We start from the raw sequence: 41,028 nt of genomic DNA, 5'->3' as shown, positions 1-41,028 counted from the left end.
ATACCCGGTATTGGCAAATTAAGATTTGGACCTTTACGAATTATTCGACTGCCAAAGTAAAGGGCTGCACATAACAGCATTGTGTATACGGTAGCGTAACAAATTAAGGTAGTTAGAACATTACTAGGAGGCAGTTTGGATACGGAGTCTACTGTACGGAGTTGATTGTATAATGTCCAAGGTTGCCGCCCGACACAACGAACAATCCAGCCTGTGTCAATGGCGATGTACCCAAGTGGTGCGGCAAACATCCAAGCACGTAGTAACCATTTTTGCTCAGTAATATTTTCCGTTGAAAGTTTGCCCCGTAACCATTGCAATGTAGTTAATAACATTAGTCCAGCTAGTGCAAACCCTATCCCTACCATTGTTCGGAATGAGTAGTAAATTAGACCAACAAGATGCGGTCTATTTTCTGGTTTAAATTCTTTTAGACCTAAGACAGGTTCGGAAAGCTTTGGTTTGAATTCAAGCACATAACCTAATCCATTGGGTACGGAGAGTTCCCAATCGTTTTTTTCTGCTTTGTCATTAGGTAATGCTACTAAGCTGTAATCAGCAGATTGCCCTGCGGGTATTGTTTGCCAACGTGCTTCCATTGCTGCGAGTTTGGCAGGTTGACGATGATATACCTGTTCGGCACTCAAATGTCCGATATAGATTTGTAATGGCGCTACTGCAATTACAGCAGCGATAACTATTTTTAAAGACCGCGAGAAAAAGGCAGGATTACGCTTGTTTAAAATATACCAAGCGCTAATGCCGCCAATTACAAACAGCGAAGTCTCCAATGTTGCAAAAAACATGTGGAGAATGCTTACTTTCATGAATGGATTGAATATCGCCTCGAAGTAGTCGCTGATGATAAACTTGCCATCAACCAATTTACCTCCCGCAGGAGTTTGCATCCACGAGTTTGCTACCAATATCCAAAATGTGGACATGTTGGCACCGACTGCAACTAAAATTGTTGAAGCATAATGGATGATTGGATTGACTCGTTCCCAGCCAAATACCATGATTCCTAAAGAAGCAGCTTCCAGCATGAATGCCCAAGTGGCTTCAAACCCCATGATACTGCCAAAAAAATTCCCGACCGCTTCAGAAAATGGCGCCCAGTTAGTTCCAAATTGGAATTCCATCGGAATCCCAGTTGCTACCCCGATTCCAAAGTTGAGAATATATAGCTTCGACCAAAAACGCGCATGGTAATAGTAATCACTGTTGCGAGTTTTCAGCCATAAGCCTTCCACAATTACCAGATAAATGCCCATGCCAGTAGTTAGCACAGGCCAAAGCATATGAAACAAAGCTGTCAGCGCAAACTGCATTCGCGATAAGACAACGGTATTTTCCAAGAACATACTGTATCGCCTTCTAAAGGTCAGCTACTCAGTAGTAATTTTGTCGTTTTTTTGAAAAACAGTGGTTTATCTTAATACGAACTTAAGCCTGATTTGACTTCGTGTCACATGTGGAATGAGGTTTTAGTTACGGATAAACTACGTCTGCAACTACAACTGGTGTATTTTTATACTTATCTTCCAATTGTTGTTTAACGTTTGCATTCCAAGATAAATTGTATTCTTGCTGTATTGCGTTGGCGTTAAATGGGCGCACTTCACCAAGTACTGTAACTTGCTGACCTTGATTAAGTGGAATTTTATGTGATGTTAATACAACAGGTAGGTCTTTACCCTTAATCCACTGATCTTTATTTAATGTAATCAAATCAGAACCTTCAGTTTTTTCAACCTCACCTGTAACCGCAACTGTTTTCCCGTTGTATTTCTGTGGATTTTGGGCTACTTGATCTGGTTGAGGCGCCAAAGCAATATTTTGAGCAACAAGTACAGGTCGTCTGATATAGCCACTGTACACGTCGTCATTCAAATTCAACTTGTATTCGCGTTCAATATCTGAAATGGAAAAGTCCCGTACCTGACCTATAATCTGCACTTCAACATTACCAGCAGGTACATTAAACGGTTTTTTCGTTGCATTTACAACTAAAAGCGGTTCTTGCTGTGCAAACATTCCATCCTTCAAAGTGAATGAATTCGCGTCAAGCTTTTGAGATGGTTTACTTTTTATCGTTACTGTTTTGCCTATGAAATCTCTGTAGTTACCAGCGACTTCAGCAGCACTGACTGGTCTTGCTGGTGAGGAAGCACTCTGCTGACCAGAGTTACCACTTTGAGCTGTAAACGCAAGAATAACTAGAGATGTAATTACTCCGATGTCCCATATACTTTGAACAACTCCACGTCGTCTGGGACTTCTATCTGTTTCAATTTGGTAAGTCATAGTCAAAAACTCAATAATCTTTTGGTAGTAAAGAATCGACAACAACAGAGCAAGTTTGATTCAACTTGCTGCGTTCTTATTGCGTCAACCCTGGTGAATTAACTAAAATTGCCTAATTTGTCGTGCAGTACGAAGTAAAGAAAAGAATATATATTTGCACCCGCTACATCCGTACTGCTCCTGATTCAGCCTTCACTGTTTTGAATCTAATAGGGCAACTAACTGCGTTTTGTTCTGTTTTTTGTTATCAATGACTGCTCACACCATGCGATGCACTTCGCGTCAAAGCGCAAAAGCGTAACTATTCCTCTAACTCAAGTTTATTAAAGTGTCACCATTGCTTTCGCTTAGGCTCCTGCTATCTAAGATAAAGGGCTAGACTCTTTGTTAACTCTCCCAACAGAATGGAGAGAGCTTCTACCCTTAGTATGAATATTATATATTAACTTTGCAAAAAAATTTATAAAAAAATTTAAATCTTTATACGCTTATTTAATCTATGTTTAATTTCTCTGTTTAAATAAAAATTATTAAATTTAACTTAAGAGATAGCAATTTTGTGAGGTGCGTGAAGGCTACAACTCTTATAACTACGTTGAAGTCTGCTGGTAGCCTTCACGCACCCTACGAGGGAAATATGTTAAAAGATGTAAAGAAAGATATTTAATGGCGATAAACAAACTACACAAACTATAATGACTGCGACATCATCAAAGACAGATAACACTCTATCAAATGTATCTACACAAAAAACTTCAGTAGAAATCTCCAGTAATCCATCTGTCGCAAGTATGAGTGCGGGTGGTAGTGATTCAAATCGCTTTGATGTTTTGGAAGTCTGGTATCCTGTGCATTACGTTCGCGATTTAGATAAATTGGCGCCGACTAAGTTTACCTTGCTAGGTCAAGATATAGTTATCTGGTGGGATAATAATACGCAAAGCTGGAGCGTATTTGAAGACAAGTGTCCACACCGTTTGGCGCCATTGTCAGAGGGTAGAATTAATCAGAATGGGCTTTTAGAGTGTCCATATCATGGTTGGACATTTGCTGGCAACGGAGAATGTCAAGATATTCCACAGCAACCAGCATCAGGACAAGCGCAAACCTCAAAGCGCGCGTGTGTAAAATCATTACCTACAAGCGTTCATCAAGGACTTTTGTTTGTCTATCCCGGAAAACCGGAAAATGCAGCTAATACCAAAGCTCCTATCGTCGAACCATTAAATGAAACTGTAGATGATTGGGTATGCATTGATACATTTCGCGATTTGCCTTACGATGCGCTAACGTTAATGGAAAACGTCTTGGATGCAAGTCATGTACCGTATACGCACCATCGTTCGGTAGGAAATCGTGCGAATGCTGCACCTGTAGAGTTAGAAGTCGTTGAAGCGGGTAAATATGGATTTAAAGGTAAATGGGAAGAAGGACCACGACGTGGAACTTTAGGGCGCCAAGATACAACTTTTGTGGCGCCGGGTTTGATGTGGCATGATATAACATCGAAGCAGTTTGGCAGAACAATGACCGTAGTTTACGCAACTCCGATTCGTAAAGGTGAGTGTAGATTGTTCGCACGCTTCCCATTCAAGTTTTCCTCACCGATACCGCGTTTAATATTTAAGATTACACCACGTTGGTATTCACACATTGGACAAAATAACGTTTTAGAAGACGACCAAATTTTCCTTCATTTTCAAGAACGTTATCTTGAACAAGCTGGAGGAAGTGCAAATTATACCAAAGCTTTCTATCTACCTACTGCTGCGGATACTTTTGTAACTCAGTTACGTCAGTGGGTAAACGAATACAAAGTAGATTTTTTCCCCGGACAAATATTAGCACAATCCACAAAAACCCGTCCTGAGTTAATGGAAAGGTATCACTCACATACGGTTTATTGTAGTAGCTGTAGTCAGGCACTAAGACGTATACAAAAAATTCGCACGGTAATTGGATTTACAGGCGCCACGTGGGCATTGATCCCAGTGTTAAGCCAGCTTACCTCTAGCATTACAGCTACAAGCATCGCATCACTAACTTTTCTCGTTTTTAGTTTCACATGGTTCAGGCTTGGTAAACTTGAAAAAGAATTTTACCAAGGTCGATTAATTCCTCCGCGCAACCTACCCGAAAAACCCAAAAAGTAAAATTCCCCGTAGGATAGGCATCTTGCCTGTCCGAACATCTTGCCTGTCTTACTTCTTCCAAGGTAACTTTGTCCCCATCTCAGTCCAAGCAGAAAAAACAAGATAAAGGATAAACACAACAGCACTAGCTAAAAACAGAACAACATCATTATTCATAATTAATTACGTATTAACGTATACAATAAAAGTTTATCATTAACAACAGTCAATACATGTAAAACCCTATCTTTTGATAGATTAAGCATTTAGCAATCATGCGTTGAATAAAAAGTAATGCTTCTTGAATTTTGAAACCCAGTACCCAAGATTGCATTTTTAAATCTAAAAAAGATTTGTAAAAGTAAAGGATATTTTCTCACATGGTTGACATCAACACTATGCGCGCGGCAGAACGCTACTGTGCTTTAGGAATTGGAATTTTATTTTTAGTTCTTGGTATAGCCGGATTTATTCCAGCTTTTGTTTCTATACCTGGAACAGATGTTTCTTATGTACCAGCACATGAGGCTCCAAATGCTTATGCCGCTGGCTTTGGATATCTTTTTGGACTATTTCCAACCAATTTTTTGCATAACCTTGTTCACTGTGCTGTTGGATTATTAGGAATTACTTCTTATTTGACTCACGCAGGTGCTAGACAGTATAACCGCATATTTTTTGTTGCTTACATCGTAATTGCCATAATGGGTTTATTACCATTCACGAAAACGCTTTTTAATTTGATGCCATTATTCGGCTACAATGTTTTCCTCAATGCAGCTAGTGCTTTTGCTGCTGCATATTTTGGTTTCGTCTTACCACCAAAGCTTGCTGGAGGAAACGTGTCTCAAAATGTCTAACGTTATGATTTGATATTACAATTGTAGAGACGCTATATATTGCGTCTCTAACATATTTAGCTAACCAGGATTGTAACCCATTACTTGTTCTAGGAGTGCAACAACATCGCTGCGACTAAGTTTTTCTTTGCCGTGTGCGATGGCTTCGAGAGTACCATAAGCTAAGGTTAGGGGTATTTGGCAAAAGTCTAATGCTGGACTGTTGGCAGGAAGCGAAGCGTTGTAGGCATCTGCTAAAGCCAAATTTCTACGCGCGTAAGCTTGCATTTTGTCAGCATTCCAACCTTTGGGTAAGAAGTTAACGCCACGAGTTGAATCTTCGCTATGATTGCGGATAATGTTTACTGCTTGTAATCCTCGACCAAAACCAATTGCTAAAGTTCTATTGGTTTGTATCCCATCGTACCAAGACCATAAATCTGAAAGCAATAACCCAACGGCGCCAGCAACTCCAAACGTGTAGCGGTCTAAATCTGACTCATCGTTTATCCTCCAGTTTCGTTCTGCCCAGTACGCCATTCGGTCGGACATTGCTGCGGTAGCATCCCAAATTCTAGGTGCAATGCTCTCAGGCGCCAATATCAACCACTCACGCAGTCGAAGAGTAACTTCTTCAAGCTTGCTCTCGTATCCAAAAAACTCCTCATTAAAAGCATCAACTCCAAACCCGTCAACTCCAGCTTGTAAAGTTAAGCTAATACTTCGTAGCAATTGTGATTTAATTTTGTTATCAAGTTCTGAATCATCCTCGATTTGGTCAATAGCGCGCATACACAAATATGCTGAAGCGACAGCTTCCTGCAAGCCTCGTGGTAAACGAACTATGGGGATATAAAAAGTCCGGCTAGTCTCTTTCAATAACTGTAAAGCATCTGTGCGTAAATCCATTTGTTACACTCCTCTGGTTATTTTCCCCCACTTGCAGTTTCCTGCCTTCTAAATATTATTTACACATATTTAAGTAAAACTTAAGCATTTTTTAGCTATTATAAAGTTTATTTATATTTTGTCATCTAGTTTGCAACTAGAAGCTTAAGGGCAAGCCATAAAGTTGCTGTCTCATCATAAATAAGACGCTTAAAAAAGTTAAATTTTAGCTTGTTTTGTGCCGCATTTAATGATATGGGCAGGACTTTTACATTGCCTAACACTCCTTGTTAATTACGGCAAAATGATTATACAGATATCTGAAATATATCTACATACTATATTTTCTCGACTTTCTACTATTATGATTTTTTACGCACACTTTCTTTTAAAGTGCAACCACATTCACAATAACTTTAAAGAAATATTTTATACAATTATTACTGACTAGAGTGAATGTTGAGCTATGGTTTTGGTACGTTTGCAAAATCAGTACATAAACTCCTTTATAGACAGGATTACTTTTATAAAAGTTCCCAAGAGCATATCATGCTTTTGTATGCTTGGGAATATTTTTATGCAATTGAATTAAAACAAGATTGTTTTATATGAACTATACAATATTGCTTTTCAATGCTAATAGAAAAAAATATTTTTGTAGCAAGCTAATGCTGTATCTAAAGCGATTAAACTCTTTGAATGCTAGTGGTCTGTTGTCAGTAATTTTGGTGGGTTTGTAGTAAGCACTTCAAAGCTTGAATTAAGGACTAAAGCCCTTACTACGAAACCAAAATCACGTTATGAGTGCTTGATAGCGACCAAGAGCAAGCAAAGGAAAGTACTGTTGGTATAAATGATACTTTAGATAGAAATGACCGGGAAAACCTGTTCCTGTAAAATCGTCTTCGTTCCAAGTACCATCACTTAGCTGAGTTGCAACCAAGTAATCTACACCATGTCTAATCGTATCTATAGCATATTTACCAGTTGCTTGACCAGCAGACAGTAAACCTAATAGTGCCCAAGCGGTCTGCGATGCGGTACTACGTCCTTTGCCTTTTAAGCTGGGGTCATCATAGCTGCGGCAAGTTTCACCCCAACCACCATCGGTATTTTGACAGCTTATCAACCAAGCGGCGCCTCGTTGAATACTTGTTTTTTGAGATGGCGCCATACTCGCTAAAGCAGAAAGGGCGCCACTAGTCCCATAGATGTAATTTACACCCCAGCGTCCAAACCAACATCCCTCAGTTTCTTGCTCTTTCAACAAATAATCAAGCGCACGGTCAAAATCATCTTGATTTATTGATAAATCACAGCAACCGAGCATTTCAAGAACGCGTGCGGTTACATCTGCTGTGTTCGGGTCGATCATGGCTTTAAGATCACCATAAGGAATCATATTCAGCCAATCAGAATCATTATTGACATCAAATGCAGCCCAACCACCTTGTTTACACTGCATCGTCGCGACCCAATCTATTGCCCGTGTCATTGCTACTGCTTTGAGTTTCTCATTTGGAAGTTTCGCAAGAGTTAATGCCATGACAACTACAGCTGTGTCATCTACATCAGGGTAGAACTTATTATCAAATTCAAATGCCCAGGCACCTGGTTTACCATGACTATTTTTTACTGCCCAGTCTCCGTACTCAAAGATTTGCTTAGAAAGTAACCATTCACCAGCGCTTACAATGTCTGGATGGTCAGGCGCCAAACCTGACTCAATTAACGCGCGTATTACCCAAGCAGTATCCCAAACTGGTGAAATACAAGGTTGTACACGGTATGAATCAGCTGTTTCAATGGCAAAATTATCAATAGCTTTGAGTCCACGCACTACTATCGGGTCGTTGACATCATAGTTAAGCGCGCGTAATCCCAGAAGCGAATTGAGCATTGCTGGAATAATTCCACCCCAATCTCCCGTCACTTCTTGCCGTTCTAAAATCCATTTTTCAGCAGCTTGAACTCCAAGAGAGCGAAAAGGCACCAAGTTTAAGCTTTCGCCAAGTTTGAAAGCTTCATCTACTGCTAAAAATATGTCAGTCCAATCATTATTACGTGGTAGTTCATACTTGACATTATCTATACCTTCTGTATAAAGTTCATTCAAACTGATGCCGGGATGGGTTACATATACAGGTTTACGGTCAATGACAATCAGTAAAGGCACGGTACTAGAACGTGCCCAACTAGACATTTCATAGATATTAAATATGAAATCATCTGGCAGCAGCATTATCCAAGGAGGAAGTGAAGGAATACCGCGCCAGCTATAACAGCCGATTAATGCTAAATGCAGCTTAGTAAAGATTCGTGTTTTACTAATACCGCCTTTCTCTAAAATAAATCTACTGGCTCTAAGTAAGGCTGGGTCTGTTTCGGCAACACCCAACAACTTCAGCGCCATATACGCTTCGACTGAGGTGCTTAAATCTCCACCATCACCATAAAAAAGTTCCCAACTGCCATTAGAACGTTGTTGGGAGCGAAGATATTTTTCAATCTTGTGTAAAGGTCGAGTGTTGTCTGTACCCCAAATCTTGTGAAGTAGAACAACTTCTGCTGTAATGGTGACATTCGATTCTAATTCAGCCCACCAATAACCATCGGGGTATTGAATCGACAAAAGATAATTTTGACTGTTTGCAATTGCTGCTGGGACTTTTGATAAAGTTACCCTATCTTGAGTTTGCATGAAATACTACTCAGCCTCAAAATCGAAACTAGTATGAATGCGGCACACTCAGAATACAAGTGTTATCTCGCGCCTAGAGAGAAACCGTATTCTCCCACGTAAAAGCAGTTATAAGCAAGAGTACTATGACACTTATTGAATTGGTTCTTACATTACTAACCGTATTGATTTGGATAGGACTACTGATTTTTAGAGGAGGGTTTTGGGTTCATAATGAAAAACTTGAGGATACACAGTCCGATTTTAAGTTTTTCCCTAGCGTTTGTGCTATAATACCCGCGCGCAACGAAGCAGAATTATTACCCATAACTTTAGAATCTATATTACGTCAAGATTATTCAGGGACATTAAATATAGTTTTGGTCGATGACAACAGTAGCGATGGTACTGCTGAGGTGGCATTGAAAACTGTCACAAAACTTAACAACACTCAACAATTGCATATTGTTAATGCTTTACCATTACCACCTGGTTGGTCAGGTAAACTTTGGGCTGTTGAACAAGGTCTTCGCTTTTCTAGTACTTTTAACCCTGATTATTACTTACTAGCAGATGCAGATATTGAGCATGATTATCGCAATCTGAGTAATCTCGTTAAAAAAGCTACTCAAGACAATTTAGACCTTGCTTCAGTAATGGTGAGATTACGATGCGAAAGTTTTTGGGAAAAGTTATTGATTCCAGCTTTTGTATTTTTCTTTCAAAAACTTTATCCTTTCCGTTGGGTAAACGACCCTAGTAAATCTACTGCCGCTGCTGCTGGTGGTTGTATATTAATTCGTCGTGATGCCCTCGAACGCATTGGTGGAATTCAAGCTGTTAAACAAGCATTAATTGATGATTGTGCCCTGGCAAATGCAATAAAAACAGTAACCCCAACTCAGCACTCAGAACTCAGCACTCAGCACTCAGCACTCAGAAATCCAATCTGGTTGGGACTAAGTTCTTCAACGCACAGTTTAAGGGAGTATAATTCCCTAGAAACAATTTGGGATATGGTAGCTAGAACTGCTTATACACAACTTAATTACTCGCCGCTACTGCTACTTGGAACTTTATTAGGAATGACTTTAGTTTACCTAGTTTCACCTTTAGGACTCGTAGTTGGTTTAATTACAAACAACTGGTTAGTCGCAGCATCCGGTTTAATAGGGTGGTTGTTAATGACTTTAGCTTACTATCCAACAATTAATTTTTACCGTTGCTCGCCGTTATATGCTTTTTGCTTACCAGTGATTGCATTTTTGTACACATTAATGACTTTAGACTCAGCCTTGCGTCATTGGCAAGGACGGGGAGGCGCCTGGAAGGGGAGAGTTTACGAAAAGCAACCTGGTTCTTGAAACAGATCCGCTGTTACATTCTCCAAAACCTTCAATCCTCGTAACGAACCATATATTAAATGACTAGCAGCGATGGGTTGACGTAACATACCTAAAGCTAATGGTAAAGCTTTAAGTGTACCTTCTGGACTGAGTGCAGAATTTAGATTCGGCAAATCATGTTTACATCCATCGCTGACTACTCGTAACATTGCCACTTTGACACCAACCGAACTCAAAAAATTTAATGCACTAAAACCTTCCATATCAACAACATCGGCACCAGCACTTAACAAAATCTTCTCATTCTTAGAGAAAATAATACTATCACTCGTCAAGGCCTTAACTCTCGGTACATTTTGTTTAAGGTGTAACTCTAATTGATTAGTCAAATCAACATTACACTGATGAACTTGGTTTTGATAAATGCAGGTTTCATAAAGCACAACATCACCGACATTGTAATCAGACTTCAAACCGCCACACAAACCCATAACCAAGGCAAAATTTTGTTGGTCTGTACGTAAATTCACCGTCTGATACCATTCCTGTAAGTATTTAGTTAAAGCTTTACCACCTACAGGAATAGAGACAACCTGTGGAAAATTTTTGTGAATACGCTTCAAACCATTACATACTGCTTTATATTCGGCGCCTTGCGGAACAAAAACCAAATTTTCTCCCATGCTCGTAATAAGCACTTTGGTGCTTTCTTAATATTCTTAACAAATCTTAACCCCAACACACAGGGGAGGGAAGCACGCTCAGTGCTTATTACGAGCGAACCGTGCTTTCTATTGGTTTGGTGGTGTGGGGTTTTGAGGTGAGTTGGAGTATGTTTAGGGCGATTTTACAGAGTGTTGGTATAAATTGAGGTTGGAGTAGTTGCGGGTCGAATTTACTCATGCGACGCTGATTTTCTTTGATACAGACGCTGAGGAATTTTTGCGGCGTTAAGTCTATGTTAAAGGTAACGGCGCCTGTTGCTGTAAATCCGTTTCCAGTTGTGTCTCCTTCTGTGACTGCTCCCATGATGTTTCTAAATGCTCTGAAATAATACCAAAGCGTTTTTGATGACCGAAGTAATGGTATTTTACTTTGCTGGATTTGTCTGTAGGTAAACCAGTTGATGAAGAAGACTATATGACGCGCTTCTTCGTCGAGGATGGGGTCGAAGATATTAAAAATCTGTTCGGGAAAGACTTTTGCTTCTTTTGCAATGCCAAATAACCCAAAGGCAAAAAATGAATCAAGACACTCCTCAAAACCAAAGGTGGTAAACGCTGGTTCGATGTTTTGCGGAATAATAACTACCGGACGTTCGGACATTTCAATATCGTAACGATTTATCAGCGTTTGAATCAGTCTTGCATGTCGTGTTTCTTCATAACCCTGGAGCGCAACTGCCTTGTTGATTACTGAGTCGGAGACAGTTTTAGCAAAAGCATTTACCATTGCACCCGCTTCACGCTCGATATCAAGCGCTTTTGCCCAAAATGGTATTGCTTTTAAACGTGCGAGTTCTTCCTCATTTAGATCGGGAAAGGGAAGATGTTCGGGTTCGTAGTCTAGATGAGTTTTAGCAAAACTTTGACAAAATAATTGCTTGTGTGCCTCAGTCCCAAGTTGCATACTTAAGTGTCAAAATATAAGAATTAACTTAAAGATACATGATGTTGATTACGACTTTTAGTGTACGTAATTTTTTCTAAAGAAACTTACTTACTTAAAATATAAATTTATTTTTCATCTATCTAAAGATAGATTTTAAAATAAGATATCACAATTTGAAAAGAATTTTGCTTTACAGTGCTTCAAATATCTGTACTGAAACTTAAAATTCGCTTTAAAATCAGAAATCAGTGACAATTGCAGTCAACGATGGTAAAAGTGAATCCTCCAAAATCAGCCCGCGACCGCTTTAATATATCTAGGGTGGCAATCCAGAATTCTTGGTTGACGTTATCGTTTTGGCTTGCTGTAATGGTAGCTGGAATTTTGGCGTTTACCTCGCTGAAGTATGCTTTGTTTCCAGATATTACTTTTCCTGTAGTGGTAGTAAATGCAAATGCACCACTGACTAATGCACTCGATACAGAAGCAAAGTTAACAAAAGTTATTGAACAGCGTCTTCAGTCGTTGGAAAATTTAGATGATATTCGTTCGTCAACTTATCCCGGACAAGCGGTTGTGAGTGTCACGTTTGCGGTGGGGACGGATTTAGAAGAGTCGAAAAGCGCTGTTGAAAGTGTACTCAAGCAAGTTAAACTAATCGATGGCGCTCAATATCAGGTGATTCCATTTAATCTCAACGAATCAGCGGCAATTAGTTATGCGATTGAAAGTTCTAAGCTTTCTTTGAATGATTTAGCCAAACTTGCTAACAGTAAAATACTACCATCTGTATCGAAACTACCTGGAGTTCTTAAAGTTGTACTACTGGGTGAACCAAATTTAACCCAAGCTACAAGTCAACCAGGAAGTGGCGCCACGTTAGTAAGGTTTAATGCAAAGGACGCACTTGCATTTCAGGTGATTAAACGTGGTGATGCGAATACTTTGGAGGTAGTTAGTAGAGTTGAGCAAGAAGTGACTCGACTTAGTAAAGATTTACCTTCGGTAAAACTAAATTTAGCGTCTACGCAAGCAGAGTATATTCGTAGAGCAACTCACGCAACAATTGATTCGTTGATCGAAGCGATTGTTTTGTCGGTAGTTGTAATTTATCCTTTTTTAAGAAATTGGTCGGCAACATTAATATCGGCACTTGCGATTCCCATCTCATTAGTGGGAACGTTTATTGTCATGGCATTGTTTGGCTTTAACTTAGAGACAATTACGCTCCTCGCATTAGCACTAGTGATAGGTAGTATCATTGATGACGCAATTGTCGATGTAGAAAATATTATGCGCCACATTGATAAGGGTGAAACTCCTCGTCAAGCTTCATTTTCGGCTACTTCGGAAATTGGATTGACCGTGACAGCAGCAACTCTAACCGCTGTAGCAGTTTTTCTACCAATTGGTTTAATGGGTGGAGTTGTCGGTCAGTTTTTTAAACCGTTTGGAATTACTGTTTCCGCAGCAATGCTAACTTCGCTGTTAGTCGCGCGCACTCTTTCACCTGTATTAGCAATTTACTGGATTAAACCATCCAGGCGCCAGGTAGAACAACCAGAAAAACGATGGGGTTATTTTGCCGGACGTTATCAAGATTTATTGCGTTGGTCACTGAATCATCGCAAGATGGTAATGGGGTTAGCTGTACTAAGCTTTGTAATTGGGACAGCAATTATTCCCATTATCCCCAAAGGATTTATTCCAAAACTTGACCGAGGAGAATTTAATGTTACGTATACAGCATCGCTGACTAAGTTAATTGAAAAAAGCAAACAAGCTGCACAAGACGCTTTAGGAAGTATTCTGACTCCAGGTGACAGTTCATCATTTGCTATATCAAGTGCCCCAATTTCATCTAATCCTTTGGATGAGTCACTTGCTATCGCAAAGAAACTTGAGACAGTGGTCAGAAAAGTACCTGATGTTGAAACAGTATTTACCACCGTTGGTTCGCGCGAAGGTGAGCCGAACAAAGGTACGCTTTATGTAAAACTCAAAGAAAATCGTCTTGTTAAAACTGCCGACCTTCAAGAACAACTGCGCGCGAGTTTACCTCAACTGCCCGATGTTAATGTTAGTGTTGAAGATATTCAATTCGTTGATACAGGTTCTCAAAAACCTCTTCAGGTAGCATTGCAAGGTGAAAACCTTCAAAGTCTTAACCCAGCAGCTAAGTCTGTGGCAGAGCGTTTGAAAAAAATACCAGGTTTTGCTGATATCACTTATACAGGTGAAGGAAATAGTAGTGAGGAAGTTTTTCAAATTGAACGTTTGAACAATCAGCGTGTTGCTTATGTAAGCGCTAACTTAGGTAAAGATTTATCACTCGGTGATGCCACTGACAAGCTAGTCGAGTTGGCAAAAACTATAATACCAAAAGATGTCAAATTAGATTTAGGAGGAGACTCGGCGCGTCAAAACGAAGTTCTTGGAAGTTTTGGCTCGACTCTACTGCTATCAGCACTGTGTATTATTATCGTGTTGGTTGGGTTGTTTGGAGGTTGGCAAGACCCAGTAGTAATTGGTATTTCATTACCCCTAGCACTCGTTGGAGCAGTAATAGCACTACTAATTACTAGAAGCGATTTTGGGATGATATCGCTGATTGGTTTTGTGTTTTTGCTCGGTATCAGCAACAAAAACGCCATTCTGCTCGTTGATTATATTAACCAACTGCGACGCGAAGGAGCAACTCGTAGTCAAGCTATTCTTGAAGCAGGACCAGTTAGATTTCGACCAATCATGATGACTACGGTTGCTACTATTTTAGGTATGGTGCCAATAGCATTGGGTATCGGTGCCGGTTCAGAGTTACGTTCACCGATGGCAGTTGCTATTGCTGGAGGACTAATTAGTTCTACGGTATTAAGTTTGATTGTTGTGCCTGTTTTATACACAATTCTCGATGATTGGTTTAAGCGTAAACAGTTTAAGAACAATTAACCAGAAAATTAACCATTGGCTAAAATGCAAAAAGTTTTTGTCACAGGTGGTACAGGTTTTGTCGGTGCCAACTTAGTACGCTTGTTAGTTCAGCAAGGGTATTTTGTTTATGCACTAGCACGCGCGAACAGTAACCTTAGCAATTTAAAAAATCTTCATAATCTAGAAATAGTCAAAGGTGATTTAAATAACCCAGACCTTTGGCAACAAATCGTGGGTTGTCAGTATCTTTTTCATGTAGCTGCCCATTATTCACTATGGCAAAAAGATAAAGAGTTACTTTATCAAAATAACGTTGTCGGGACGCGCAATATTTTAGCAGCTGCAAAAAGAGCGGGTGTATCTCGTACAGTGTACACAAGTTCGGTTGCTGCAATTGGTGTTGGCGAAGGCGCGGTTGATGAAACTCACCAAAGTTCAGTTTCGGAACTTGTTGGTGAATACAAGAAGTCTAAATACTGGTCTGAACAAGAAGCTGTTAGTGCTGCTGCTTCTGGTCAAGAGGTCGTAATTGTTAATCCTAGTACACCTGTGGGTCCAATGGACATCAAACCCACTCCTACAGGGGGGGATATTGTCCTAAGATTTTTGCGTCGAAAAATGCCCGCTTATATCGATACTGGGTTAAATCTTATTGACGTGCGTGATGTTGCTTGGGGACACTTACTTGCACTTCATAAAGGAAAATCAGGAGAACGTTATATTTTAGGGAATCAAAATCTTACACTCAAGCAAATTCTCGACCAGCTGGCACAAATTACGAATTTGCCTGCACCGAATCGTACCATACCACCTTGGATTCCTTATTGTGTAGCTTGGTTGGATGAAAATGTACTCGCACGCTTGGGCAAAACACCCTCAGTACCAGTTGACGGAGTGAGGATGGCACAACATGCGATGTATTATGACGCATCAAAAGCTGTGCGTGAACTAGGTCTACCGCAAACTCCTGTACATATAGCCTTAAAAGATGCGGTTGAATGGTTTATATCTCAGGGATACGTCGCGAAAAATTAAAACAATTACAGTTTTCTTTACTTATATTGCTAAGTAATGGTTTGATATATGAACTTACCGGGGAGTGAAAAATGTCAATTAACTTAATGCAAGCGATAGAAATCGGTAAATATCTAGTCGCGCAACGTCTAAAAGGGCGCAAACGTTTTCCACTTGTCTTAATGCTCGAACCGCTGTTTAGGTGTAACTTAGCGTGTTCTGGATGTGGTAAAATCCAGCATCCTACGGAAATACTTAAGCAAAATATGACACCTGAACAATGTTTTGCTGCTGTTGAAGAATGCGGCGCCCCTGTTGTCTCAATACCAGGTGGAGAACCTTTGTTACATCCACAAATTGATGAGATTGTGCGGGGACTAGTCGCGCGTAAAAAGTTTATTTATCTATGTACAAATGGATTGTTATTAGAAAAAAGTCTGGATAAATTTACACCATCACCATATCTAACATTTACCGTTCACCTGGATGGAATGCGGGATTTACACGATAAATGTGTTGACCGTAAAGGTGTATTTGATACTGCGGTGAAAGCAATTCGTGCAGCAAAAGCTAGAGGTTTTCAAGTAGCGACAAATACAACAGTGTTTGATGGTACTGACCCCAAAGACATGCAAGAATTCTTTGATTTTGTTACATCTTTGGGTATTGACGGGATGACAATATCCCCTGGTTATAACTATGAGTGGGCGCCCAACCAAGATGATTTTCTCAAACGTGATCAAACACGCGCTTTATTCCGTCAAATACTGGCACCTTGGAAAGCAGGTCAAAAGAATTGGAGTTTCAACAATAACCCACTATTCCTTGATTTTCTCACAGGTGAAAAAGACTACGAATGTACACCTTGGGGAATGCCATGTTACAGCGTACTAGGATGGCAAAAACCTTGTTACCTACTCAACGAAGGACATTACAAAACCTTCCAAGAACTACTTAATGAAACCGACTGGGATAAATATGGTCGAGCAAGCGGCAACCCCAAATGCGCCGACTGTATGATGCACTGCGGTTACGAACCAACAGCAGCAATAGACTCAATGCAGCCAACCAATATCGCGCGCTCCATGAAAGTCTTATGGGGTGGTTAACAAATTCACTATATTGTATCTCTTGTGGAACAGGCATCCCTGCCTGTTCTTTTCAATATTCAAGGGCGGGCGCCAAAACTATGCTTCTAATGAGGTGTTTGGACGTTAATTAATTAAATGCACAGGCAGGGATGCCTGTGCTACAAGATATTGCTAAACTACGGCAGCAGTTGCTTTGAGTTCAAAGATTTTTTCGATTATATCTTCGACAACTTTATCAGGAGTTGAGGCGCCACTTGTTACACCAACAACAATTTCTCCATCAGGCAACCAATTGTCTGTTATTTTTAATTCACCGTTCAATTCACGGTGTTCGATGGCATTACGTGACTTGATACGTTCTACACAATCAATATGATATGAAGGAACCGCGCGTTCGACAGCAATTTCTTGGAGGTGGGTAGTATTTGATGAATTAAATCCACCTATTACTATCATTAAATCGAGCTTTTCATCAACTAACTCGAACATTGCATCTTGACGTTCTTGAGTTGCATCACAAATGGTATTGAAACTTTGAAAATGGTCGTTTAACTCTTGCGGTCCATATTTTTGCATCATTGTCCGCTCGAATAATTTACCAATTTGCTCGGTTTCTCCTTTGAGCATGGTAGTTTGATTGGCAATACCAACCCGTTCTAAATCTACTTGCGGGTCAAACCCTGCTGAACAAGCTTTACTGAATTTTGCCATAAACTCTTCTTTATCACCACCATTTAATATATAGTTAGTGACATATTGTGCTTGCTGTAAATTTAAAACAATCAAATATTTCCCAGCAAATGAACTTGTGGCTACAGTTTCTTCGTGATTGTATTTACCGTGAATGATTGAAGTAAAGTCGCCTTTTTTATGCTTCTCTACAGTATTCCAAACTTTAGAAACCCACGGACAGGTTGTGTCAACTATTTTACAACCCTTTTCGTTTAGTAGCTGCATTTCTTGAACACTGGCGCCAAATGCAGGTAGTATTACCACATCACCACTTTCGACAACCGAAAAGTTTTTTGTACCAGCTTCAACAGAAATAAATTTAACTTCCATTTCACGTAAACGCTGGTTTACCGAAGGGTTATGAATAATTTCGTTGGTAATCCAAATTTGTTCAGTAGGAAAATGCTTGCGTGTCTCGTATGCCATCGCAACTGCGCGCTCAACTCCCCAACAAAAACCAAATGCTTGAGCTAAACGAATCGTTACATCCGCACGCTTTAGATTATAATTATTATTGCGAATTTCTTGGATTAAATTGCTTTGATACTCTGATTCTAACTCAGCGGCAACTTCCGCTTGATGCCCGAAGCTGCGACGATGGTAATTTTCAGAATGTTGTAACGAACGTTTAAATGCTTTAGTATCCATTGATATTTCTGCAAAAATCTTCAGAATTTACTATATTTTATTGTCGCGCTTAGTGGGCTACTAACCTCTATTCTTTGTCCTTATTATTAACAGACGGTTGTGGTGCCAATTCCATTTCACTATATAGCTGTAATGCTGAACGCCATACTAAGTAGCCTTTTGGACTTAAATGTAAACCGTCCGTACTGAAATCAGGACGTAGATTTCCTTGACTATTGGTAAACAGTGGTTGTAAATCCAAATATTTTATACCTTCTTTAATTGCAATATTCTGTAACTGCTGGTTAAGTTCGCGTATTCGGCTATTTGGAATGGCTAACAGCTTTTGTTTTCCTTCCCAAGTCGCTTCAGAGGCACCATGCGGCAATATTGATTGAACTACAATTTGAGATTTTGGATGGGACGCGCGCAAGGAAGTAATAATTTGACGATAATTATCTAAGATTTTACTGTCCTCAACCCCTCGTATCAAATCATTAATGCCAATCATGACAAAAATTGTTTCTGGCTGAGTACGGTTAAATAAATTTAAACGCTTCAGTAGCCCAGTACTAGTTTCTCCAGAAATACCTTGGTTGAGCCAACTGCGTTCTTCTGGTAATAATTCTGTTGGAAACCATAACGAAAGAGAGTCACCAGCCAATATTGTTAAACGTTGTGGACGTTTAGTTGCCGCGACATCAGCTTCACGTTTAAGAATATCTACCCACTGAGTGTAGCTGAGTTGATGACGCTCACCAAGTTGTGGTGTTTTTGTTGGTAACGCTTGAATGCTGTTTTGTGAGTTAGGGGTAGCTCTACGAAAAAGGGCGGTCATACCGTGCTGTCGTGAAAACAGCAAGATGACCGCCAAGACTAGTGCGCCATTGGTTAATAGCGAGAAAAAAGCCCAGATTGGGAAGGATTTAGCAGAGGTGGACACGTGCTACATTGACCGAATTCTTTACAGATGGTATGCATTGTAATCGCCGATGTCCACTTTTGTAGCCTAGATTTTGAGAAAATATCAAGTCAGGATTCAACTATTTATTTCCAAGCGATATTCGTTCGCCGAATTCCTCGTTGTAAGCTTCTTCTCCGTGTTCGTTAATATCGATACCTTGAAATTCTGCTTCTTCTTTGACTCGCAAACCAACGGTAGCTTCAACAATTTTGAGGATAACCCAAGTTCCTGCACCTGCGATAACATAAGCTATGGCAACTGCGGCAATTTGAATCAGTAATTGTTTGGGGTTTCCGTACAGTAAACCATTAGCGCCTGCTGGGTTCACAAGTTTAGTGGCAAATATACCCGTTAAAATCGCGCCAACTGTACCACCAACACCATGCACTGGATATGTATCTAGAGCGTCATCAATTTGAACTTTGTGCTTAAAGCTAACTGCGTAGAAGCAGACGAAGGATGTAATACCACCAATTAATATCGATGCCAATGGAGTTACAAATCCTGCGGCTGGAGTAATACCAACTAAACCAGCTACGGCGCCTGTTGCTGCACCAACTGCGGTTGGTTTACCACGCAGTACTTTTTCTAAAATTAACCAAACTAATGTTGCTGCTGCTGCTGCTGTATTAGTTGCGACAAAAGCAGAAGTTGCTAAAGAACCGGAAGCTAATGCGCTGCCAGCGTTAAAACCAAACCAACCAAACCACAATAAACCAGCACCTAATAGAATAAATGGTACGTTATGTGGAGGGCTAAGACGGTCTGGATATGTTTTACGAGAACCTAGCATTATTGCTGCAACTAATGCCGAAACTCCAGAACTAATGTGTACTACAGTACCACCAGCGAAGTCAAGGGCGCCCCATCCACCGTACAAACCTAACAATCCACCTTTTGCCCAAACCATGTGAGCTAGTGGAGAATAAACAAATGTAGACCATAACAGCACGAACAACGAGTAAGCAGTGAAGCTCATCCGTTCAGCAATGGCACCAGATATTAAGGCTGGAGTAATAATGGCAAACATGGCTTGATAAATCATGAATGCCTGATGAGGAATCGTCGCTGCATACGATACAACGTCACTATACTTGGGATCAGCAGCTTTAAGCGCATTTTCATACGCCATATGCGGCAAATAACCAGTTATATCTAAACCAACATTCCCAAACATCCATTGAATACCGCCAATAATGGCATTACCTGGCGCAAACGCGAAGCTATAGCCCCATAAAATCCAGGTAACTCCCACTATCGCCATGAGTGCAAAACTCATCATCAGCGTATTCAGCACGTTGCGTGACCGAACAAATCCACCGTAGAAGAAAGCCAACCCAGGTGTCATTAACAACACTAGAGCAGATGATACAAGCATGAATGCCGTATCTCCTGCTGTTTGAGCGGCAGCGGCAGCGTCTGCCACCTTTTTTAAATCATCAGCGGTTACTGTTTGAGCAAAGGCATTATTTGTCAACGGCCCGCTAAGGAGCAGTAGGGCAGTCGCCCCTATCATCACTACTTTCTTCAACACTTTCAAAAGTTCCTAAAGGTCGAACGAATTTGTGCTACTTACATAAATATGAGTACTTTTTGATACTTTTATCTGTATTAAAAGTTACCCAAACGAAAGATTAACAGAAGATTAATAAAAAATATACCTCTTATCGCAGTTGCAATTTATTAAAAATTATGTATCAAAATCATATCCAATGTTTTGTTTTGTTCGTAAAAATCATTATATCACTTTATAACTAAAGTAAGATGTATTTAGGAACTTAGTTATGCATTTATTGCATATTTTGAATTCAATAACTACATTTAGTTATTGCTTCTGGCGCCGATTAAAGAACTCGTTCAAATCAAGGGTGTAGTTAAGTTTGAGAACGTTAACCCCGGGTTCGCCGAAGATACCAAGAAATCTATTGTCAGTAGAACGATTTATAAGCCGAATTACTTCTTGCTGTGTTACCCCCCGCGCTTTTGCTACCCGTTCTAATTGTACGCGCGCTGCTTTTAAAGAGATATGAGGGTCTAAACCAGAAGCAGAAGTGTAAATAAAATCTCCGATGGGAGATATATTATCATCGCGTAGTTGATTAGCTGTCTTGATGACACGTTTTAGTAGCTCTGGATTACTTGGAGCAAGATTACTAGCTCCGGATATTCCAGTTGGTCTGCTTTGTTTGCCTTGGCTATACCGTATTGTACTGGGACGAGTATGAAAATATCTTTCGGATGTGAATACTTGACCGATTAAAGATGAGCCGTATGGTTTATTTTCTAAATTATAAACAATGCTGCCGTTTGCTTTTTCACGCAACATCGGTAACTGCCCAACACAAAATACAAGGAATGGATATATAACACCTGTTATCAGCCATAAAATTAAGCTGATGCGAATGGCTCTAAAAATATTTCGTAACATAAAGATAAAAGGGCAAATAAAAACTAATACCGTTCAGGTCGAAACACAACGTCAAACAAATAAATAATTAGTCCAAGCGTAATTATACCAAGTCCAGCAATTGCATAAGTATGGCGTGGCTCTAACTTACCTGTAGCTGCAACAACGAAAGGTACAATAACTATATTGAAGCAAAGTGATAAGGCAAATATTATTGATATTCGCAGTAACTTTTTTCGGTGTAAGTAGCTCATGCTAAACCTAAAGCAGTAATAATGAGGTCAATAAATTTGATTGCAATAAATGGCGCAATTACCCCTCCTAATCCATAAACTAAAATATTTTGCTGTAATAATTGATTTGCTGTTAACGGTTTAAATTTTACTCCCTTCAATGCCAATGGAATCAACGCTGGAATAATTAAAGCATTATAAATTAACGCTGATAGTACGGCTGAATTTGTAGAAGTTAAACGCATAATATTCAAACCCTGCAAATTTGCACTAGCAAACAATACGGGTATAATCGCAAAGTACTTTGCTATATCATTTGCTATCGAAAAAGTTGTTAAGGCGCCGCGCGTAATAAGTAGCTGTTTACCAATTCCAACTATATCAATGAGCTTAGTCGGGTCTGAATCTAAGTCCACCATATTCGCTGCTTCTTTTGCAGCTTGAGTACCAGTATTCATTGCAACACCAACGTTTGCTTGTGCAAGTGCAGGTGCGTCGTTAGTTCCGTCCCCCGTCATTGCTACAAGTTTACCTTGCGCTTGTTCTTGTTGAATGACATCGATTTTATCTTCAGGAGTTGCTTCGGCAATAAAATCATCAACTCCTGCTTCACGCGCGATTACAGAAGCTGTTATTCGATTGTCACCTGTTAACATTACAGTACGCACACCCATTCTTCGCAATTGCTCAAACCGCTCGCGTATACCTGGTTTAACAATATCTTTAAGATAAATTACTCCATAAATATCACCATTAAGAGCAACAGCAAGTGGAGTCCCACCTTGTTCGGAAACTCGCTGGTAAGCTGTATCAAGTTCAGGTGAGTCATACCCGTTTCGAGAACGAACAAATCCTTTAATTGCTCCTACTGCTCCCTTCCGAATTTGAGTTCCATCTGGTAAATTAGTACCGCTCATTCGCGTTTTGGCAGAAAATTCTACTGGCTCGGAATAACTAGTGTCAAAATCGATAATGGCGCCTAAACGTTCTGATAAACGGACGATTGATTTGCCTTCGGGTGTATCATCAAAGATACTTGCCAGCAGTGCAACTTGAGCCAATTCTTGAACTGTATGACCGTTAACTGGGAGAAATTCTTCTGCAAGTCGGTTGCCAAGCGTAATTGTACCTGTTTTATCTAGTACTAGGGTATTGACATCACCACAAGCCTCAACCGCGCGTCCAGAGGTAGCAATAACGTTAAATTGAGCAACTCGATCCATACCAGCGATACCAATAGCGCTAAGTAACCCACCGATAGTGGTAGGAATTAAAGCCACAAGTAAAGCAATTAAGACAGGAACACTAACGGGACTGTTAACGTAATAAGCGAGTGCAGGTAGTGTTACGATCACAAATAAAAACACCAGCGTTAGTACTGCTAGCAATACCGTTAAAGCAATTTCGTTTGGTGTTTTACTGCGTTCGGCGCCTTCAACCAAAGCAATCATTCTGTCGATAAAACCCTTACCAGGTTCGGCAGTAATACGAATAATCAACTCGTCAGAGATAATTCGCGTACCTCCAGTCACAGAACTAGCAATATCAGAGCCTGATTCTTTCAAAACAGGAGCAGATTCGCCGGTAATTGCTGACTCATCAACACTAGCAACCCCCATCGTCACTTCTCCATCAGCAGGAATAATATCACCAGCAGTAACGTAAACAGTATCACCTCGCGTCAAAGTTGTGGAAGAAACTTCTGTAATCGTCCCATCAGGAGCAAGTTTTTTTGCAGTTGTCTCAGATTTAGTGGAGCGTAGTGCATCTGCCTGTGCTTTGCCACGTCCTTCGGCAAAAGCTTCAGCAAAGTTAGCGAATAAAACAGTTAGAAATAAAATTAAGGTGACAAATCCATTAAAAAGCTGAACATTTTTACCTGTCACTGAACCAAATAAATTTGGGTCAATCGTCACGGCTAAAGTAATTAATGTTCCCATCCATACTAGAAACATTACAGGGTTACGAATAGCCGATTTCGGATGCAACTTCACAAAAGCATCTTTAACTGCACGCACGTAAAGTCCTTGGTTATTGACTTTACTCTGCTTACGTGGATTTTTACGGTCACTAGAACGATTACGTGGACGCATCATATTATTAAGTGCTGAGTAGAAAGTGCTGAGTGCTGAGTAGAGACCGAATTAATTCGGTCTCTACGGAGTTAAAAGTTAGGAGTTAGAAGTTACTCAGCACTTAGCACTCAGCACTCAGCACTCAGCACTCATTACTTACCTGGCAATTTTAAAGCCTTCGGCGATTGGGCCTAAAGCGAGAACAGGGAAGAAGGTTAAAACTCCGAGTATGAGAATAACACCTGCGGTTACAGTAACAAATAGTGAAGAATCAGTTCGCAAAGTCCCAGGATTTTCAGGGACAGGTTGTTTTTTCCCCATATTATCAGCGAGTAATAGAATCGCGATAATTGGAATATAACGTCCAATCAACATACTTAGTGCAGCGCTAAGGTTCCACCATAAGGTATTATCGTTCAAGCCTTCCAAGCCAGAACCATTGTTTGCACTTGCCGATGCGTATTCGTACACAACTTGCGATATGCCGTGAAATCCTGGGTTACTTATTCCTGCTAATGTTTTCGGGAAAGCTAAAGTAATAGCACTGGGGATCAAGACGGCAATAGGGTGAATTAAGAGGATGAGACTTGCCAGTACGATTTCTGGCTTTTCGATTTTACGTCCGAGAAATTCAGGTGTACGTCCCACCATTAACCCTGTTACAAATACTGTCAAAATTACAAATATAAATAGATAAGCTGTTCCTGTACCTTGTCCACCCCATACAATTTGCAGAAACATATTTAGTAAAGTCGCGAATCCACCCGGTGGCATAAGTGAATCATGCATTCCATTCACGGCGCCGCACATTGTGGCAGTAGTTAGTACAGCCCACAACGCTGTTTGTGCCCAGCCAAAGCGTATTTCTTTCCCTTCCATATTTGGTTGCTCTAATGCAACACTGCTATTTATTAGTGGATTACCTTGATATTCGCCAATTGCGGTCATTCCAACTAAAACAACAAAAATTACTAGCACCATCCAGTAAAGTAGCCAAGCTTGTTTTATATTGTTGGCAAATACCCCATAAGTATAAATTAGCGCGGATGGAATGCATACCATTGCGATAATTTCAATGAAGTTTGAGATATTATTTGGGTTTTCAAATGGGTGTGCGGAGTTGGCGCCAAAAAAACCACCTCCGTTCTCACCCAACTGCTTAATCATCTCAAACGATGCAACTGGACCTCTCGCTATATACTGTCTGGCGCCCTCAAGAGTCACCACTTCTTGAGTTGGTGCAAACGTTTGTGGTACGCCTTGAGTTAATAGTACTATTGCCCCAACGAGTGAAAGTGGTAGTAATATTCGAGTTACCGCACGAGTTATATCAACATAAAAATTTCCTAGCTTTTTCCCTGTCATCCCCCGAATAAAGGCAATACCTACAGCTAAACCTGTAGCAGCAGAGGTAAACATCAAAAATCCTAAAGCTGATGTTTGACTAAAATAACTTAAAGTTGTTTCACCTGAATAATGCTGTTGGTCAGTATTTGTTAAAAATGAAATTGTTGTATGTAGTGCTGTATCCCAACGCATGGCGCCAAATTTGTTAGGGTTGAGTGGAAGCGCGCGCTGACTCATTAATAATAGATATACAAACCCACCCATGAATATGTTTGTATAGAAGACTGCGCGCGCGTACTGCCAACCTGTCATATCGTCACGGCGCGCAATACCTCCTAAGATATATATAATCCGTTCTAGCGAATTTAAAATTGGGTCGAGCAGCGTTCGTTGTCCCATAAACACCTTTGCCATGTACCTGCCAAGTAAGGGTGTTATGGCAATGACAATACATAACGTTAACGCGATTTGCAAAAAGCCTTGTAGTAACATTTATCTAGTTAATATTTAATATTGGATATCGATATATTGGATTTATCTATTTGGTAGTCGCTGCAAATTATAGCGGTAATGTTAGATTGTATTGACGTCCGAATAAAAATATTTACTAGCTTTTACAGGTGTAGGTGCGATTGCAAGTCATAAATAAATATCTCGCAACCAGCATTAACCATTTTTACATGCATCTATCTTTAGTTAGATAAAATATACCTTCGGCTCTTATTTCACAGAACCGAAGCATATCAGATTAAGATCGAAGGTATTGCAATACTTCCCTAACTATCTCCCCACAGCGCTCGTACCACTTTATCAGTTAATTCTTTACCAAACATTTGTTCTGCTAACTTATTACCAGGGTCTAATTCAGCACTGCTACGACGCACAAACAAGTCTCGTTCAGCCAAAGCAAGTCGTGCATATTCTTCTACTGGCTCTGCTTCATCTACCCACATTAGCCAGCGTTCGAGCATTTCGTTTGCCAGTGTACGAATCAAGTTAACAACATCTGTTACAGAACTGGTATAGCATAACCTGATGGGTGACATAAACTGACGAATATACACGCTCTTGCTAGTGTACATTGAAAGACCTGGTTCGGACTCCAGCTTTAGGAATGTTTGATTAACAGGTTCATAGTAATATTTTAGGTACTCTAAGTCTATTAATAAATCAGTTCTGGGAATGTAATCGATATAAAAGAAAATATCAGGAATCGTGCCAAACTCAAAGGTCAAATGGGGAACACGTATGTGTGAACCTAGCCAAGCAGTTAGACGCATGACACTAAAATTGAGCTTTTCATTACGTAATAACGCATGTACTAGTCGTTCAATTTCATTACTAGAAAAAGCCTGAAGCGAACCCTGACAATTGCCATCAATGCTTGTGTAGCTATGTAAATCATGTGTTGAAGATACTAAATTTAGCTGAAAACGGTCTTCTAGCTTCTGTCGTAGTTCTTTTGTAATAGCCCACATCTGTTCAAATACGTATGTATTATCAGAATTAAATTTTTGGTCAATCATTGTTTTTTCCTGTAACAAAATGGAACAATCACTTTTAAAAGCATGTTGATACACTCATTCTATTATTAGCTTATCGTTTGATTTCTTTACTTTTGATATCCATCTACTATATTGATTTAATATTTCTGTGTAAGGAACGGTGCCGTTGTAGAGACGTTACGTGTAACGTCTCTACATACGCTAACTAAATAATATTTAACGGGTCAACATCGATTGTTAAACTTACTGAGTCAGGACAGATAGAGCGAACTTCATCCCAGTTAGGTAGCTGTGGTAATGCATCGGGTGGAAATTTCAACATGATTTGCCACCGATACCTATTTGCTACCCGCATAACACTCGCAGGCGCCGGACCTAATATCTCATAACCTGACCTACCACGTAAAAATGCGGCGATGATCTCAGATGCATTGGCAACTTGAATTGCATCCAAACTACTTAAGCGCAATAAAATCAATCTACCGAAAGGTGGATAATCAAGTGCTTGACGCTGTTCTAATTCAATTTGAGTAAAAGTTGTGTAGTCATGAGTTCGCACTGCTTCGATAACAGGATGCTCAGGTGTATATGTTTGTAATATTACACGTCCTGGTTCTTGTCCCCGTCCAGCACGTCCTGCTACCTGCGTCAAAGTTTGAAACGCGCGTTCGCTAGCACGATAATCTGATAAATGTAACAGTCCATCAGCTGCGACAACTCCTACTAAAGTCACCTGGGGTAAGTCTAATCCTTTAGTAAGCATTTGTGTTCCCAGCAAAATATCGGCCTCACCATTGATAAACTGCGTCAGCAAATTACGATGGGCACCTTTATTACTGGTAGTATCACTATCAAATCGAATAACTCGCAGTTGTGGAAACTCTCTCGCTAGCTCCTGCGCTACTTTCTGTGTACCGCTGCCAAAAAACTTAAAGTAGGGGGATTCACATTCCGGACAATTACGTGGATGCCCTGTTACATAATTACAATAATGGCACCTTAACAATTGCGGCGCCCCAGACTCAATTTGATGGTACGACAACGATACATCACAATGCGGACACTCCATTACATAACCACAACTTCGACACGAAACAAAAGTACTGTGTCCACGACGATGAATAAATAAGATGCCTTGTTGTTTTTTCTCTTGGAGTTCTGTTAATGCTTGTTGTAGGCTTAAGCTAAACATTGATCTATTGCCCTGCTGTAGCTCAGAGCGCATATCAATAATTTCCACTGGTGGAAGTGGACGAGAGTTTACACGTTCGGGTAAAGATAAGTAAAGAGTGTTTCCTGTTTGTGAAGCTATTAATGTTTCTAATGCGGGAGTCGCAGAACCTAAAACAAGGAGACAATTTTCAAGTTCTGCACGCCAAGCTGCAACTGTACGTGCGTGATATGTTGGAATGGGAAAATCTTGTTTAAATGATGAATCGTGTTCTTCATCAAGAATAATTAAACCCAAGTTGGACAATGGTGCAAATACTGCACTACGAGTACCAATTACGACTTGAGGCTCTTTGTTGAGCATTTGGCGCCATGTATCGTAACGTTCACCCTCAGAAAGTCCGCTGTGATAAACACTAACCTTACTACCAAAACGCGCGCGGAATCTATCCGTGAGTTGAGGTGTTAATCCAATTTCGGGAACTAAAACGAGAGCGGATTTTCCACTTTGTAACAAAGAAGCTATTGCTTGTAAATAGACTTCAGTTTTTCCCGAACCTGTTACCCCATGCAGCAAAACAGTTGCTTTTTCAGACGAGCGAATTTGGTTGAGTGCTTGAGTTTGAGCGGGTGTGAGAGTTCTTGCAGTCTCCGTTGAGTCAAGAGTCAAGCTTCCGTGGTCGTTATCGCTTCGCAGCATTTCGCGCTCTTCAATAACTATATACCCTTTATCTGAAAGTGCTTTTAGTGTCGAAGAAGCGGCGCCAGTTACTTGTAATAGTTCAGTTAACCACATTTCGCCACCGCGCCTTCGTAATACCTCCAAAATTTCGCGTTGACGAGCAGTCATATCACCTGTAAGCGTGTAAGCACCGAGAATTACAGCTTTCTGTAATTTCGGTCGAACGCTTCGCGGTGTTTCAATATATTTTTCCACTAAACCCAATGCGGCAAGCTCGCGTACTGTACGAGCTGCTCCCTGAACTTGTTTAGAGAGAAAAACTAAGCTGTAATCTCCATCTGCTTGAAGATGCAGTATTTGTAAAATTCGCTTCGCTGTAACGGAATTTACTCTTGCAACAGAACTGCGAAATATCAATAAACATAAAACAGAAATCAAATATTCATGATTTATTAAGTTTTGTAAATAGTAAGTGACTAAATTTTGATAAGATTTTGAACTATAAGTTTTGTTTAGGGATGTTTTAGATGGCTGATTAGATGGCTGAAATAGGGGTGTGGACTGTTTTTCACCTGGAGTGGAAAAAGCGGCAACTGCGGCGCCTGCAACAGTTAAACGAACACGACGCTGTGATTTTACCAGTAATTTGGGTGGTAGTGCGGCGCGAATCACTTGGATTAAAGGTGTGTAATAATATTCGGAAACGCGCTCCATCAACTTCCAATAGCTTTCTTGGAAGAAATGTTTATGGACAACATCTTCAACTTGTTTGATTTTGTTGGGTTGTAAACCTGATGGAGGTGTGCTAGTCAAGCGTATTGCGATACCTCCTACCACTTGGGCGCCGAATGGCACACTCAAGATATCACCAGGTTTAATATCCAACTCGGTTGGTATCGAATATGGATAAAGTTTTTGCCCGTCCTTGGTTGCAAACTCAACCAACTCCGATGGAACATCTACTAAAACTTCTACCAAGCGCAGCTTTTCGCTGTGATACCTTCCCCCGACTTCTCTTACCTTCAACATCGTTGGAGCTATACAGGGTAATGGTTGGGTTGGACTAGCTTGAGTTGGACTAGCTTTGGTGGTGTACATATATATTATCTATTTATCAATGAATTATAATCCTAAACCTCGTATTAAGAGTACACACCCCTATCGATAGCCGTTTTCCTCTTCCATTCCTACCATTCGTTAACCATTAACCAAATCATTAAAAATTGTAGTTAGCAATACTTTCATTTGTCATATTACTTGATAAGTTTCCTATACCAAGTAATTTACTTGAGAAATTTAACTTAATTGCATCACCATCATCCTTATTCATACTTATTTAGATACAGACAAATTTAGATGATAATGTATGTAAAGCTGTATATTATTTTCTTTTCATATACTAAATAAGTCAGAGCAGGTTTTCCCTCTATCGATAGATATTCAACCCTATTCTGATATGAGAAGCTTTTATTTAGTTGCTCTGAACATGTTTAATTTAAACCTGTCACACGACAGTAGGTAAAAAACGCCCCCTAGAAGCATAGTTCATAGAACTGTGTATCTTTGTAGGTCAAAGCATAAACTTTCACATATTCAATTAATTACAGAAAAATTTAAGCATTGAGGAGTGACTAGAGTATTTTTCGGTTTGTTAAATTTATCTAATTTTGATTAAGGAGGGTTTGACATATCTTGTAGATGAGAAACAATAAATCTTAACCACAGGTAACTTCTGATTATATACCAACGTTTGCAGGGTATAAGCGTTAATTATTTAAGATAGAAGAACTAGCGATATTAGGCACGATTATTAGAAAGACACTAAAAATATCAAATGCCTGCCTCGTTAGATTAACTAGTTTTAGTGTAAAATCAATGACTAGTGCATTTTTTAGATACGGGACTTAAATTTTGGCTACATTTTAGCGAAAGTGTCTGCTGGTTTAGAAGGTGGAAGTTAAAGATTAGGCACACTTATTGTTTAGCTTTCATCTGCATATAACAATCTACATCTTGCAATTTGCATCTTGCATAAGTGTAGTGCGACAAAGAGTTATGTATCAATAAGAAGCAACCATTCCTCACAAAAGCCTATGAATATCGCTGAATTGGCAACAATCGAGATTATCGAAAGTCCTACTGATATCGAAGAACCATCGCTCGATATTTTAGAAGAAGTAGCTGAAGAAGCTTTGATTGCGGACAACGATGAACGTGACGGCGACCAGATGGGGGCAGCGCGTCCATCCGGGTATAATAAGACCGAGCATGATGATGCGGTCGGAGCTTTCTTTAAAGAAATGGCTCGATATCCATTGCTGAAGCCAGATGAAGAAGTAGAGTTAGCAAGGCGAGTCTGTTTTTTAGAAGAAGTTCGAGAAATACAAGCATCATTGCAAGAGAATTCAGAACAGCCAGTAACTAAAGCGCATGTTGCAGCGCAACTAGATTTAACAGAAAGGCAATTAGAAAGTCGTTTATATCAAGGTCGAGTTGCTAAACGTAAAATGATTCGCTCGAATTTACGTTTAGTTGTGTCCATTGCAAAGCGGTATTTAAATCGCGGAGTTCCTTTTCTAGATTTGATTCAGGAAGGAGCAATGGGTTTAAACCGTGCAACAGAAAAGTTTGATCCAGACAAAGGATATAAGTTTTCAACATATGCATATTGGTGGATACGCCAAGCTATAACTCGTGCTATAGCTAATGACGCGCGCACAATTCGTTTACCAATTCATATTGTTGAAAAGCTCAACAAGCTCAAAAAAGCGCAGCGTGAACTCAAACAACAGCTAGGAAGAAATCCTAACGAAGTAGAACTGGCTCAAATTTTAGAAATTCCTCCATCTCAGTTACGTCAACTTCAGCAACTGCGTCGTCAAGCGCTTTCGCTCAACCATCGTGTCGGTAAAGAAGAAGATACGGAATTAATGGACTTGTTGGAAGACGAAGATAACCAGTCTCCGGAAGCCAAGATGAACGAAAGTATGATGCGTCAAGAGATATGGGAAGTTTTGGGTGATGTTTTGACACCGCGCGAGAAAGACGTAATTTCATTGCGGTACGGTTTGACAACAAGCGAACCTTGTACCCTAGAAGAAGTTGGTAACATGTTTAATCTTTCGCGCGAACGTGTTCGTCAAATTCAAAGCAAAGCAATGCGAAAACTTCGGCGCCCACATATCGCTAAACGCTTAAAAGGATGGCTAGTTTAGAATTTTGGATTTTCCCGTATAGGGACATGAATAGATTTTGGATTTTAGATCAAAAGTTCTTTCTACTCCGGAGTGCCAGTAGTGTCGCTTTTTCGTATAGAATTTCTTTGACAGTAAACTGGAATCCAAAATCTAAAATCTAAAATCGGAAAATCTAAAATACTATGCGAACTGATAGCGGTGTAACTATACGTGCTGCTCAACCTGAAGATTGTGATGCAATTTTTTATTTAATCCAAGCTTTAGCCGAATATGAAAAATTATCTCACGCTGTAACCGGAGATGCTCTTGCACTTAAAGAGCATCTTTTTGGTTTGCACAAATTTGCCGAAGTCATTTTAGCTGAATGCGACAGCAAACCTGTAGGCTTTGCTTTATTTTTTCATAACTATTCAACGTTTCTTACCAAACCCGGTATTTATCTCGAAGATATATTTGTACTGTCTGAATATCGGCGCCTTGGTATCGGTAAAGCGCTTTTGAGTCAAGTTGCAAAAATTACTCAGTCTCGTAATTGTGGGCGCCTTGAATGGAGCGTTTTAGATTGGAACGAACCTGCAATCTCATTCTATCGTCGTATGGGCGCCGATATTTTAGACGAATGGCGAATTTGTCGTGTCACAGGTGATGCTATTACCAACTTAGCTACATATTCTTAAACAAGTTAGTAACACATCTAATTACTTTTTAACTCTTGTACTTACTGTTACAATTTTTAATATTCTTTGTTAAATCTTGATTTATATGTCAAGACATGTAACAAACAAAGTCACAAAAATTTACTGAACGTCAACAATTGTAAAGGTTTTTGCGAAGTATGACAGCCTGTCGTTTGACTATAGAAGCAGTGAACAAGAGAATATTATGAGGATATAGCACTTACCCATCCTTGTTACAGAGGGAACACTCAATGAAAAGAATTGTATCAGTACTGCTACTAGGAGTAGCAATTTTCACTTTTGCCTTCAGTCGCCCTGCATTAGCTGATGGTGATGCTGTGGCTGGAGCAAAAGTCTTCAGCGCGAACTGCGCTTCCTGTCACGCAGGTGGTAAGAACTTGGTTAACGCACAAAAAACTCTACAAAAAGATGCTTTAGAAAAGTACAATATGTACTCGGAAGAAGCAATTATTACCCAAGTTACAAAGGGTAAAAACGCTATGCCTGCCTTCAAAGGTCGTTTGAACGACGCACAAATTGCCAACGTGGCATCTTATGTATTGTCAAAAGCTGGTAAAGGTTGGAAATAGTTAATAGTGCTGAGTGCGCTCGTGCTGAGTTCTGAGTAAGAATGTTAATACTTGCTTATAAATCAGGCTTATGGTGATTCAGTTCTAATAAAAGATTAATAGGGGTGCAGCGTTGCTGTGCCCCTATGGCAATATAAACACAATTAGCAATTCGAGAGGTTTATTATGAATTGCTCGTTTAAGTTCGTTCTTTTGCGCTCACGATTAATATTAATTAGCGTTTTAACTATTAGCTTGCTATTTTTTCAGGTCAGTTCAGCAGGCGCCAGTTCTATTCCAGTTTCCGCAGCTAATATTTTTCGCTTAGGTGTGGAAATGCTACACCAAGAAAATTATACTGAAGCAGTAGTTAAATTTACTGAAGCAATTGATATTAGAAAAGATTATAGCGCAGCTTACAGTAATCGTTGTCTTGCTAACCTTCAACTAAAAGCTTATCAGAATGCTGTTACCGATTGCAATCAAGCAATAAATTTAGCACCAAAAAATATCGAAGCGTATATAAACAGAGGGATTGCTTATTATCGTCAAGGTAATTATACTGCTGCGATTGACGATAATAATCGTGTTCTTGCCCTAAATCCTCATGACTTTCGAGCTTATTACAATCGAGGTGTAGCGACTGCGGCACTATCTAATTACAGTAAAGCCATCATAGACTATCAGCGCGCATTATCACTAATGAACAAAACCCCTAGTTATTTACGTGCGGATATATATAATGATATGGGTTTGGCAAAGTTTCACCTCAATGACTACGATGCTGCAACTACAAACTTTACGCTTGCAATTAGTCTCAACCCACAATCTGAACGCGCGTACTTTAACCGAGGTTGCACATGCGGTAAAAATGGTGATAATTTAGGCGCCGTCAACGATTTTAGTAATACAGTAAGACTTAACCCTAGTAACGCTCAAGCATACGTAAATCGAGGTATCGCTTATCACAATTTAGGCTATGAACAAGCAGCAATATCCGACTTGCAAACCGCAGCAGCGTATTTTGGAAAACAAGGAGAGCAACTTGCTAGAAAGAAGACTTTAGGACTAATTAAAATAGTCCAAAGACAAATTCCTACAATTGAAGAAACTGTCTAACTTCAAAGATTTTCATACACCTCATCGTCATTACGTTTCCCAACTCTAAAAATTTAGACTGAATCTTCTAATATTCTATACAGAATACGATATTCACCTTGGTCAACTCGGTATACACCGGGTTGCCCTTTAAGTTGTTTATAGTCTTGAGGTCTAGGTTCTTCTGCTAAAAGTAAAATTTTCCCTACTATAGCACATAAGAGTTAGATCTGCTCCCAATTTACAGGCATACCAAGGTGTTTATCATTAAAATTGGTAAGTGGATACCGTGATTTTGATGCCCTATTCAACGAAGATGAATAATTGATATCGGTAAAAAACCGGGTTCCTTAAAACCCGGTTTTTTGTACTTTCGGAGTTGAAGTTAAGGACTGAAGTCATTACTACGGAGGAACTCCAAAACTACGATTATGCTATTTCATTTCATTTTTGACTGTTGCGAAACCCCAATCTAACCAAGGTAGCAATGCTTCAATATTGCTAGTTTCTACGGTGGCACCTCCCCAAATTCGTAGTCCCGGTGGCGCCGAACGGTAAGCTGCAATATCATAGGCAACTCCCTGTTTTTCGAGCAGTTTTGCTAGTTTTTTAGCACATTCGGCTTGTTGTTCTAGAGTTAAGCCAATAAACCACTCGTCCACAATTTTAATACAAATCGATGTACAAGAGCGAATTTCTGGCGTTGATGCCAAAAATGCAGCCCAGTCACTTTGCTCAACCCATTTTGTAATTGCTGCTAGGTTGGCTTCGCTACGATTTATCAGTCCAGAAAGACCACCAATACTTTCTGCCCACTTCAACCCGTCAAGCGCATCTTCAACACACAACATTGATGGAGTATTAATAGTGTCGCCCTTGAAAATACCTTCGATGAGCTTACCTTTTTCGGTCATCCGAAATAATTTTGGCAAAGGTCGAGGTGGTTGGTAGGTTTCTAAGCGTTCAACAGCACGTGGCGATAGTACTATTACACCATGTTGTGCTTCTCCACCAAGGACTTTTTGCCAGGAGTAGGTAACTACGTCGAGTTTTGACCAGTCTACGTCCATTGCGAATACTGCTGAAGTTGCATCGCAAATTGTTAAACCTTCGCGGTCGTCTGGTATCCAGTCTGCATTTGCAACGCGGGCGCCACTTGTAGTACCATTCCACAAAAACACTACATCATGGCTAAAATCAACCTGACTTAAGTCGGGTAAGCTACCATAAGGTGCCTTCATTAAACGAACATCAGATAGTTTCAACTCGTCGGTAACATCTTTTACCCATTCTTGACCGAAGCTTTCCCACGCCAGGATATCGAGAGGTAATTTACCTAACAGTGACCACATCGCCATTTCTACGGCGCCTGTATCGGAAGCTGGAACTATTCCCAAGCGGTAATTTGCAGGAACACCAAGGATTTTTTTCGAGAGTTCGATAACTTCAGCTAATTTAGCTTTACCATCTGTTGAACGGTGCGAACGCCCTACGCAAGCGTTAGCAAGATTTGATGCAGACCAACCGGGACGCTTTGCACATGGACCTGAAGAGAAATGCGGAACGCTCGGTTTGACGGTTGGAGGATTTAGCAGAGTTTCTAGCATCGGTCTGAAATTTTAGCTACAAGAGTGCAGGATTACATCATAATCTGTATTAGGGTTATTTTTACCTGAGTCAAAAATACAGTCAAATTTTACAGTCCAAAATTACCATTACTTCCTATTTTGTCTTATTAGTTACAAAGACATGCTGATTGAATGAAAGCCCACGATTTATACTAGTTTCTTTGCTCTGTTTTAGCTCCAGAGACATAAGATACTTTTTGCTTATGAATTTGCGACTTAACTAATAAATAAATTTATGATGTTGAGTTGATAACATCCGTGTCACAAAGACGTGAAACCAACATATATAACTGTAATAAACATGATTCTCCTGTTATTTTGTGGAGATAATTATGGTAGAAAAATTAAATCAATATTTTGCAGGTCGCTCATCTACAGATCAAAGTGTATTTCCACACTTACATCGGGTGCTTTCTTATACGGAAACCAAAGAGTATATCAATTGGTCGTGCAAACAGCCTTCTCATCACAGAAACTTTGCAGAAACTTTACACAAAATTGTAGAGCAAGTAGATTTTGATACTTTTGATGAAGCTTTAGCTGCCCTTGGTTACGAATATTATCGTTTAGCTTCTTTACCTAAGTTAAATGAGTCCGATTCTCAAAGGATGCTGCTAATTTTAAGTTTCGCAGAAATTGATGTCACCCTCAGTCATTTAATTAATGCTATTGATGCATCTTTAGCTTCCCCTGATAGTAACTCTAATTTTAACTCTGACAATCCCGATAATAATGTCGTTTAATTTGCGAGCATAATTACTAATCAAAACAAATGCATTGTCGAGGCGCCCTAAATAAAGGTCCCTCGATAGAAAGTGCTGTTTAATATAAGCAATATATTTATAAAGATTCCCTGCAACCCCCAATACTTGAGGGGAAACTTGGGGGGATCAATTTGTTCTGTTCGTATTCTTGTCACGAATTATCAAATATCTTCATTTTTAATTAGAACACTATCACAAGTGGTATGTGTGAGTATTCTTTTTACTCTATAGAAATTTATTTTTGGGGAGGGAAATCCAAATGCTTGGGTTCACACCAAATCGTTCTTTGCATAAATCAGTAAAATCGATGTACGCTAGGCTAATTGTCTTCTTCAGTAGATGTTTATATCAAGTTGGATTAAGTAACCGTTACTACCCAGAAGAAATTTTATCAGAAGCGGTACTTTGTTTAGGACGCACGCTCAAAATGAACAACAACGTTTATAACCACGAAGCTTGGTTGAGAAAAGCTGGTTTCTTGTATATTCGAGAAATACTACGTGACGAAGGCAAGTTTGGAAGTAATGTAGATGTGGATGTCGATACAATCAAATATAGTAACGGCGTTGAGCAGCTAGAAAGCGAAGAAACTTGTCAATTAGTTAATGAAGTAATACTAATGTTGTATCACACTGAGCGTGAACTACTAGAAATGCGCTTTTACAATAATATGTCTTGGGATGAAATCGTACATTTTTATGCTTCTCAAGGTAAAGTCATATCAATCCCAGCACTGCGACAACGTGGTTCTCGTGCCATCAAGTCGCTGAGAAAAGTATTTATAGACCAATTACGATTAGCACCCTCAGATAAATTAGATGTATAAACCATATGTATAAAGCAGATGTATAAAAGTGTTAATAATTTATCAATTACATAGTAAATATGAACTAAGCCCACGTTGTAGATATTTCAAGTGTAAATCTGTAAATGATAACCAAAATCACAAAAACAATATTTTTGTCTAGGAAATTGAGCAAACTATGAAATAATGTATTATGATTTTCATCCTCCTGGTAGTATATGTCGTGAGCTAGGAAATTATACTTATACTGCCTCATCAGTTTTTAGCGTTCTAATTTCTTTTAATAAACTTTACAATAAAGCCTTTAAAAAAAGGTCACACTTATATCTATCAAATCATTAACAATCGGAGAGTTAGAAATCTAAGTTAATGACGTTTGAAGAATTTGACCCAAAAATCACACCTGGACACAGTGTGTTCAATGACCTGCACGAGTGTCATGCTGTGCAGAATATCGTGATTGAGAGAAATTTACAGTTCGAGATATTAATGGTAAGCTTAAGTACGATATGGCGAATGCTAAGTGAAGATTCAGAACAAAATCATCAGTTATCCAGTGCATCAAGCTATTCTTGCTGTCAACTAAAAAATAGTTACAGTACAGAGTTAAAACTATCATTGGAATGCATAAATAATGATAGTGATTTTATAAAAATGGAACATGTTGTTAAAGAAAGAAGACGGATTAAAAATATGCTTTCAATATTGATTAATAATTATAATTTAGAGAATAATAGTATAAATGATAGTACATTGAAAGAAGTATATGAAGAACTTTTCTGGTTAGTGCAAGAGTATTACAGACTATCTTCACTACCGAATCTTACAGATAGTGATACGAAGCGAATGCTATTAATTCTTGAACTAGCCCAAGTTGACCCTCAATTAGATGATTTTATCACTAAAATTGACGCTGCGATTGCTGAAGAAGTAGGGTTAATGGATAATGATTTATCGACGGATGCTACAACTGCTTATAATTCGACAAAAGAATTTAAAGAGGTTTTTATTCAGTATCTAGAGCAAAATTTAACTAACTTAGATGATGTGGAGTAAAAATTAATATACATACATTCTGGCACGCATGTTGGCGCAAGCAAGAAACGCAATAAGAAAAACTATTGTGAACAGACAGGTTCAAATCGATTTGCTGCTTGCTTTTAGACGAGTATGCAAAGAGTATATAGGTAATTATGTCACATAAGCAAGCAGCAAGTCATTAATTTGTAGCAAGGATAGCGAAAAAGCTCGTAACGCGATTTTGATTGCGTCACATATTCCCATTCATATATTCGTTCGCTATAAGTTCCTTTGAATTTTCCCATCCTTGTGATGAATGTCTACCGCAACCTGGAATCCAAAGTATGTCACAAGTCGAGGCAATCACAAAATCGTTTGATAGCCATTTTTCACAGTTACAAGATAAGGATTTACTATTAGCTCTACGTAATTCTTACCGTTTGCGTCTCAGGCAATATGGACTATTGGGTAAATACGAAGCAGATGAAATTCTCAATGAAGCTGTTTCGCGTCTATCAAAAGCGATTAAGTCTGGTAAGAAAGTTTACAACCTTTTACCTTGGTTACGTAAAACGGGTTTACATATTATCAATGAAATAAGTAGAGAAACGAATCGACGTAAAACTATCGATAGTCCAAACTTTGACTTTGAAGAGTTTCTACCGGACGAGCGACTGCAAAACTTTGCAGATGACTCGGAGCTTTATAAACGCTTAAATCAAGCATTAAAGGAGTTGGACATTCAAGACAGGAAGTTGTTGGTAATGCGGTATTATCGTCAACTAGCATGGCAAGATATCGCTAAAACACTATCAATAGATGGAGTGGAACTATCAACAGAAGCGTTGCGGAAAAGAGGTTCGCGCGCGCTTGCAAAGCTACGAAAGATTTTTATCACTAAGTATTTACAAGATTATGAATATTAAATAGAGATTAATTAGAGATTAATTGGAGTTCGATAGTAATTTACCATCTTCCATATTAACAATACGGTCAGCTATATCTAAAATGCGCGTATCGTGAGTAACCAAAAGCACTGTGCAACCTTCTTCTTTTGCAAGACGCTGAATAATATCTACTACGTCACGTCCAGTCTTGCTATCTAATGAAGCTGTTGGTTCGTCAGCAAGAACTAATTTTGGTTGAGCAACTAATGCACGTGCTATGGCAACTCGCTGTTTTTGCCCTCCCGATAATTTCTCTGGATAATAATCTACACGGTCTCTGAGTCCGACTGCTTCAAGAATTGCAACCGCGCGCTGACGGTGTTTATGAGTAGGAATGGACGGATGAAGTTTGAGCGACATTCGGACGTTACTATAAGCGGTAAGACATTTAAGTAAATTGTGGTCTTTTGGATTTTTATATACATGCTGCATTAGTTTAATAAACCGCACTCTTACGCGAAGCGCGCAAAGAAAGAGGGACTAGCTTGAAGTTGGTGTTTTCAAATCGTTACTGCTTTCAAGTAGTTTACTGGTTGCGTTTACTATAACTTGCGTGGAACCTGTAAAGAAGTCGCGGTCAATAGTTGTGGGTTTATCTGTAGGTTGGTGGTAGTGAGGGGTTCGTAAGTTTGCTGTATCTGTTACAAGTACTGCTCCTATACCTTGATACCAAAATGGTGCGTGGTCACTACGAAGAGTGTCAGGAGTTAGTAAACCTTTGAGTGGTATTGGTACTGTCAGTACAACTGGTAAATTTGTAATTTCTGATGCATTTGTTTGAAAGCAATTGAGTATTGGTAAATGTTCTATGTCACCAACTACCGTAAGAAAATCTCCTTTATCGCTGGGTGGTGTAACGGGTAATGTTGGGGGGTATTTTTGACAACCTATAGTATGACAAGCGTAACTTACCATATCCATAACGACTGCACCGCGTAGATTTTTTAGGTTTACTGCTTTCTTTACATAAGCTTGACTTCCCAATAACCCAGTTTCTTCTTTGTCGAATAGTACCAGCTGTAAACCGCGCGGTGTTGGTTGTGATAATAGTCGAGCAACTTCCAATACTACTGCGACTCCGCTGGCGTTATCATCTGCACCTGGAGATTGATATACTGTGTCATAATGGGCGCCTACTAAAATGCTTCCTGCTGTCCTATCAGTTCCTGCTCGTTCAGCGACAACGTTAACTCCCTGTGCAAAGCTTTGTAATTTTGGTTTCCAACCGTATTTTTTAAGTTCGGCAATAATATAGCTACGCGCGTTCCGTCGTTCAGCATCGGTGTAACGTTGAAAATTCAACTTTTGAATATGAGTAAGCAAATTTTGACTCGCTACCAATGGAGAACTCACCGCAGCTTCTAACTTTTGTTGCGGCGCCGTGTTCGCTGGATTCTCAACTTTAATTGTATCAATACTCTGTTGCGGCGCCTGCTCGAAAAAACTCCTACCAGCAACTATACCTAACGCTACTATTACCAACAGTACCAGCCAAATTAATTTTTTCATAAGAGTCAAAATAAAACGTAGGGTGCGTGACGCTTACAACAATTCCTAAACGAAGCAATCGATCTCGTAGCGTCACGCACCTTACTTAATAGTTAAGAGGACGTAGGATTCTAAATGACAACACATCTTTTGACTGAGTTCCTAATATGTTAAGGTGCGTGACGCTTGTAAGGTGCGTGACGCTATTAGACTTGCTCTTCGTTTCAAAATTTTGGTAGCGTCACGCACCCTAC

The 41,028-nt window shown here is 39.6% G+C and carries 31 protein-coding genes and 1 pseudogene; 14 read left to right on the top strand and 18 right to left on the bottom strand.

What is annotated here, in order from left to right; all coding sequences use genetic code 11:
* Both AC2JBO_RS16230 and AC2JBO_RS16225 read right to left on the bottom strand, forming a co-directional pair.
* Positions 1-1,364, bottom strand: a 1,364-nt coding sequence (locus AC2JBO_RS16230; protein WP_496954682.1) for a cytochrome ubiquinol oxidase subunit I, incomplete at its 3' end; no start/stop codon positions are given.
* Positions 1,365-1,491: 127 nt separating this feature from the next.
* Complete coding sequence (locus tag AC2JBO_RS16225) at positions 1,492-2,307, bottom strand: hypothetical protein (RefSeq protein WP_496954681.1); 816 nt, start codon at positions 2,305-2,307, stop codon at positions 1,492-1,494.
* Between the two features lie 791 nt (positions 2,308-3,098).
* Between AC2JBO_RS16225 and AC2JBO_RS16220 the strand changes: the two genes are divergently transcribed.
* Both AC2JBO_RS16220 and AC2JBO_RS16215 read left to right on the top strand, forming a co-directional pair.
* The gene (locus AC2JBO_RS16220) at positions 3,099-4,460 is read left to right on the top strand and encodes an aromatic ring-hydroxylating dioxygenase subunit alpha (RefSeq protein WP_496954686.1); all 1,362 of its coding nucleotides are present in this window, start codon (positions 3,099-3,101) and stop codon (positions 4,458-4,460) included.
* A 359-nt stretch (positions 4,461-4,819) separates the two neighbouring features.
* Positions 4,820-5,299: a DUF4383 domain-containing protein gene (locus AC2JBO_RS16215; protein ID WP_496954680.1), complete on the top strand. Its 480-nt coding sequence runs from the start codon at positions 4,820-4,822 to the stop codon at positions 5,297-5,299.
* Between the two features lie 60 nt (positions 5,300-5,359).
* Here the strand turns inward: AC2JBO_RS16215 and AC2JBO_RS16210 are convergent, their stop codons facing one another.
* Both AC2JBO_RS16210 and shc read right to left on the bottom strand, forming a co-directional pair.
* Entirely contained in the window at positions 5,360-6,187 is an 828-nt protein-coding gene (locus AC2JBO_RS16210) for a squalene/phytoene synthase family protein (protein WP_496954679.1), read from the bottom strand.
* Positions 6,188-6,959: 772 nt separating this feature from the next.
* Complete coding sequence (gene shc / locus AC2JBO_RS16205) at positions 6,960-8,867, bottom strand: squalene--hopene cyclase (protein WP_496954678.1); 1,908 nt, start codon at positions 8,865-8,867, stop codon at positions 6,960-6,962.
* A gap of 125 nt (positions 8,868-8,992) precedes the next feature.
* Here shc and AC2JBO_RS16200 point away from each other — a divergent pair, with 125 nt between their 5' ends.
* Positions 8,993-10,210 carry a glycosyltransferase gene (locus AC2JBO_RS16200; RefSeq protein WP_496954677.1) on the top strand — a complete coding sequence of 406 codons (1,218 nt, stop codon included), beginning with the start codon at positions 8,993-8,995 and terminating at the stop codon, positions 10,208-10,210.
* Here the strand turns inward: AC2JBO_RS16200 and AC2JBO_RS16195 are convergent.
* Positions 10,186-10,890, bottom strand: coding sequence for a 5'-methylthioadenosine/S-adenosylhomocysteine nucleosidase family protein (locus tag AC2JBO_RS16195; protein WP_496954676.1), 705 nt, complete (start codon positions 10,888-10,890; stop codon positions 10,186-10,188). The two genes, AC2JBO_RS16200 and AC2JBO_RS16195, sit on opposite strands and share 25 nt — an antisense overlap.
* Before the next feature lie 73 nt (positions 10,891-10,963).
* Positions 10,964-11,821: a ferritin-like domain-containing protein gene (locus AC2JBO_RS16190; RefSeq protein WP_496954675.1), complete on the bottom strand. Its 858-nt coding sequence runs from the start codon at positions 11,819-11,821 to the stop codon at positions 10,964-10,966.
* 249 nt (positions 11,822-12,070) lie between these two features.
* Between AC2JBO_RS16190 and AC2JBO_RS16185 the strand changes: the two genes are divergently transcribed.
* From AC2JBO_RS16185 to hpnH, 3 genes are all read left to right on the top strand, one after another.
* On the top strand, positions 12,071-14,752 hold the full coding sequence (locus tag AC2JBO_RS16185) for an efflux RND transporter permease subunit (protein ID WP_496954674.1): 2,682 nt from the start codon (positions 12,071-12,073) through the stop codon (positions 14,750-14,752).
* A gap of 24 nt (positions 14,753-14,776) precedes the next feature.
* The gene (gene hpnA, locus AC2JBO_RS16180; protein WP_496954685.1) at positions 14,777-15,769 is read left to right on the top strand and encodes a hopanoid-associated sugar epimerase; all 993 of its coding nucleotides are present in this window, start codon (positions 14,777-14,779) and stop codon (positions 15,767-15,769) included.
* Positions 15,770-15,840: 71 nt separating this feature from the next.
* Positions 15,841-16,857 carry an adenosyl-hopene transferase HpnH gene (gene hpnH, locus AC2JBO_RS16175; protein ID WP_496954673.1) on the top strand — a complete coding sequence of 339 codons (1,017 nt, stop codon included), beginning with the start codon at positions 15,841-15,843 and terminating at the stop codon, positions 16,855-16,857.
* Between the two features lie 153 nt (positions 16,858-17,010).
* Here hpnH and AC2JBO_RS16170 read toward each other — a convergent pair whose 3' ends face one another.
* The 9 genes from AC2JBO_RS16170 to priA form a co-directional block, all read right to left on the bottom strand.
* Positions 17,011-18,219 carry a 4-hydroxy-3-methylbut-2-enyl diphosphate reductase gene (locus AC2JBO_RS16170; RefSeq protein ID WP_496954672.1) on the bottom strand — a complete coding sequence of 403 codons (1,209 nt, stop codon included), beginning with the start codon at positions 18,217-18,219 and terminating at the stop codon, positions 17,011-17,013.
* Positions 18,220-18,286: 67 nt separating this feature from the next.
* Positions 18,287-19,141 carry an SGNH/GDSL hydrolase family protein gene (locus AC2JBO_RS16165; protein ID WP_496954671.1) on the bottom strand — a complete coding sequence of 285 codons (855 nt, stop codon included), beginning with the start codon at positions 19,139-19,141 and terminating at the stop codon, positions 18,287-18,289.
* A gap of 100 nt (positions 19,142-19,241) precedes the next feature.
* Positions 19,242-20,696, bottom strand: coding sequence for an ammonium transporter (locus AC2JBO_RS16160; protein ID WP_496954670.1), 1,455 nt, complete (start codon positions 20,694-20,696; stop codon positions 19,242-19,244).
* A gap of 291 nt (positions 20,697-20,987) precedes the next feature.
* The gene (gene kdpC / locus AC2JBO_RS16155; RefSeq protein WP_496954684.1) at positions 20,988-21,596 is read right to left on the bottom strand and encodes a K(+)-transporting ATPase subunit C; all 609 of its coding nucleotides are present in this window, start codon (positions 21,594-21,596) and stop codon (positions 20,988-20,990) included.
* A gap of 17 nt (positions 21,597-21,613) precedes the next feature.
* Positions 21,614-21,823, bottom strand: a complete 210-nt coding sequence (locus tag AC2JBO_RS16150; protein WP_496954669.1) for a potassium-transporting ATPase subunit F — start codon at positions 21,821-21,823, stop codon at positions 21,614-21,616.
* A complete protein-coding gene (gene kdpB, locus AC2JBO_RS16145) occupies positions 21,820-23,895 on the bottom strand; it encodes a potassium-transporting ATPase subunit KdpB (RefSeq protein WP_496954683.1) in 2,076 nt (691 codons plus the stop codon). Before kdpB ends, AC2JBO_RS16150 begins: the two co-directional genes overlap by 4 nt.
* A gap of 138 nt (positions 23,896-24,033) precedes the next feature.
* Entirely contained in the window at positions 24,034-25,716 is a 1,683-nt protein-coding gene (gene kdpA, locus AC2JBO_RS16140; RefSeq protein WP_496954668.1) for a potassium-transporting ATPase subunit KdpA, read from the bottom strand.
* Positions 25,717-26,000: 284 nt separating this feature from the next.
* Positions 26,001-26,750 carry a red chlorophyll catabolite reductase gene (locus AC2JBO_RS16135; RefSeq protein ID WP_496954667.1) on the bottom strand — a complete coding sequence of 250 codons (750 nt, stop codon included), beginning with the start codon at positions 26,748-26,750 and terminating at the stop codon, positions 26,001-26,003.
* Between the two features lie 184 nt (positions 26,751-26,934).
* Entirely contained in the window at positions 26,935-29,679 is a 2,745-nt protein-coding gene (gene priA, locus AC2JBO_RS16130) for a primosomal protein N' (protein ID WP_496954666.1), read from the bottom strand.
* Between the two features lie 995 nt (positions 29,680-30,674).
* Between priA and AC2JBO_RS16125 the strand changes: the two genes are divergently transcribed.
* The 4 genes from AC2JBO_RS16125 (at position 30,675) to AC2JBO_RS16110 (ending at position 34,143) form a co-directional block, all read left to right on the top strand.
* Positions 30,675-31,796, top strand: a complete 1,122-nt coding sequence (locus AC2JBO_RS16125; RefSeq protein ID WP_496954665.1) for an RpoD/SigA family RNA polymerase sigma factor — start codon at positions 30,675-30,677, stop codon at positions 31,794-31,796.
* 164 nt (positions 31,797-31,960) lie between these two features.
* Positions 31,961-32,455 carry a GNAT family N-acetyltransferase gene (locus AC2JBO_RS16120; protein WP_496954664.1) on the top strand — a complete coding sequence of 165 codons (495 nt, stop codon included), beginning with the start codon at positions 31,961-31,963 and terminating at the stop codon, positions 32,453-32,455.
* A gap of 251 nt (positions 32,456-32,706) precedes the next feature.
* The gene (gene petJ / locus AC2JBO_RS16115) at positions 32,707-33,045 is read left to right on the top strand and encodes a cytochrome c6 PetJ (RefSeq protein ID WP_496954663.1); all 339 of its coding nucleotides are present in this window, start codon (positions 32,707-32,709) and stop codon (positions 33,043-33,045) included.
* Positions 33,046-33,210: 165 nt separating this feature from the next.
* Entirely contained in the window at positions 33,211-34,143 is a 933-nt protein-coding gene (locus AC2JBO_RS16110; RefSeq protein ID WP_496954662.1) for a tetratricopeptide repeat protein, read from the top strand.
* 413 nt (positions 34,144-34,556) lie between these two features.
* Here AC2JBO_RS16110 and AC2JBO_RS16105 read toward each other — a convergent pair whose 3' ends face one another.
* On the bottom strand, positions 34,557-35,729 hold the full coding sequence (locus AC2JBO_RS16105; RefSeq protein WP_496954661.1) for a phosphoserine transaminase: 1,173 nt from the start codon (positions 35,727-35,729) through the stop codon (positions 34,557-34,559).
* 353 nt (positions 35,730-36,082) lie between these two features.
* On the opposite strand from AC2JBO_RS16105, the gene AC2JBO_RS16100 reads away from it, so the two are divergent.
* From AC2JBO_RS16100 to AC2JBO_RS16085, 4 genes are all read left to right on the top strand, one after another.
* Positions 36,083-36,493, top strand: a complete 411-nt coding sequence (locus AC2JBO_RS16100) for a hypothetical protein (protein WP_496954660.1) — start codon at positions 36,083-36,085, stop codon at positions 36,491-36,493.
* A gap of 280 nt (positions 36,494-36,773) precedes the next feature.
* Positions 36,774-37,340, top strand: coding sequence for a sigma-70 RNA polymerase sigma factor region 4 domain-containing protein (locus AC2JBO_RS16095; RefSeq protein WP_496954659.1), 567 nt, complete (start codon positions 36,774-36,776; stop codon positions 37,338-37,340).
* 348 nt (positions 37,341-37,688) lie between these two features.
* On the top strand, positions 37,689-38,375 hold the full coding sequence (locus tag AC2JBO_RS16090; protein WP_496954658.1) for a hypothetical protein: 687 nt from the start codon (positions 37,689-37,691) through the stop codon (positions 38,373-38,375).
* Positions 38,376-38,683: 308 nt separating this feature from the next.
* The gene (locus tag AC2JBO_RS16085) at positions 38,684-39,265 is read left to right on the top strand and encodes an RNA polymerase sigma factor (RefSeq protein WP_496954657.1); all 582 of its coding nucleotides are present in this window, start codon (positions 38,684-38,686) and stop codon (positions 39,263-39,265) included.
* Positions 39,266-39,283: 18 nt separating this feature from the next.
* Here the strand turns inward: AC2JBO_RS16085 and AC2JBO_RS16080 are convergent.
* Together AC2JBO_RS16080 and AC2JBO_RS16075 are read right to left on the bottom strand one after the other, a co-directional pair.
* Positions 39,284-39,757 (bottom strand): annotated as a pseudogene (locus AC2JBO_RS16080) (ATP-binding cassette domain-containing protein); the annotation flags it as partial.
* Positions 39,758-39,766: 9 nt separating this feature from the next.
* Positions 39,767-40,795: a M28 family peptidase gene (locus AC2JBO_RS16075; protein ID WP_496954656.1), complete on the bottom strand. Its 1,029-nt coding sequence runs from the start codon at positions 40,793-40,795 to the stop codon at positions 39,767-39,769.
* Positions 40,796-41,028: the final 233 nt, after the last annotated feature.

The sequence above is a fragment of the Calothrix sp. CBUCES-K 9914 genome, from assembly GCF_059640475.1.
The sequence above is the reverse complement of the archived record's forward strand: the minus strand, read 5'-3'. Positions and strand labels throughout refer to the sequence as shown.

Bases quoted from the DNA above. Each gene is read 5' to 3' on its own strand.
- kdpA (WP_496954668.1), bottom strand. From the start codon at position 25,716: ATGTTACTACAAGGCTTTTTGCAAATCGCGTTAACGTTATGTATTGTC.
- AC2JBO_RS16125 (WP_496954665.1), top strand. From the start codon at position 30,675: ATGAATATCGCTGAATTGGCAACAATCGAGATTATCGAAAGTCCTACT.
- AC2JBO_RS16135 (WP_496954667.1), bottom strand. From the start codon at position 26,750: ATGATTGACCAAAAATTTAATTCTGATAATACATACGTATTTGAACAG.
- AC2JBO_RS16075 (WP_496954656.1), bottom strand. From the start codon at position 40,795: ATGAAAAAATTAATTTGGCTGGTACTGTTGGTAATAGTAGCGTTAGGT.
- AC2JBO_RS16100 (WP_496954660.1), top strand. From the start codon at position 36,083: ATGGTAGAAAAATTAAATCAATATTTTGCAGGTCGCTCATCTACAGAT.
- hpnA (WP_496954685.1), top strand. From the start codon at position 14,777: ATGCAAAAAGTTTTTGTCACAGGTGGTACAGGTTTTGTCGGTGCCAAC.
- AC2JBO_RS16085 (WP_496954657.1), top strand. From the start codon at position 38,684: ATGTCACAAGTCGAGGCAATCACAAAATCGTTTGATAGCCATTTTTCA.
- AC2JBO_RS16185 (WP_496954674.1), top strand. From the start codon at position 12,071: ATGGTAAAAGTGAATCCTCCAAAATCAGCCCGCGACCGCTTTAATATA.
- AC2JBO_RS16105 (WP_496954661.1), bottom strand. From the start codon at position 35,729: ATGCTAGAAACTCTGCTAAATCCTCCAACCGTCAAACCGAGCGTTCCG.
- AC2JBO_RS16200 (WP_496954677.1), top strand. From the start codon at position 8,993: ATGACACTTATTGAATTGGTTCTTACATTACTAACCGTATTGATTTGG.
- AC2JBO_RS16210 (WP_496954679.1), bottom strand. From the start codon at position 6,187: ATGGATTTACGCACAGATGCTTTACAGTTATTGAAAGAGACTAGCCGG.
- AC2JBO_RS16220 (WP_496954686.1), top strand. From the start codon at position 3,099: ATGAGTGCGGGTGGTAGTGATTCAAATCGCTTTGATGTTTTGGAAGTC.
- AC2JBO_RS16215 (WP_496954680.1), top strand. From the start codon at position 4,820: ATGGTTGACATCAACACTATGCGCGCGGCAGAACGCTACTGTGCTTTA.
- shc (WP_496954678.1), bottom strand. From the start codon at position 8,867: ATGCAAACTCAAGATAGGGTAACTTTATCAAAAGTCCCAGCAGCAATT.
- AC2JBO_RS16095 (WP_496954659.1), top strand. From the start codon at position 36,774: ATGCTTGGGTTCACACCAAATCGTTCTTTGCATAAATCAGTAAAATCG.
- AC2JBO_RS16120 (WP_496954664.1), top strand. From the start codon at position 31,961: ATGCGAACTGATAGCGGTGTAACTATACGTGCTGCTCAACCTGAAGAT.
- AC2JBO_RS16150 (WP_496954669.1), bottom strand. From the start codon at position 21,823: ATGAGCTACTTACACCGAAAAAAGTTACTGCGAATATCAATAATATTT.
- AC2JBO_RS16190 (WP_496954675.1), bottom strand. From the start codon at position 11,821: ATGCAACTTGGGACTGAGGCACACAAGCAATTATTTTGTCAAAGTTTT.
- hpnH (WP_496954673.1), top strand. From the start codon at position 15,841: ATGTCAATTAACTTAATGCAAGCGATAGAAATCGGTAAATATCTAGTC.
- AC2JBO_RS16225 (WP_496954681.1), bottom strand. From the start codon at position 2,307: ATGACTTACCAAATTGAAACAGATAGAAGTCCCAGACGACGTGGAGTT.
- AC2JBO_RS16170 (WP_496954672.1), bottom strand. From the start codon at position 18,219: ATGGATACTAAAGCATTTAAACGTTCGTTACAACATTCTGAAAATTAC.
- petJ (WP_496954663.1), top strand. From the start codon at position 32,707: ATGAAAAGAATTGTATCAGTACTGCTACTAGGAGTAGCAATTTTCACT.
- AC2JBO_RS16110 (WP_496954662.1), top strand. From the start codon at position 33,211: ATGAATTGCTCGTTTAAGTTCGTTCTTTTGCGCTCACGATTAATATTA.
- priA (WP_496954666.1), bottom strand. From the start codon at position 29,679: ATGTACACCACCAAAGCTAGTCCAACTCAAGCTAGTCCAACCCAACCA.
- AC2JBO_RS16090 (WP_496954658.1), top strand. From the start codon at position 37,689: ATGACGTTTGAAGAATTTGACCCAAAAATCACACCTGGACACAGTGTG.
- kdpB (WP_496954683.1), bottom strand. From the start codon at position 23,895: ATGCGTCCACGTAATCGTTCTAGTGACCGTAAAAATCCACGTAAGCAG.